General features: G+C 33.2%; 51 protein-coding genes, 1 tRNA gene and 2 riboswitches (2 of these 54 running past the window's edge). Of the genes, 44 read left to right on the top strand and 8 right to left on the bottom strand.

All coding sequences use genetic code 11. From position 1 onward, the window contains the following. The 4 genes from H8707_RS13320 to hydA all read left to right on the top strand — a co-directional run. Positions 1-123: the end of an aspartate/glutamate racemase family protein gene (locus H8707_RS13320; protein WP_262430635.1), read on the top strand. 615 nt of this gene lie to the left of the window's left edge; 123 of the gene's 738 nt are visible here — the last part of the coding sequence; its start codon lies off the left edge, out of view; the stop codon is at positions 121-123. A gap of 130 nt (positions 124-253) precedes the next feature. Beyond that, positions 254-1,273: a sugar ABC transporter substrate-binding protein gene (locus H8707_RS13315; RefSeq protein ID WP_262430634.1), complete on the top strand. Its 1,020-nt coding sequence runs from the start codon at positions 254-256 to the stop codon at positions 1,271-1,273. Positions 1,274-1,354: 81 nt separating this feature from the next. Next, positions 1,355-2,326: an ABC transporter permease gene (locus H8707_RS13310; protein ID WP_262430633.1), complete on the top strand. Its 972-nt coding sequence runs from the start codon at positions 1,355-1,357 to the stop codon at positions 2,324-2,326. A gap of 68 nt (positions 2,327-2,394) precedes the next feature. Continuing rightward, entirely contained in the window at positions 2,395-3,801 is a 1,407-nt protein-coding gene (gene hydA / locus H8707_RS13305; protein ID WP_262430632.1) for a dihydropyrimidinase, read from the top strand. 202 nt (positions 3,802-4,003) lie between these two features. On the opposite strand, the gene H8707_RS13300 is transcribed toward hydA, so the two are convergent. Further along, a tRNA-Pro gene (locus tag H8707_RS13300) sits at positions 4,004-4,077 on the bottom strand. Positions 4,078-4,249: 172 nt separating this feature from the next. On the opposite strand from H8707_RS13300, the gene H8707_RS13295 reads away from it, so the two are divergent. The 4 genes from H8707_RS13295 (at position 4,250) to H8707_RS13280 (ending at position 9,592) form a co-directional block, all read left to right on the top strand. Continuing rightward, positions 4,250-5,008, top strand: coding sequence for an NADPH-dependent oxidoreductase (locus H8707_RS13295; protein ID WP_262430631.1), 759 nt, complete (start codon positions 4,250-4,252; stop codon positions 5,006-5,008). Positions 5,009-5,144: 136 nt separating this feature from the next. Next, a riboswitch (SAM riboswitch) is annotated at positions 5,145-5,247 on the top strand. A 75-nt stretch (positions 5,248-5,322) separates the two neighbouring features. Further along, positions 5,323-6,510, top strand: coding sequence for a methionine adenosyltransferase (gene metK / locus H8707_RS13290; protein ID WP_262430630.1), 1,188 nt, complete (start codon positions 5,323-5,325; stop codon positions 6,508-6,510). 205 nt (positions 6,511-6,715) lie between these two features. Next, entirely contained in the window at positions 6,716-8,935 is a 2,220-nt protein-coding gene (gene recD2, locus H8707_RS13285; RefSeq protein ID WP_262430629.1) for an SF1B family DNA helicase RecD2, read from the top strand. A 15-nt stretch (positions 8,936-8,950) separates the two neighbouring features. Then, positions 8,951-9,592, top strand: a complete 642-nt coding sequence (locus tag H8707_RS13280) for a ComF family protein (protein WP_262430628.1) — start codon at positions 8,951-8,953, stop codon at positions 9,590-9,592. A 5-nt stretch (positions 9,593-9,597) separates the two neighbouring features. Here H8707_RS13280 and H8707_RS13275 read toward each other — a convergent pair whose 3' ends face one another. Then, a complete protein-coding gene (locus H8707_RS13275) occupies positions 9,598-10,503 on the bottom strand; it encodes a YihY/virulence factor BrkB family protein (RefSeq protein WP_262430627.1) in 906 nt (301 codons plus the stop codon). Positions 10,504-10,691: 188 nt separating this feature from the next. On the opposite strand from H8707_RS13275, the gene H8707_RS13270 reads away from it, so the two are divergent. The 10 genes from H8707_RS13270 to H8707_RS13225 all read left to right on the top strand — a co-directional run bounded on the left by H8707_RS13270 (position 10,692) and on the right by H8707_RS13225 (position 20,461). Then, entirely contained in the window at positions 10,692-13,532 is a 2,841-nt protein-coding gene (locus tag H8707_RS13270) for a sigma 54-interacting transcriptional regulator (protein WP_262430626.1), read from the top strand. 180 nt (positions 13,533-13,712) lie between these two features. After that, a complete protein-coding gene (locus H8707_RS13265; protein WP_262430625.1) occupies positions 13,713-14,123 on the top strand; it encodes a PTS sugar transporter subunit IIA in 411 nt (136 codons plus the stop codon). A gap of 12 nt (positions 14,124-14,135) precedes the next feature. Continuing rightward, on the top strand, positions 14,136-14,612 hold the full coding sequence (locus H8707_RS13260; RefSeq protein ID WP_262430624.1) for a PTS sugar transporter subunit IIB: 477 nt from the start codon (positions 14,136-14,138) through the stop codon (positions 14,610-14,612). A gap of 34 nt (positions 14,613-14,646) precedes the next feature. Further along, positions 14,647-15,081: a PTS sugar transporter subunit IIA gene (locus H8707_RS13255; protein ID WP_316699690.1), complete on the top strand. Its 435-nt coding sequence runs from the start codon at positions 14,647-14,649 to the stop codon at positions 15,079-15,081. Positions 15,082-15,108: 27 nt separating this feature from the next. Then, positions 15,109-15,600 carry a PTS system mannose/fructose/N-acetylgalactosamine-transporter subunit IIB gene (locus H8707_RS13250; RefSeq protein WP_262430623.1) on the top strand — a complete coding sequence of 164 codons (492 nt, stop codon included), beginning with the start codon at positions 15,109-15,111 and terminating at the stop codon, positions 15,598-15,600. A 15-nt stretch (positions 15,601-15,615) separates the two neighbouring features. Beyond that, the gene (locus tag H8707_RS13245) at positions 15,616-16,365 is read left to right on the top strand and encodes a PTS mannose/fructose/sorbose/N-acetylgalactosamine transporter subunit IIC (RefSeq protein ID WP_262430622.1); all 750 of its coding nucleotides are present in this window, start codon (positions 15,616-15,618) and stop codon (positions 16,363-16,365) included. Further along, positions 16,362-17,210 (top strand): PTS system mannose/fructose/sorbose family transporter subunit IID, encoded by an 849-nt coding sequence (locus H8707_RS13240; protein ID WP_262430621.1) that lies wholly within the window; start codon positions 16,362-16,364, stop codon positions 17,208-17,210. The genes H8707_RS13245 and H8707_RS13240 overlap by 4 nt, the downstream gene beginning before the upstream one ends. 78 nt (positions 17,211-17,288) lie before the next feature. Continuing rightward, positions 17,289-18,167 carry a class II fructose-bisphosphate aldolase gene (locus H8707_RS13235; RefSeq protein ID WP_262430620.1) on the top strand — a complete coding sequence of 293 codons (879 nt, stop codon included), beginning with the start codon at positions 17,289-17,291 and terminating at the stop codon, positions 18,165-18,167. Between the two features lie 42 nt (positions 18,168-18,209). Further along, positions 18,210-19,373: an iron-containing alcohol dehydrogenase gene (locus tag H8707_RS13230; protein ID WP_262430619.1), complete on the top strand. Its 1,164-nt coding sequence runs from the start codon at positions 18,210-18,212 to the stop codon at positions 19,371-19,373. Between the two features lie 44 nt (positions 19,374-19,417). Then, complete coding sequence (locus tag H8707_RS13225; protein WP_262430618.1) at positions 19,418-20,461, top strand: zinc-dependent alcohol dehydrogenase; 1,044 nt, start codon at positions 19,418-19,420, stop codon at positions 20,459-20,461. Between the two features lie 58 nt (positions 20,462-20,519). Here H8707_RS13225 and H8707_RS13220 read toward each other — a convergent pair whose 3' ends face one another. Further along, positions 20,520-22,511: an alpha/beta hydrolase family protein gene (locus H8707_RS13220; RefSeq protein ID WP_262430617.1), complete on the bottom strand. Its 1,992-nt coding sequence runs from the start codon at positions 22,509-22,511 to the stop codon at positions 20,520-20,522. Between the two features lie 29 nt (positions 22,512-22,540). Continuing rightward, positions 22,541-24,256, bottom strand: a complete 1,716-nt coding sequence (locus H8707_RS13215) for a hypothetical protein (RefSeq protein ID WP_262430616.1) — start codon at positions 24,254-24,256, stop codon at positions 22,541-22,543. Between the two features lie 364 nt (positions 24,257-24,620). On the opposite strand from H8707_RS13215, the gene H8707_RS13210 reads away from it, so the two are divergent. From H8707_RS13210 to H8707_RS13190, 5 genes are all read left to right on the top strand, one after another. Further along, positions 24,621-26,318, top strand: coding sequence for a M3 family oligoendopeptidase (locus H8707_RS13210; protein WP_262430615.1), 1,698 nt, complete (start codon positions 24,621-24,623; stop codon positions 26,316-26,318). A gap of 184 nt (positions 26,319-26,502) precedes the next feature. Further along, entirely contained in the window at positions 26,503-27,360 is an 858-nt protein-coding gene (locus H8707_RS13205) for a MurR/RpiR family transcriptional regulator (RefSeq protein WP_262430614.1), read from the top strand. Continuing rightward, positions 27,353-28,246, top strand: a complete 894-nt coding sequence (murQ, locus tag H8707_RS13200) for an N-acetylmuramic acid 6-phosphate etherase (RefSeq protein WP_262430613.1) — start codon at positions 27,353-27,355, stop codon at positions 28,244-28,246. The genes H8707_RS13205 and murQ overlap by 8 nt, the downstream gene beginning before the upstream one ends. A gap of 45 nt (positions 28,247-28,291) precedes the next feature. Continuing rightward, on the top strand, positions 28,292-29,737 hold the full coding sequence (locus tag H8707_RS13195) for a PTS transporter subunit EIIC (protein ID WP_262430612.1): 1,446 nt from the start codon (positions 28,292-28,294) through the stop codon (positions 29,735-29,737). Then, the gene (locus tag H8707_RS13190; RefSeq protein WP_262430611.1) at positions 29,730-30,782 is read left to right on the top strand and encodes a MupG family TIM beta-alpha barrel fold protein; all 1,053 of its coding nucleotides are present in this window, start codon (positions 29,730-29,732) and stop codon (positions 30,780-30,782) included. Before H8707_RS13195 ends, H8707_RS13190 begins: the two co-directional genes overlap by 8 nt. Here H8707_RS13190 and H8707_RS13185 read toward each other — a convergent pair whose 3' ends face one another. Then, positions 30,783-31,703: an FUSC family protein gene (locus tag H8707_RS13185; RefSeq protein WP_262430610.1), complete on the bottom strand. Its 921-nt coding sequence runs from the start codon at positions 31,701-31,703 to the stop codon at positions 30,783-30,785. A gap of 435 nt (positions 31,704-32,138) precedes the next feature. On the opposite strand from H8707_RS13185, the gene hpf reads away from it, so the two are divergent. The 6 genes from hpf (at position 32,139) to H8707_RS13155 (ending at position 40,728) form a co-directional block, all read left to right on the top strand. Then, a complete protein-coding gene (gene hpf, locus H8707_RS13180) occupies positions 32,139-32,675 on the top strand; it encodes a ribosome hibernation-promoting factor, HPF/YfiA family (RefSeq protein WP_262430609.1) in 537 nt (178 codons plus the stop codon). A gap of 152 nt (positions 32,676-32,827) precedes the next feature. Then, positions 32,828-35,563, top strand: coding sequence for a preprotein translocase subunit SecA (gene secA / locus H8707_RS13175; protein WP_262430608.1), 2,736 nt, complete (start codon positions 32,828-32,830; stop codon positions 35,561-35,563). A 196-nt stretch (positions 35,564-35,759) separates the two neighbouring features. After that, a protein-coding gene (prfB, locus tag H8707_RS13170) for a peptide chain release factor 2 (RefSeq protein ID WP_262430648.1) occupies positions 35,760-36,867 on the top strand; the annotation gives its coding sequence in 2 pieces (ribosomal slippage) (positions 35,760-35,834 and positions 35,836-36,867; 1,107 coding nt in all). 135 nt (positions 36,868-37,002) lie between these two features. Further along, positions 37,003-39,099 (top strand): Tex family protein, encoded by a 2,097-nt coding sequence (locus tag H8707_RS13165; RefSeq protein ID WP_262430607.1) that lies wholly within the window; start codon positions 37,003-37,005, stop codon positions 39,097-39,099. A gap of 16 nt (positions 39,100-39,115) precedes the next feature. Then, positions 39,116-39,850, top strand: a complete 735-nt coding sequence (locus H8707_RS13160) for a sensor histidine kinase (protein ID WP_262430606.1) — start codon at positions 39,116-39,118, stop codon at positions 39,848-39,850. A gap of 67 nt (positions 39,851-39,917) precedes the next feature. Then, a riboswitch (FMN riboswitch) is annotated at positions 39,918-40,035 on the top strand. A gap of 84 nt (positions 40,036-40,119) precedes the next feature. Then, a complete protein-coding gene (locus H8707_RS13155; protein ID WP_262430605.1) occupies positions 40,120-40,728 on the top strand; it encodes an ECF transporter S component in 609 nt (202 codons plus the stop codon). A gap of 45 nt (positions 40,729-40,773) precedes the next feature. Here H8707_RS13155 and H8707_RS13150 read toward each other — a convergent pair whose 3' ends face one another. Continuing rightward, a complete protein-coding gene (locus tag H8707_RS13150; RefSeq protein WP_262430604.1) occupies positions 40,774-41,526 on the bottom strand; it encodes an SDR family NAD(P)-dependent oxidoreductase in 753 nt (250 codons plus the stop codon). Between the two features lie 236 nt (positions 41,527-41,762). Between H8707_RS13150 and H8707_RS13145 the strand changes: the two genes are divergently transcribed. The 6 genes from H8707_RS13145 (at position 41,763) to tsaD (ending at position 45,814) form a co-directional block, all read left to right on the top strand. Further along, positions 41,763-42,365, top strand: coding sequence for a chromate transporter (locus tag H8707_RS13145; RefSeq protein ID WP_262430603.1), 603 nt, complete (start codon positions 41,763-41,765; stop codon positions 42,363-42,365). After that, entirely contained in the window at positions 42,352-42,915 is a 564-nt protein-coding gene (locus H8707_RS13140) for a chromate transporter (RefSeq protein ID WP_262430602.1), read from the top strand. Before H8707_RS13145 ends, H8707_RS13140 begins: the two co-directional genes overlap by 14 nt. 281 nt (positions 42,916-43,196) lie before the next feature. Further along, complete coding sequence (gene tsaE / locus H8707_RS13135; protein ID WP_262430601.1) at positions 43,197-43,652, top strand: tRNA (adenosine(37)-N6)-threonylcarbamoyltransferase complex ATPase subunit type 1 TsaE; 456 nt, start codon at positions 43,197-43,199, stop codon at positions 43,650-43,652. Further along, positions 43,652-44,350: a tRNA (adenosine(37)-N6)-threonylcarbamoyltransferase complex dimerization subunit type 1 TsaB gene (gene tsaB, locus H8707_RS13130; RefSeq protein ID WP_262430600.1), complete on the top strand. Its 699-nt coding sequence runs from the start codon at positions 43,652-43,654 to the stop codon at positions 44,348-44,350. Before tsaE ends, tsaB begins: the two co-directional genes overlap by 1 nt. Before the next feature lie 2 nt (positions 44,351-44,352). After that, positions 44,353-44,796, top strand: a complete 444-nt coding sequence (gene rimI, locus H8707_RS13125; protein ID WP_262430599.1) for a ribosomal protein S18-alanine N-acetyltransferase — start codon at positions 44,353-44,355, stop codon at positions 44,794-44,796. A 13-nt stretch (positions 44,797-44,809) separates the two neighbouring features. Continuing rightward, positions 44,810-45,814, top strand: a complete 1,005-nt coding sequence (tsaD, locus tag H8707_RS13120; RefSeq protein ID WP_262430598.1) for a tRNA (adenosine(37)-N6)-threonylcarbamoyltransferase complex transferase subunit TsaD — start codon at positions 44,810-44,812, stop codon at positions 45,812-45,814. Positions 45,815-45,984: 170 nt separating this feature from the next. Here tsaD and abc-f read toward each other — a convergent pair whose 3' ends face one another. Then, entirely contained in the window at positions 45,985-47,889 is a 1,905-nt protein-coding gene (abc-f, locus tag H8707_RS13115) for a ribosomal protection-like ABC-F family protein (RefSeq protein ID WP_262430597.1), read from the bottom strand. A gap of 143 nt (positions 47,890-48,032) precedes the next feature. After that, a complete protein-coding gene (locus H8707_RS13110) occupies positions 48,033-48,245 on the bottom strand; it encodes a hypothetical protein (RefSeq protein ID WP_262430596.1) in 213 nt (70 codons plus the stop codon). 253 nt (positions 48,246-48,498) lie between these two features. Between H8707_RS13110 and pdxS the strand changes: the two genes are divergently transcribed. From pdxS to H8707_RS13065, 9 genes are all read left to right on the top strand, one after another. Continuing rightward, a complete protein-coding gene (gene pdxS / locus H8707_RS13105) occupies positions 48,499-49,368 on the top strand; it encodes a pyridoxal 5'-phosphate synthase lyase subunit PdxS (RefSeq protein ID WP_394354672.1) in 870 nt (289 codons plus the stop codon). A gap of 197 nt (positions 49,369-49,565) precedes the next feature. Continuing rightward, positions 49,566-50,204, top strand: coding sequence for a redox-sensing transcriptional repressor Rex (locus tag H8707_RS13100; RefSeq protein WP_262430594.1), 639 nt, complete (start codon positions 49,566-49,568; stop codon positions 50,202-50,204). A 172-nt stretch (positions 50,205-50,376) separates the two neighbouring features. Further along, positions 50,377-51,597: a Glu/Leu/Phe/Val family dehydrogenase gene (locus H8707_RS13095; protein WP_316699688.1), complete on the top strand. Its 1,221-nt coding sequence runs from the start codon at positions 50,377-50,379 to the stop codon at positions 51,595-51,597. Between the two features lie 217 nt (positions 51,598-51,814). Next, positions 51,815-53,056 (top strand): efflux RND transporter periplasmic adaptor subunit, encoded by a 1,242-nt coding sequence (locus H8707_RS13090; RefSeq protein ID WP_262430592.1) that lies wholly within the window; start codon positions 51,815-51,817, stop codon positions 53,054-53,056. A 1-nt stretch (position 53,057) separates the two neighbouring features. Further along, entirely contained in the window at positions 53,058-53,771 is a 714-nt protein-coding gene (locus H8707_RS13085) for an ABC transporter ATP-binding protein (RefSeq protein ID WP_262430591.1), read from the top strand. After that, entirely contained in the window at positions 53,768-54,982 is a 1,215-nt protein-coding gene (locus H8707_RS13080) for an ABC transporter permease (protein ID WP_262430590.1), read from the top strand. Before H8707_RS13085 ends, H8707_RS13080 begins: the two co-directional genes overlap by 4 nt. Before the next feature lie 143 nt (positions 54,983-55,125). After that, on the top strand, positions 55,126-56,190 hold the full coding sequence (locus tag H8707_RS13075) for an extracellular solute-binding protein (RefSeq protein WP_262430589.1): 1,065 nt from the start codon (positions 55,126-55,128) through the stop codon (positions 56,188-56,190). Positions 56,191-56,312: 122 nt separating this feature from the next. Next, positions 56,313-57,425 carry an ABC transporter ATP-binding protein gene (locus H8707_RS13070; RefSeq protein WP_262430588.1) on the top strand — a complete coding sequence of 371 codons (1,113 nt, stop codon included), beginning with the start codon at positions 56,313-56,315 and terminating at the stop codon, positions 57,423-57,425. Then, a protein-coding gene (locus H8707_RS13065; RefSeq protein WP_262430587.1) for an ABC transporter permease crosses the window boundary here: on the top strand, positions 57,409-57,671 show its start. It continues 1,402 nt past the right edge of the window; only the first 263 of its 1,665 coding nucleotides appear in the window; its start codon is at positions 57,409-57,411; its stop codon lies beyond the right edge, outside the window. Before H8707_RS13070 ends, H8707_RS13065 begins: the two co-directional genes overlap by 17 nt.

The raw sequence follows: 57,671 nt of genomic DNA, 5'->3' as shown, positions 1-57,671 counted from the left end.
GCCGTAAAATTTGCCGAAGCGCTGGTAAATATGAATTTGAAAACAAGTAAGATAAATACATGGGGGTTCCCTGAGGAAAAAGAATATATTGGTTATGATCTGCCAAGTCCTCAGAACAGGTAAAAATTCAATTAATTTATCGAAAAGGCTTTTTATAATGTATAAAATGACATCTAATTATTTATGCATTTCATGATTGTACCTTATGTTATAAACAAAATATTTATAATAAGAAAAATAAGGAGGAATAAGAATGTCAAGAAAAAGAAGAATTTTGATTATGCTTGTTGTATTGATACTATCCATGGGGGTATTAACAGCATGTCAAAGTGAACCACCGGTAGCCCCTGCCGATAATCCGCAAGAATCAGATGAAGTTATTAGTCCTAAAGCAATAGACGGGGACATAACTGTTGGAGTAAGCATAAATGCCTTAGATGCCATTAACAACAGACAAGTTTTTGAGATGATGCAGAAAAAGGTGGCTGATGCCGGTTATGAATGTATAGCAACTAATGCAAATGGTACAGCAGTACAGCAGTCAACTGATATAGAGAATTTAGTACAACAAGGGTGTAATGTAATAGTTGTATTAAATGGAGATACAGATGGGCTGACAAATGCAGTTAAAGAAGCAGCAGATAAAGGTGTACATGTAATTAGTGTAGAGTCAGGATACATACCGGGGATATCCGCATATTTTGCAAAGAATGATTTTGCTCTAGGAGCAGCAATGTATATGATGTTAGCTGGTGAGATGGGTTATGAAGGAGAAATTATCGCAACCGGTCACAATGATCATCCGGCTATTCGAGCTCGTGTTAATATACAAGAAGCAATGCTTAAAGAATACACAAAAATTAAGCTGGTAAACAGGGTAACTACAGGATATCCCGGAACAACTGAATTAGCTTATAATGGAGTTGAAAGTGCATTGCAGCAAAATCCAGATGTTAAGTCTATTTGGTGTACATTTGACTTAGAGGCAATCGGTGCTGCACAAGCATGTGAAGCTTTAGGAAAGAAAGATATTAAAATTGTTGGTGCTGATGGAGAAATTGATGTTCTTAGAATGATAAAGGATGAAAAGTATATAGTTGCTACATCAGTTGCGGATTTAGAGGCAACTACTGATGATGTAATTGATACAATCGCAGCTTTAGGTCACGGAGAAGATGTGAAAATGTTCCATGAAATGCCGTTTATAATGATTACTAAAGACAATGTTGATGAATGGATTGAGAGGACTGAGAATTATTTAAAAAACAAATAACTTTTATGATTGGAGGGTCTTTGGAACCGGAAGAATTCATGGATGCAGAGGTAATCATGAAATATTCAATAGGAGGCAAACATGGAAAAACAGCAAAAAACTGATAAGAATATGCAGATATCAAAACTAGCAAGTAAATATGGGACGTTAGTTTTTTTAGCAATTTTATTTATAACTTTTTCAATTCTTAGGCCAAAAACATTTCTAAGCATGGGCAATATATTTACTATTTTACGTCAAATAGTAATATTAAGCATTTTAGGAGCAGGATTAACTGTAGTCATGATTACAAATCGTATTGATTTAACTATAGGTTATACGACTAGTTTTCTAGGAGTTGTTGCAGGGGCGTTGATGGTACATTTTGGATTGCCTGTATGGCTTGCAGCTATAATTACAATATTGGTGGGTGCTTTTTTGGGCAGTTTAAGCGGGATTTCAGTTGCAATTTTAGGGATACCGGATTTTATTGCAACCTTGTCTCTTGGATTTCTTATTTCAGGATTTAATCAGTCCTATACAAAGGGACATCCAATTTCAGGATTACCGGAAGGATTTAAGATCTTTGGAGCTAAATTTATTGGACGCATACCTACTTCACTCTTTTTTATGATAGCATTTGTGGCTATAGTATATATACTACTGAATTATACCAGGTTTGGAAGATATATATATGCCATTGGAGGCAACGAAGAGGCAGCAATAATGTCCGGAGTTAATGTAAATAAAAATATAATTAAGGCTTATATAATAAGTGGAATAGGCGCAGGATTGGCATCTTTGATACTTGCTTCAAAACTTGGAACTGCTCATCCTACTGCAGGAGATAGTTATCTTATGGAAGCATTGGCAACAGTTTATGTAGGAGGCACTGTATTTAAAAGCGGTGAACCTAATATAGCAGGAACATTTGTTGGCGCATTAATAATTGGAATTTTATCCAATGGTCTTACTTTGTGCAATGTTCAGTATTATAATCAGGATATTGCAAAAGGGTTAGTTATTTTTCTTGCAGTAACCATTACCTCTATTCAGAAGAAGAGAAATAAGTAGCAAGTTTAATTATCTTTTGATTATATATTTTAATTATATATAAAATAAATTTATAGGAGGGTTAACACATGAAGACTTTAATTAAAAATGGAACTATTTTAAGTTCTGATAGTGAGATTAAAGCTGATATATTAGTTGAAGGAGAAAAAATTGTAGCCATAGGTCAAGACCTCAATGATGACGTTGATAAAATAATTGATGCTACTGGTAAGTATGTATTCCCGGGTGGGATAGATCAACACACACATTTTGAGGCGCTGACTAATACTGGTGATAAAGACACTGCCGGATATGAAACTACAAAAGCATTAATTGTTGGTGGTACAACTACCATTATAGATTACGCACCGCAGGATCCAGGATGCGGATTGATTGAATCAGCAAAATATAGAATTGAAAAGAGAGCTAAGGGCAAAACATGTGTAGATTTTGGATTGCATTCACTAATTACAGAAGTAAATGATAAGATGTTTGATGAAATAAAGGAACTTCCAAAACATGGAATAAACAGCATAAAAGCATTTATGGCGTATATTGGTTCTCCATTACATGTTGATGATGGAACTCTATATAAAGTTTTATCTGAAAGCAAAAAGGTAGGTCTTACAACATTCGTTCATGCTGAAAATGGTGAGATAATAGATATGCTTCAAAAAGATTGTGTAAAAGCAGGGCATACATCTCCTAAATATCATGCCGTTTCAAGACCTCCAATAGTTGAAACTGAAGCTACAAGAAGAGCATTATATTATGCTGAAGAATTAGATGCTCCAATATTTATAGTGCATGTAACTACTAAAGGCGCAACAGATGCTATAGCTGAAGCTAAAGCAAAAAAGGTCCGTGCATATGGAGAAACTTGTACACAATATCTAACAACAACAAAGGATGTTCTATCTGATCCTGATTTCAACGAAGCAGCTAAATATGTATGTTCGCCTGCTTTGAGAGATCAAGATGATGTAGATGCTATGTGGGATGCTCTTAATGATAATACTTTAAGTGCTATTGTTTCAGACCATTGCGGAATTGATTTGCATGAAATGAAACAAGTAGGCAGAAACAATTTTGTAGATATACCAAATGGCGCACCGGGTGCTGCTGATAGAATAAATATGATCTGGACAAACGGAGTCGCTAAAAATCGTATAACAAGACAAAAATTCGTAGAAGTATGTTCTACATTCCCAGCTAAAATCAATGGAATGTATCCTAAGAAGGGCGTAATAGCTGTAGGCTCCGATGCAGATATAGTAGTCTTTGATCCGGAATACAGAGGTGTTGTAAGATTGGAAGACAATCCAAACGGAATAGATTACAATATTTACGAAGGCAGAGAGCAAATTGGTAGACCGGAAGTTGTATTATTAAGAGGAAAAGTAGTTCTTGAAGATGCAAAATTTGTAGGGGAATTGGGACAGGGCAAGTTCATTCCATGTGAACCTTATGCATATTGCTATGAAGGCAGGAAATAGGACTTAGTATAATACCTATTGATATAAATAAATATAACAAAGGGAGTTTTCCCTTTGTTATATTTATTTAGTGGAAGTAATATTTTGTGACATTTCGTGTGACATTTGGCACCAGTACAGTAAATTATGTCCAATATACAATTTCAAAAAAATAAAAAGGCTGATTTTCAACGCTATCAGCCTTTACACTATTCTAAAAAAGTCGGGGTGAGAGGATTTGAACCCCCGGCCCCATGGTCCCAAACCACGTGCGCTACCAAACTGCGCTACACCCCGATATTTAGTTGTAATTTTTAACGACCATTTTAGTATATAATAAATTTAGACAAATTGCAAGCATTTTTTGCTTATTGAAGAAAGTTTTTTACTTAATTGTTATTATAGATACCTCTGATATTTTTCTTTTAAATTTGGGTATAGTCATAAGAAGAATATAAGGAGGGGTAAAATGCCTAATAATATGATAAAAAAACAATTAAACCATCGTACGATAAGAGAGTTCAAAGATATGGAAGTCCCTGATGAAATTTATAATACCTTACTAGAGGTGGCACGAAGAACTGCAACTTCTATAGGTATGCAGCAGTCATCGATTATTAGAGTTACAGATTCTGATTTAAAAGTGAAAATTTCGAAGATATGTAACCAAGAATATGTAGCACGTGCTCCGATTTTATTGATATTTATTGTGGATACTTATAGAAACCATCAGATTGCCTTGGAACAAGGAATTGACTCAAAGAATTCATCAGATATGGATAGATTTTTCCAAGGATTTACGGATGCTGCATTATCTGCACAGAATATAGTAAATGCTGCTGAATCCATGGATTTGGGGGCAGTATATCTTGGAAGTGTATTAAACGACGTATGGAAACTATGCGATTTACTTGAATTACCTCAATACACTTTTCCTGTAATAGGATTGGGGATTGGATATCCAAATCAAGATCCTCAGCTTAAGCCCAGAATGGATGTAAAACTTAGAGCTTTTGAGAATCATTATGAGAAAATGGATAATTATATGGAAAAAATCAATGATTATGATAAACAGATGCAGACATATTATGATTTGAGAGATGATAATAAGGCTATGGATAAGTTTAGTCAACAAGTCGTTGATAGACTTACCAATGTCTCAATTAAAAGACAAGATATTGTAAATGCTATAGTGAGCCAAGGATTTGATTTAAAATTAAAAGAATAATTGCGTAGGCATAGATTTTTCTAAGAAATTTAATTATTTAAAATTAAATGGGAATTGTAATAAATATTGGCTAATTTGTTGACTGATTAGATTGCGTATGTTAAAATAAATTCAATGAATTAAATAAAATCTTGATGCCTTATCAAGAGCGGTGGAGGGAATAGGCCCTATGAAGCCCGGCAACCTGTTAAAAACAAAGGTGCTAAATCCTACAGAATCTTGTTTCTGGGAGATGAGGTGAAATTAACATACGCCTTTTCTTTGAATTGGCTTTTTTTATGCCAAAAAATAATTATATTATGGGGGAAAAGTTAATGAAAAAATGGTTATTTACTTCTGAATCTGTAACAGAAGGGCATCCGGACAAGGTCTGCGATGCGATATCAGATGCAATATTGGATGCTATACTTGAGAAAGATCCAAATGCCAGAGTTGCTTGTGAAACAGCGGTAACCACAGGATTGGTTTTAGTTGCAGGTGAGATTACCACAAATTGCTATGTAGATATACCTAAAATAGTCCGTAAAACAATTGAAGAAATCGGATATGTAAGAGCTAAATACGGTTTTGATGCTGACACTTGTGCAGTACTTACATCTATAAAGGAACAATCACCTGATATTGCTTTAGGTGTTGATAAAGCATTGGAACAAAAAGCATCCGGTGAAGATGAGTTGGATATGATTGGCGCAGGAGATCAAGGAATGATGTTTGGATATGCTTGCAATGAGACTAAGGAATTGATGCCGTTACCAATTTCATTGGCACATAAATTGGCAAGGAGGCTGTCTGAAGTTAGAAAAGATGGTACTCTTGATTATTTAAGACCTGATGGGAAGACTCAAGTTACAATAGAATATCATGATGATAAGCCTGTAAGAATTGAAAATATAGTAGTGTCTACGCAGCATAGCCCAGATGTAAGTTTGGAAACCATAAGAGAGGATATTATAGAGAATGTAATTCTGAAGATAGTGCCAAAGGATATGATAGATGCAGATACTAAGTACTATGTAAATCCTACAGGTAGATTTGTTGTCGGAGGACCAATGGGTGATTCCGGACTTACAGGCAGAAAAATAATTGTCGATACCTATGGTGGCTATGCAAGGCATGGCGGAGGAGCATTTTCAGGCAAAGATCCTACAAAGGTAGACAGATCAGCTTCCTATGCTGCAAGATATGTAGCTAAAAACATTGTCGCAGCAGGACTAGCTGATAGATGTGAAGTGGGATTGGCATATGCAATAGGGGTTGCACGACCATTGAGTATATATGTAGATACCTTTGGAACAGGAATTATATCGGATAATGAAATTAAAGACTTGCTAGATAAGCACTTTGATTTAAGACCGGCTGCGATTATTAGAGATTTAGATTTAAGAAGACCTATTTATAGAAACTTAGCTGCTTATGGTCACTTTGGAAGAGAAGATTTGGATTTAACTTGGGAAAAAACAGATAAAGCTGAAGCGTTAAAAGCGGAAGCAATGAGCAATTGATTAGTTGATAGGTGACAATCGTTAATTATTCTAAAACAATAGTTAAGAATCTAATTTATCGAAATTAAATTATAAGCTAAAAGCAAAGATGTTTATTTATATAAATATTTTTGCTTTTTCTTTTTGCCTATAGTAAAAAGTTTGTAGTTTTCTATGGAAGGAAGATGTTCTATGTTATAATTAAAGATATACTGGAGGTATTGGGATGATAATAGAAGGAATCGTTGAGGAAATTATTTTTAGAAACGAAACCAATGGTTATACAGTTGGAAGATTGAATACATCTGATGGGGAAGTTACCATAGTAGGATATGCCGCCTTTTTAAAAACAGAAGAAATGGTTCAAGTAGACGGGGATTGGATATATCACAATAAATTTGGGGAACAATTTAATTTTACTAATATAAAAACATTGGTACCATCAACTTTAAAGGGAATAGAAAACTATTTATCTGCAGGGTTAATACCAAATATAGGACCTAAAACAGCTAAAAAAATAGTAGAAAAATTCGGATTAGAATCCCTTGATGTTATTCAATATACGCCGGAGAAGCTCAAGGAAATACCCGGTATAGGTGATAAAAAGCTTAGAAAGATTGTTGAAGCATATGACGAGCAAAGGGAATTACGGGACATTATGGTCTATTTGCAGCAATTTGAAATTACAGTTAATTATGGTACCAAGATATATAAAAAATATGGGAAAGATACAATTAAGATTATAAGCGAAAATCCTTATAGATTATCGGAAGATATCTTTGGAATTGGGTTCAAGACAGCGGACAAAATAGCCAATAAGATGGGGATTGAAAATTCGTCTCCATACAGGCTTGAAGCAGGATTAAAATTTGTAATTATGCAGTGTGCGCAAGAAGGCCACTCATATGTTCCAAAGGAAGAGTTTTTCAATAAATCTAAGCATCTCTTAGGAATTGATGAGGCATATTTAGAGGAAGCATTAAGGAATCTAGCTTTAAAGAATACAATCTATATAATAAATGATGAAGAGGAAATAAAAGTATACTATGCTCCTTTCCATATAGCAGAAAACAATGTAGCAAAGAAAATCGTTGAACTTTCAAGAGTGGATTTTGATGAATTGGAAGTTGATATTGACAAGGCAATACATAGAATAGAAGAAAAGGATGAAATAATATTTGGACAAAAACAAAAGTTAGCTATTCAGGAGTCAATAGAAAATGGCATGATGATCATTACAGGCGGTCCGGGTACCGGAAAAACTACTATCATAAACGCCATAATAGATATTTGTGAAAACTTGGGAATGAAAGTATTGTTGACCGCACCGACCGGAAGAGCTGCCAAAAGGATGAGTGAAACTACAGGAAGAGAATCCAAGACAATTCATAGATTGTTAGAGTATTCATTTATGGAATCCGAGGAAATGGCGTTTAATAAAAATGAAGAGAGCCCACTTGAGGCTGATGTAATTATTGTTGACGAGGCATCCATGATTGACATACTATTGATGAATAGCATGTTAAAGGCTGTAAATCCGGGAACAAGACTTATTTTAGTAGGCGATGTTGATCAGCTGCCTTCTGTAGGTGCAGGTAACGTTTTAAAAGATATAATCAATTCAGGGATAATTAAGGTTGTTATGCTTGATGAGATTTTCAGGCAGGCAGAAGAAAGTATGATTATTGTCAATGCCCATAGAATCAATAAAGGGGATAAGCCTTTGCTGAATGGAAAGGACAAGGACTTTTATTTTATATCTTTAAAGTCACCTCAAGAAATAGTAAGTACAATTATTGATTTGATTAAAGAAAGACTTCCGAATTTTTATGGGGTTGATCCGATCAAGGATATACAAGTTCTTTCTCCAATGAAAAAAGGAGAAGTAGGCATTTTTTCGCTTAATAGGTGTATACAAGATGCTCTGAATCCGAAGGCAGAAGGAATAGAAGAAAAAAAGATTGGTGATGAAATTTTCAGAGTTAAAGACAAGGTTATGCAAATCAAGAATAACTATAGTTTGGAATGGAAAATCATCTGTGACGGTGATGCTATTGAAACCGGAGAGGGAGTATTTAATGGGGATTTTGGATATATAACGGATATTGATAATGAAGAAGGTACAGTCAAGGTGCTGTTCGATGATAATAAATGTGCAGAGTATGATTCTAAGCAAATAGACGAATTAAAACTTGCATATGCTACCACAGTTCATAAGGCACAGGGAAGTGAATTTCCTGTGGTTGTTATGCCTATCTATTCAGGACCGCCTATGCTTTTAACAAGAAATCTGCTTTATACAGCCGTTACAAGGGCAAAGCAATTGGTTGTTTTAGTTGGGGAAGTAAGGTACATGGATATGATGATAAAAAATAATATTATTACAAGACGATATTCTTCACTGGATAAGAAGATAAGGAATTTTTTAAATGTATTTTATAGCTAATGAGAGGGGTCAAAGATGAGCTTAATATTCCCTAATGAAAATTTATGTTATATTTGTAAAGAAAAATCCAATTATATTAATGACTTCTTGTGCAGTGAGTGTGAATCAAGAATTGAATATGTGCATAAAGAAGTGGATATAGATTCTCTGTTTATAGACAGGTGTATCTATTCTGCTTTTTATAATAGGTTTATGAAAGAGTTGGTACATAGGTTTAAATTCAATAATAAGAGCTATTTATATAAACCATTAGCTGAAATTATGATTAAAACTATTGAATTTAAAGAGCTTATAAAGGATATAGATATTATATTATATGTTCCGATTCATAGAAGAAAAGAAGCTATAAGAGGTTACAATCAAAGTCAATTGTTAGCTATTTATATTTCGAAAAAGCTTAATTTACCCTTATCGAATAATAATTTAACTAAATATAAATGGACAAAGGAACAAAATCAATTGAAAAGACGGGAAAGGCAAATGAATTTAAGGGATTCATTTAAAGTAAGAAATCAAGAGGAGTTAATCAACAAAAACATACTTTTAATAGACGATATTTTAACCACCGGTGCTACTTTTGATGAGTGTGGTAGGGTACTTAAAGATAGCGGAGCAAAAGGGATAGTTGGACTTGCCCTTACATCCGGAAAAATATAATATTTTTAGTCTATATACTTACTTACTGCGCTTTTTAAGGGATTTATTTTATAATTATTTAGTTTAAAATATTCCAGCGTTGCATTTATCTCTCCTCCGATGACTATAATTATACTGCTTATATAAAGCCATATGAGCAATATAATGACTCCTCCTATACTTCCATAGGTTACGGTATAATTCCCAAAGTTATTTACATAATATGAAAAAATCACCGAGGTTAAAAACCAACCCAGTGTAGCGAATACTCCTCCCGGCAATGTAGTTATAAATTTTATTTGCTTTCTAGCTTTAACACATGGGCTGTATTTATATAGTAGTGCAAATATGAATATCATAAAAGCTAAAGAGATTATTATTCTGCTATTATCCCAAACTTTTAAAAACAAATCTGTTTGACCTATTGTTGCAAATATTTTTTTCCCAATCAATTCGCCTATAACCAATGTAAAAAAGACCAATACAATCATAAATAACAATCCAATAGTAAATAAAATAGATAAAAGTTTTATTTTAAAATAAGATCTTGTTTCTTCATAGTCATAGGCATTATTTATTGCCTTAATCACAGGTTTCACTCCCGAAGAAGCTGCCCATATACCTGCTATCGCGGAAACTGACAATAAACTTTGACTACTGCCTGCCACTATATCATTTACAAAATCATTGATAATAATTTGTACATCCAAAGGAAGATAATAAATTGCATTTGTTAGCACATCCTGTCTTACTAGGGGAGTGTAGCTTATGATATTTAAAAGCAATATCAAAAATGGAAACATTGAAAGCACCAAAAAAAATGTAAGCTGAGCACCTACTGCAAAAACTCCATCTTCTTCCATTCGATATATCAATTGATCTAAAAATATAAACGGCTTATGTTTCATAAGATTATTTAGAAAAGCTTTCAACTCCATTCCCTCCATCATCTATAATATACCCAAATTATTCGGAATAAAAAATGAGTAAAATTTTGTAAGATTATAACGAATTAGGTGTATAATAGACTAATAGCATAATATTGGAACATTGAATTTTTTTTTACTGTATTGTATATTTAAATTAATGAAATTCCAAGTAATCGGAAAGGAGGAAGATTGTGACAAGAAAGGACATAATATTTAATGCATTAAAAACGCTGTCGGAAGATGTTACTATAGAAGATTTAAGAGAAGAATTAAAAATTGGATTTGATGCAGAAACTATCTCTAATTTTACAAACATTGGAAGGAGCAATGCCAGTAGAGAACTCAATCAATTGGTAAGAGAGCGAAGAGTGCTAAAAATAGAAGGAAGACCTGTTAGATTTATTGAAAAAGAAAAAGTAGATAAACTATTATCCATTGATTATGAAGGAGATTGTACATTTGGCAGCTTTGAAGATTTTGTAGCAATATTTACTCCGCAATCTCCTGATTCAATGAGTAATGATCAAGATCCATTTGAGAAAATCATAGGATACAAAGGAAGTTTAGAATTAGTAATAAAACAAGCTAAAGCAGCAATGCTATATCCGCCTAAGGGGCTGCACACTCTTATTACCGGAGCAACCGGTGTAGGTAAGACGACTTTTGCCGATATTATGCATAAATACGCTGGACATGTGGGAACTATTGATAAAGAAGGTAAGTTTGTAATCTTTAATTGTTCAGAGTATGCTGAAAATCCTCAATTAATTTTGTCGCAACTATTTGGGCATAAAAAAGGTTCCTTTACTGGTGCAGAAGAGGATAAGGCAGGTCTTATTGAAAAGGCTGATGGAGGGATATTATTATTAGATGAAATACATAGATTGCCTCCTGAAGGGCAGGAGATGCTGTTCCTATTAATGGATAAAAACATATTCAGAAGACTTGGAGAAACTGATGGCTATAGAAAGGCTAATGTTCTAATAATTGGGGCAACTACCGAGGACATAAATTCCATATTATTAGGTACATTTTTAAGGAGAATACCTATGGTAATAAATCTCTCATCACTGGATAAAAGACCATTGTCTGAGAGATTGGAATTTATAGAAACGTTTTTCTTAGAGGAAGTAAATAATGTAAATGTTCCCATTAAGGTATACAGAGATGTCTTAAGAGCATTTTTATTATATGATTGTAAAGGCAATATAGGTCAACTTAAAGGAGATATTCAGCTATTATGTGCAAGAGGGTTTCTTGATTATAAAACATATAATAAAAGGGAAATCGAAATTGATACCCCATTTTTACCGGAACATATTTATAATGGACTATTAAGCTATAATAAGAAAAGAGAAGAACTCTTGAATTTGTTGGGACATGAAAAGGATTATTATATCTTTAGACAATCAAATAAAGCAAAACTTATAACTATAGACGACTACAATCTATCTGATAATTTATATGATGAAATTACCGAAAAATATAATCATTATAATGAAAGAGGATTTTCTGAAGTTAAAATTAACGAAATAATAAGTAGAGATATTGAAGGTTATTTAAAAAAACTCTTAAAAAGATGTAATACAAAAAAAGACGTTCCCGACAAAGAAGAGTTATTTAAGATTGTGAGCCCGAGAGTCTATAATGCAGTTGAGGTCGCTTTGATTGTTGCTGAACAAAAATTGGGAAGAAAATTTAAGTATAGAACTGTAGTGGGCTTAGCCATGCATATATCTGCATTGATGGAAAGGATAGTAGATGGTAAAACCATTTATAATGAAGAGATAAATAAAATTGCAATCAATAATCCAAATGAATTCGGAGCAGCAAAGGTCATTAGGGAAATATTGCAACAAGAATTAGAAATTGAAATACCGAAAGAAGAAGTAGGATTTTTAACTATGTTCCTGAGTACAGTTGATTTGGAGGAAGAATTTAAGAAAATAGGGGTAATAGTTTTAGCACATGGGGAGTCGACTGCTTCCAGTGTCGGTAAAGTTGTAAACAGCCTACTTGGTACTGATCATTGTAATGCTATAGACATGCCTTTGGATGTCAAGGTAGAAGATATATTGGAAATAACCATAAAAAAAGTAAAGGAAATAGATGAAGGTAAAGGGGTATTTTTATTGGTTGATATGGGTTCTCTTACCGCATTTCCTGAGATAATATACAAAAAAACTGGGATAATAACCAGTTCAGTTGAAACAATCTCTACACCTGTAGTCATTGAAGCTGTAAGGAAAAGTCTTTTGCCTGAAATGACATTATCATCACTTACAGATGAAATAAAGTCTGTGAATCCATACATTGGTAGAATGGTGAGTGGAGATTTAAAGAATAAAGTTGATATTCTCGATCCAAAGATTGTATTGACCACATGCGTGACTGGACAGGGAGCAGCAATAAAGATTGCACATTTGTTAGAAAACGCTTTATCATTTATTCAGGAGTATAATATAAAAATTAAACCTGTGGATATAATAAATAAATTCAATATCAATTCAGTTTTAAGTGCTGAAGAGATAAAGAATGTAGTAGCAGTAGTTGGAACTATAGACCTATGCATCCCTGATGTTATCTTTATTCCTATTGATGAATTGATAATAGGTGATGGGATAAAAGTATTAGAAAAAGCTATTATTGGAATTGAGAGTTCTTCTATAGTAAAAGAAAGAGCTTCTGATGAGAATATGTTTGTTAATGTGTTGGAGAAAATGCTTACATTTCTTAACCCTACAAAGGCATATAATTTAATAAATAAATCATTTGTAACATTAATAAATCTATTAGGAATAAAAGATACAAAACAATTAAAAGTAAGGTATATCTTCCACTGCTGTTGTATGGTGGAAAGGCTTCTTCAAAATGATATTTTGCCATATCAAAATATAGAAAATCATATTCAAAACAAATTAGATATGTATAAAAAGGTAAAACTCTCGCTTGTCAATGTAGAGGAGGTTTTTGGGATAGTCATACCTGACACAGAAGTAGGATATATTATAGACTTATTTGACACACTATAGGTGCATCAAAAATATCTGAATTTATTTAAAAAAATTGTTATCAATATATCGATAGAAAGTAGCATATCGCTTCTTTCTATTTTTTTATTTTATTTGGCACAGTTTTTTGGCATGAGAGTTGCATAATTAGTGTATAGGAAATCAAAATTTACATTATAAATAGATTGGAGGACATAAATATTGATAGGTATCTTAGTAGTGACTCATGGAAATTTTGGAACAGAACTTTTAAAAAGTGCGGAACTTATCATAGGTAAACAGGAGAATGTTAAGACACTCGGACTTAATCATGGAGACAATGTAGAAGAATTATGTGATAGAGTATGCGAGTCTATTAAAGAGTTGGACAGTGGTGATGGAGTATTGGTATTTACAGATTTATTTGGTGGAAGTCCGTCAAATGTTGTAGCGAGGAATATGGAACATTTAAACTTTTATAGTCTTACAGGAGTGAATTTGCCTATGCTTATTGAAGCTTTAGATTCAAGAGACAATATCGAATTAGAGGAATTAGTTGATACAGTTTGTACATCAGGTATTGAAGGAATAAAGAATATCAGGAGTGAATTATTTGCAAATAGTAATGCTTAGGAGGTATTACCAGTGCTAAATATAAGCATGGTTAGAGTGGATGAAAGGTTGATTCATGGTCAAATAATCATAAAATGGATCGAGGCAACAAAGGCTGACAGAATAATTGTAATAGATAATGATGCTGCTTTTGATCCAGTATTAGGGAAAATCTTGCGCATGTCTACACCCAATGGTATAAAGCTAGAAATATATAATCTAGAAGATGGAATTAAGGTATTACTTACTCAAGAAAATGATGATGTAATAATACTAGCAAAACATCTCTGGATTGTAAAAAAAATATATGAAGGAGGGGTGAGTATAAAGGAAGTTAATGTAGGTAGGATACCTTCCGATGAGGGCAGAAAAAAGATTTGTTCTAATGTTTTCTTATCTGATGAAGATATGGATATTATTAAGTATTTTAATAAAGAAGGAGTTAATGTATTTGTACAAATTGTACCGGATAGTATTCCAATTGATTTGTATGGATTAATTAGTTTGTAAGAAATACTGGGGTTCAAAAAAGATGATGATTTAAATAATTAAGAAGGGTTGTGATCCTATTAGAGATAAAGAACAGATACCATATATTATTCTGTTAACTCATGGGAAATGGGGAGAAGAATTAATAAAAGGAACTGAAATGATAATAGGTCCTATAAAGAATATATTTTCATTTTCTTTATTTCCTGATCAGCCTACCAATAGTTTTGTACTGGAAGTTGAAGAGGTACTAAAAGACCTACCGAAGGGAACTATTATTATTACAGATTTGTTTGGGGGTACACCATCAAATTTAGCTTTAAGTTTGAAATATAAATATAATTGCCATGTTATATCAGGATTGGATATATCTATGTTGATAGCAGCAAATGAACTTAGGCTGAAATTTAGGGGAAAAGAATTAATAGATAAAATTATAAAAAAATCATTGGATAACTGCAGAGATATAGGTCAATTGCTGGACAAATAACAAATAAAATAAACGGGGTGATACATAATGGCTTCAATTAAATTAATTAGAGTTGATAGCAGGCTAATACATGGTCAGGTTATAACAAAGTGGTTAAAAATATCCGGTGCTAATAGAATTATAATTATTGATGATAACCTAGCGCAAGATTCTTTTATGGCTGATATATATATGATGGCAGCACCAAGAGGAACGTCGGTTGAAATATTAGATACACAAAAGGCTGTAGATGAATGGAAGAAGGATGAACTTGGAAAAGGAAATATATTGATTCTATTTAAAGATGTTGCAAATTGCTATAAGGCTTTTAAAAACGGTTTTCCTATAAAGGAATTACAAATAGGTGGTTTAGCTAGCGGACCTGGCAGAGTTACAGTATTTAGAGCAGTTTCCTTTGATAAACAAGATGTAGAGCAACTAACAGAAATGGGAAATGAAGGTACTAAAATAATACTTCATATAATTCCAGAGGAACCAAAGATGGAATTTGCAAAAGCAGTTCAAAAATTTAAAGGTTAATAAGGAGGGATATATATGTCATTTGGTATAGCGTTATTTACAGGGTTGTGGTATTGGTTAGGACAAAGTAAGATAGGATATACATTTCATGCTGTTATTTGTCAGCCAATAGTGATGGCTTTTCCAATTGGATTAATAATGGGTGATGTACCTACTGCTATGAAAATTGGTGCTAGTATAGAAATGATATATTTGGGAATGGTAGCAGCTGGAGCCAACATTCCAGCGGATGAGTGTTTGGCAGGCGTAATAGCTATACCTATTGCGTTAAAAGCTGGAATGGATCCAGAAACTGCGGTGGTTTTGGCGGTTCCCTTTGGCATATTAGGGGTTTTTGTTGATCAGCTTAGAAGGACTATCAATGCTGTCTTTGCTCATAAGGCAGATGAATATGCTTTAGAGGGAGATGTAAAGGGAATAGAAAGATGTGCTATTTTATATCCTATGTTACTAGGATTCTTGTTAAGGTTTCCACCAGTATTTTTAGCTAATTTATATGGACCAGAATTAGTTCAATCAATTATGGCAGCTATCCCTGAATGGATACTGCATGGACTAAGTGTTGCAGGAGGACTTCTACCTGCACTAGGTTTCGCAATTACTATATTTGTAATAGGAAAGAAAAACTTAATGCCATTTTTTATAATAGGATTTTTCCTAGTTCAATATTTCGAAATAAACATTATGGCTGCTGCAATATTTGGTACTTGTATTGCATTACTCATAGTTCTAATGAGAAATGAAGAAAGGGGAGAGAATATATGACAGATACTTTAAATAATGTAGATAATTCAGGGAAAAATAAATCGTTACTTTCAAAAAAGGATATCAATAAATCCTACTTACGTTGGTATTTAGCCTGCGAAGTATCAAGCTCATTTGAACGAATGCAATCTTTGGCATTCTGTTATAGTATGATTCCAATTCTTAAGAAATTATATAAAAAGAAAGAAGAATTGAGTAAAGCTTTGTCTCGACATCTTAATTTTTTTAATACTCAGGGCACTTGGGGTACTATTGTTCATGGTATCACTATAGCTATGGAGGAACAAAAAGCTAAGGGTGAGGATATTCCAGACACAGCTATTACGGGGATTAAGACCGGTTTAATGGGTCCTTTTGCTGGAATTGGTGACACGCTTGACTGGGGTACTTTAAAACCTATAGTTTTTGCTCTTGCAGTTTCATTTGGGATGACAGGTAGTGTAGCTGGGGCATTTATACCATTTGTATTTATGGTAATAACTATGGCGGTAGGGTATTGGCTATGGAATCTAGGATATTCTTTAGGAAGAGATTCTGTTAAATCTATTTTAGAAGCCGGTTGGATTCAAGAATTGATAACAGGGGCAAGTATATTAGGACTATTTATGATGGGGGCTTTGTCAGCTAATTTTGTTAAGCTTGACATTCCAGTAGTATTAAATATGGCAGAAGGCAATGAATTAGTAATTCAAGAAATTTTAGATAGTATTGCGCCTGGAATATTACCTTTAGTTGTAGTCTTTGCAATACATTGGTATTTAAAAAATAAAGGACAGAATTTTGGAAAGATAGTGCTGTTCCTACTTGCTATAAGTTTACTAGGATCATTTGTCGGATTGTTCTAAAAATGAATAGTAGCAATAATATTATTGCTACTATTCAGGTATTTAATATAACAAAACAATCATGAAAAGAGGGTTACTATGTTAATATCTATGGCAGAAATTTTGAAAGATGCAAGAAAAGGAAAATATGGAGTAGCGGCACCAAATGTATTAAATTTAGAAACAGTTCAAGCAGTTTTTGAGGCTGCAAGAGAACTTAAGGCACCAGTAATTATTGATCATGCAGGTATGGAAAACATTGAAATTATAAGTAAGATTACAAAATTCTATGAAAAAAAATATCCTGAGGTAGTTGTGACCTTAAATCTAGATCATGGTGGAGAGTATGAAGAAATAATACAAGCTATAAGATCAGGCTTTACATCCGTTATGATAGATAGATCCACTTTACCTTATGATGAAAATGTAGCTGAAGTGAAAGAAATAGTAAAAATTGCCCATGCTGTGGGGGTATCTGTTGAAGCTGAATTAGGACATGTTGGAGTAGGATATGAATACGAAGAAACAAGGGATGCTGGCCTTACAAAACCTGATGAAGCAGTAAGATATGTAAAAGAAACGGGAATAGATTGCCTTGCTGTAGCAATAGGAACATCTCATGGTACTTACAAAGGTACTCCACATCTAGACTTTGAACTTCTTAAGGAGCTTAGTGAAATAATAGATATTCCACTTGTATTACATGGAGGTTCAGGAACTGGGGATGAAAATTTAAAAAAGGCTGTAGAGTTAGGAATTCAAAAGATAAACCTATTTACAGACTTAAGCAATGCTGGCGTAATAGACTTAGTAGAGTATGTTACTAAGGATATTTCTAAAGAAAAACATATAAAAGAATTAGGCGAATTTGGAATTAAATCCATAAGTCTTCCTGAAGCTTTTAAAGAAGGAGTCAAAGGCTATAAAAGGGCACTTATGCATTATATGCAATTATTTAACTCGGCAGGAAAAGCTTAAGATTATTACTGTTATAGAATTGTGATTTGAGAGGTGAAACAAGTGCAAAATTTCAGATTTGAGAATGAAACTAAAATAATATTTGGTAAAGATACAGAATTAGAAGTAGCAACAGAAGTTTCTAAATATGGCCAAAAAATATTACTACATTATGGTGGTGGAAGCATAAAAAAAACTGGGCTTTATGATAAGGTGATAAAATCTTTAAATGATAATGATATATCATATGTTGAGTTATCAGGTGTAAAACCAAATCCACGACTTAGTCTAGTTAAGGAAGGCATAGATATATGCAGAAAAGAAGATATAGATTTCATATTGGCTGTAGGTGGAGGAAGTGTTATAGATTCCGCTAAAGCAATAGCTGCAGGAGTAAAGTATTTGGGAGATGTATGGGATTTCTTTGATGGAAAAGCTGAAGTAGGTGAAGCTATTCCAATAGGTACTATATTGACAATTCCAGCTACAGGTAGTGAAACTGGAGATACTACAATTTTGACCAATGAAGAAGGTTGGTATAAAAGGTCAATGAGCCATAAGAATATAAGACCTAAATTTGCAATTCTTAACCCTGAGCTTACCTATTCTCTGCCTAATTATCAAACAGCAGCAGGTGGGGTGGATATAATGTCCCATGTATTTGAAAGATATTTTACAAATACTTTAGATGTGGATATAACTGATAGACTATGTGAAGGAACATTAAAATGTATGATAAAGAATTTGCCTATAGCTTTAGAAGAAACGAATAATTATGCAGCACGTTCAGAAATAATGTGGGCTGGAACTATTGCGCATAATGGATTATTAGGGACAGGGAGAGTTGAAGACTGGGGTTCTCATATGATAGCTCATGAAATAAGTGCTATGTATGATATAACCCATGGCGCAACTTTATCAATTATATTTCCTGCTTGGATGAATTATGTGTACCAAGATAATATTGATAGGTTTGTCCAATATGCAATAAGAGTTTGGGGAGTGGAGATGAATTTCCAAGATCCTGAAAAAACAGTGCTTGAAGGTATTGAAAGAACAAAAGAATTTTTCAAGAAGGCTGGTATGCCTACTAGTTTATCGGAAGTTGATATATCTAGAGATAGTATTGAAGAGATGGCTGAAAAATGTGTACTATCAGGACCAGTAGGTAATTTTAGAAAGTTGTTTAAGGATGATGTTGTTAAAATTCTAGAAATGGCATTTTAGATTTAATAAGTAAGTAGGGAAAGATTATACAAGGAGTGATTAAAGTGACAGTTGATAAAATGAGATTTGCAGTTTTAACTAAAGCTAAGGTTGCGGAAGTACATGAAAGACCGCTGCCTGAAATGGATGAAAATCAAATTTTAATAAAACAAGAAGCATGTAATATATGTACAACCGATTATGGACAGTGGCTAGGACTGAGGGAACATCAACCTTATCCTATGGCAGGTGGACATGAAGGAGCGGGGGTTATTGTAAAAAAAGGATCAAAAGTACGTGATGATTTGAATATTGGAGATAGAGTTGCGGTAACTTATGGCTATTGTGGAGAATGTGGCCCTTGTAAATCTGGTGCTACAAGTGAATGCACACAATATGAAAGTGGACCTACTGAAGATGGATATTATGGAAATTTTGGATTTGCTGATTATTGTGTAAGAGATTCCAGAGTACTGATAAAAATGGATAAAGGTTTATCCGCCAGTGAAGCAAGTTTCCTAGAACCTTTAGCAACTGTAGCAAAAGGACTTAGAAAATTAAGAATAAAACCACTAGAAACAGTAGTAGTAATAGGGGCAGGAACTATGGGGGTTGTAAATGCACAAGCAGCTCGAGCTTATGGATGCCGTGTTATAATAACTGAAGTAATGGAAGAAAAAATAAAGGCTGCTAAATCAATGGGGTTTGAAGTAATAAATGCTAATGAATGTGATCCTGTTGAAAAAGTAAAGGCACTTACAAATGGAGAAGGTGCAGATGCAGTGGTTGTAGCTGTTGGAATAACAAGGGCAAATGAACAGGCATTGGACATGGTAAAAAGAGTAGAAGGGCGTATATTGCTATTTGCCGCAGGATATCCAGCACCAAAACTGGAAATTGATTCCAACTATATACACTATAAAAAGTTAGAGTTAATTGGAACTTATGGCGCAGATATGCAGGATTTTGTTATCTCTGCGAAGCTGCTTAATGAAAGAAGGGTGGATGTATCTAAATTGATTCAAGCTACCTATCCACTTGATAAGATTCAGGAAGCATATGGAGAAGCAAGCAAACCTGGAAGTTATAGGGTTAGTGTGCTTTTATAATATGATAATCAAATATGAAATCTATATCTGGAATAAAAAAATGGGCATTAGCCCATTTTTATTTCAAGTATTTATCAAACCAATTAGTTATCTCTTCTAATCTTTTTACTCTATGTTTAGGCTTTCCTGATCTGGAAAGTTCATGGTTTTCACCTCTAAACATGCAAAGTCTTGAATCCACCCCATGATATTTTAAAGATGTAAACATCTGTAAACCTTCCGGTAGCCAACAACGATAATCTTCTTCTGAATGGATAAATAATGTTGGTGTAGTTACCCTATCTGCATATTTTAAGGGAGAGTGGAACCAAAGTTTATCTATATCATTCCAAGGAGTGGCACCATTTTGATCATCTGCAAAGAAATACCCTATATCTGTAGTTCCAAAGAAAGAAACCCAATTGGAAATACTCCTTTGAGATGCGGCAGCCTTAAATCTCTCAGTATGACCTATTATCCAATTGGTCATAAATCCTCCATACGATCCGCCTGTTACTCCTATATTGTCCTTGTCTATTTCAGGATAATTGATAAGTACCATATCGACGAAATTCATTATATCGTCATAATCAATAGTGCCATATTTTCCTCTTATATCGGCAAATTCATTTCCTCTACCATCGCTGCCTCTAGGGTTTAGGAAGAATACAAAATAGCCTTCATTTGCCCAGTATTGCATTTCATGGAAAAACACCTCTCCATATACGGTCTTTGGACCACCATGGATATCAAGAATACCGGGATACAATTTGCCTTCTTTAAAATCTACCGGCTTTAAAACCCAGCCATCTATTTCTATATTATTATCATTTACAAATGTCAATTTTTCAGGAACGGATAACTTTTTCTCTTCATTTACCCAAGCATTAAAATAGGTGAGTTGTGTTTCATCATCTTGTAGAGCGTAGATTTCCTGTAGATTCAATCCTCTTAATCCAATGAAATATATTTTTCCGTCCTTAATATCAAATCCGTTTATAGAACCATTAGGGGATGTCAATTTTTCTATATTTCCTTTTATGTCTAATCTGTTAATAAATGAGGAATATCCTTCTGTAGTAATGAAATATAAATAATCTCCATAAACTCGCATACCCTTTGATCCACCATACTTACAGTCGGAGCCGACTGAATCCCCCAGACTATAATCAAAATCATTTGCTATCATATATGATTTTTCAGTTTTTAAATCCATTACATAGAATTTTGAATTTTCATTTAATCCAAAATTCTTATTATTAGTTCCGGTAAAGAGAATCTTGTCCCCTACATAGTGAGCTGAACTATAAGAAAAGTCATCATAAGGAGATATTTTTTCAAATACATTTTCTTTAATTTTATAGATATTTAATTCATTTTTTGTACTCTGTTTATCAATAAAAGAATTAGTGATAATTAATGCCAAAGATTTGTCGCTATTAAGTGAAATAAATTCCACATCTGTAAAGTCATCAGTTATAGGGAGGATGGTTTTTTCTTTAACTCTATAAATAAATAATTTATTTCTTTTTTTATTGGTAAAACCTACTCCATTAGACCAAAATGGTATTTCATCCAATATTTCATAATCCTTAGATTCCTTTATTTCTTCTAGTTTTTTTTCTTTTCCGGCATCAGATAGATTATCAAAGTCCGATAATTTTGGGTCATAAACAGCTGTTAAAAGATAGGTATTATCGTCTAAAATTTCAATCCCCGTTACATTTAAGGGGATTTCCATTAAAAGGTTTGCTTCTCCGCCATTTAAATTAATTTCATAAAAATTTGTAAAGGGTTCTCCCTTTTCCTCTCTTGTTTCATCTTTTTTGTTCCTATTTGATGGAAAGATTATGGTGCTATCATCTTTCCATATGAAGGATTTTTCCTTATCCATGCTGGTTAATTTAAAATACTTGCCATTTTCATCTAAAATATAAATATTTGAAAGATATTTATTATCCTCTAAATCCATATGATGCAATACAAAACCACATTTTTTGCCATTTGGAGAAAATTGAATACCTGATAAAAATTTATATTTTGTGAAATCGTCTAATTGTAACTTTTCCATAATAATAGCCCCCTAGTTTTAATAATATATTAAAAGTTTCTTTTGTTCCTATAACTTTCTAAAGATACTATGCTATTTTCTTTTCTATCTTCATTATCTTTCAGGATTCTAAATACATTTTTACCTAAAGAAGTAACTTCAAAATTATATTGAGGGTATAAGTTTAGCCTAATTAATCCCAAATATTTTAGATATTTGCCGTAATGAATAAAAAAATTAGGATATTCATCAAAGCTGCTTATTATAGTTGAAAGGCTACAATAACTGTTTGGAGATATTGAATTTATCATGTCAACAAATATCTTTTTAATTATTTCGATAGACTTTATATTTATATTTGTCACTTGATTTATAAATTCTTTGCTCCAAATAAAGTCAAATAATATGGTAAACTTTTCTTCATCTTTCAAGCGAACAAAATTTGTGCCCTTTTTCGTCAATACTAAATATTCTCCGTCTATCTTCATAAGTCCAAGCTTTATAGATAGCTGATAGAATAAATGTATTATAGGGAAATCTACCTGATTTAGATTTCTTCTATTTATGGTCATATTTTCTTCAAATATGCTGTTTAACTCCAATAGATATTTTCTTTTAATATATTTATTTTTTTCTGTTAATTCTAATTTTTTATCTATTGCATATAGAATAAACCTATCAAAATCAATAATCAAAGAAACTGCTCTTTCGTTTAAATCAAGTGCTATATTATTTACAAAATTTCTATCCAAGTTATAAGGCGAGCTGTTTGATTTCAATTTATTCATATAATAGAATCTATTATTGCTGATTTCTAACAATTCCATATAGGTGTCCTTATACTCGGTGGATTTATTTTTCAAAAAAGATAAATACTTGATGAAAGTACTTAAATAGGAGTTAAATTCTTCTTGTGAGATAATAAACTCATCCTTCACTGCTTCTTTAAAGAAATATTTAAAATCCATTTTATCAACATCGTAAAGGGTATAGTCGTCTTCAGCTAAATAATATTCAAAGAACTCAATAAGGTTCGTAATATGTTTTTTGATGGTTAGACTATGTGCTTTATTTTGTAAATATCCCTCAAATTCATAGATTTCATTGTATAAATATGAGGTGATGTCTTCCTCATATTCTAATATATTGAGAATACAATCATTATAAATACTAAATAGTTTCATAGAATGTTTTTTTAAATATTCTTTAATCGTTAATGATATATTTGATTTTCTGTGTCTGTTATAATCTATTAAGAATTCTTCAATAAAAATGGATTTAACCGAAAAAGGCAGATAATTTAATTCACCAATATAGGAGTAACGACCTAATATTTTTCCAATTCTGGCGAATATAAATTCTCCTTCATCTAAAACATTTGCTAGATTTGGTTCCCATAGTTGATATTCTTTATCCTGAAGAGAATCCCTCACAAACATATACTCCCCTCTATATCCCAATATTTCAAAAAGGGATACAAAGGATTCATTCTTGGAAATCAACATATTCCTTTCAATTGGCTTAAGGGAATCCTTATATCTATCTAAAAATTTATCGATGAAGGATTTACCTGTATTATCTATATAATCTATGCTTAACCAAGTATTAAATAGGGCTTTATTGTTTTCTTCTTGGAAAAAGTGCAGATCAATATTTAAATTTTCATTCAATAAATCTATATCAACTTCCTTTTTTATAAAAGAAAAAAGTTTTTTTGTTATATTAAAATCAATTTTTTTCAATTCTTCAAAATCATATTTTTCCATAATTTCCTCCAATCAGTAATCTCAAGAATATTATATACTAACTTATTACAATTCACAATTCACAAATCACAATTCACAGTTCACAATTCACAATTGAAACAAAAGTGAAGAACTAAGAACTAAGAGTGAAGAGCTCATCAATGAACAACTAATAGTGAATAGTGAACAACAATGGTTCCTTTATTGATCCCAAATTACTACTTACGTCATCCTGAGGTGGTCAGTATAATCAATGCTTGTGAAGGATCTCTGGTTGTAGAAAGATAGTGAAGAATTAAGGCTAAAGGGGTAGTTCACTTGCCTTATATTGCACATTGTTTAAATATTTGGTAATATTGAATTAATAAAGATGGAGGTGTTTACAGTGATAAGATTTAGTGATTATAAATATGAAAGACCGGATATTGAAAAAATCTCAAAAGAATTTGACAATCTGTTAGAAAAATTTGAAAATGCTAAGGATGTTGAGACACAAAATGAAGTGATCAGACAAATAAATAAATTGCGAAACACCATAGACACCATGGGAACTCTAGTCAATATCAGACATTCGATTAATACTGAAGATGAGTTTTACAAGAAGGAGCAAGATTTTATAGATGAAAATGAACCTAATTTTCAAAATTTAGTTTTTAAATATTACAAGGTATTGGTTAATTCCAGATTCAGAAAAGAACTTGAGGGGAAATGGGGTAGTCAGGTATTCAATTTAGCAGAACTGCAATTAAAGTCATTTTCGGAGGAAATCATAGATGATCTGGTAAATGAAAATAGATTAACGACTGAATATGATAATCTGATCGCTTCCGCAAAAATAGAATTTGAAGGAGAAACTAGGAATTTAAGTCAAATGTTTCCTTTCATAGAATCAAAAGACAGAGATGTGAGAAAAAAAGCATATGAAGCTTATACAAATTTTTTTGAAGAAAATGAAAGTGAATTTGACAGGATATATGATGAACTTGTTAAAGTAAGGGATAAAATGGCCAAAAAATTAGGCTATAAGAATTATGTCCAATTTGGCTATGATAGATTGGGAAGGACTGATTATGATTCCAAAATGGTAGCCAATTATCGAAAACAAGTATATGAATCATTGGTACCTGTAGTAGTAGAACTAATGGATAGACAAAGGAAAAGGCTGGGGCTTGATGAACTAAGATATTATGATGAACCATTATGGTATTTGACAGGAAATGCTACACCTAAGGGATCCCCTGAATGGATATTAGATAATGGTAAAAAAATGTACAAAGAATTATCCAAAGAAACAGATCAATTCTTCAAATTTATGGTAGAAAGAGAACTTTTAGATTTAGTAAGTAAAAGGGGAAAAATGAGCGGAGGGTATTGTACTATTATACCGGACTATAATTCTCCGTTTATATTTTCAAATTTTAATGGGACCAGTGGAGACGTAGGTGTATTGACCCATGAAGCTGGGCATGCATTCCAATCCTTTATGAGTATGGATTATGAGCTTCCTGAATATAAATTTCCTACTTATGAAGCATGTGAAATCCATTCAATGAGTATGGAGTTTATCACTTGGCCGTGGATGGAGTTGTTCTTTGAAGATGATGTAGAGAAATATAAATTTAGCCATTTATCAGATGCTATAAACTTTATACCATATGGAACAACGGTCGACGAGTTTCAACACTTTATATATGAAAATCCGGAGGCAACTCCAGAAATGAGAAAATCTAAATGGAGAGAAATTGAAAAGAAGTATCTGCCATTTAGAGATTATGAAGACAATGATTTTCTAAATAGAGGAGGATATTGGTTTAAACAAGGGCATATATTCCAAACACCTTTTTATTATATAGATTATACTCTGGCTCAAGTATGTGCTTTTCAATTCTGGATAAAGGATAGAGAAAACCATGAAAAGGCTTGGGAAGACTATATGAGATTGTGCAAAGCCGGGGGAAGTTTACCATTCCTAGAATTAGTGAAATTGGGCAATTTGGAGAATCCGTTTGTTGATGGAACAATTAGTAAAGTGGTTAAACCATTAAAAGAATATTTAGATAGTGTAGACGACAGTAAACTCTAGATCGTATCCGTAATCGATGATAAACATCGATTACGGATATTTTTTACGGATAATAGTACAAAGTTTCATTAATCTTTGATAAAATAATTAATTAAATCCAATACATAAAACATAGTTTCATAATCATGCAGAATTATTGACACTATGGTTCATAAAGATAAAATATAGTTAGGAGTTGGGAAAATTGAAAAGCGTTTTAGTAATGCTAAGGGAATACTACAACCAAGCTACTGCTACCGAAAAGGAAATTGTAAAATATATTCTTGATAACCCCAAGGATATACCTGAAATGACTATTTATGAACTTGCTGGGAAAACATTTTCATCACCAGCATCTATTATTAGAATGTGTAAGAAAAATGGCTTCAAGGGGTTTAAAGATTTAACTAAAGCACTAATTTATGAGTTAGCTATGAGAGAACACAATAAGGAGCAAGAAACAAAGGAAGTTTTAAAGTCATCCGATAGTTTAAAGAACATAATCGATAATGTAACGTATAAAAATATAATTTCTCTTGAAGATACAAAAAACATAATAGATATAGACATAATTAAAAAATGTGTAGAGCTGTTGAACAAATGTCAAAATATCTGCATATTTGGTATAGGCTCATCTTTGATTGTTGCAAAGGATGCTCAGCAAAAATTTATGCGCCTTAATCGATATTGTACAGTAATTGATGATTGGCATTTACAATTATTGACTGCAAGGAATATGTCACCCAAAGATTTAGGAATCATAATTTCCTACTCCGGACAAACGCTGGAGATGATAGAATGTGCAAAAGCTATGAAAGAAAATGGTGTAAAAATAATATCCATAACCAGATATGGAGTATCACCTGTAGTTGATTTGTGTGATTATAATATTTTTGTGGCAGCTAATGAATCAACCTTTCGAAGTGGTGCAATGTCCTCAAGAATATCTCAACTAAATATTATAGATATCTTATTTACAGCATATGCTAGTAATAAATACGAAAACTCTTTGGAATTAATAGCAAAAACCCATATTAGAAAGGAAAGAAGAGAAAATGATTAATTTAGAAGATATGTCAACAGAGCAGATTAATGGTAAAACTAATGATTTGGATATTTTGCCCATATATGATGCATTACAAATCATGAATGAAGAAGATGCAAAAGTCCCGCAAGCTATAAAAGAGGAAATCCCACAAATTGAAAAAGCCGTTGGAATTGTAATAGAAGCTTTTAGAAAAGGTGGACGCCTAATTTATATGGGTGCTGGAACCAGTGGAAGATTGGGAGTATTAGATGCAGTCGAGTGCCCTCCTACATTTGGAACGCCACCGGAAATGGTAGTAGGCTTAATCGCAGGTGGTGAAGGGGCATTCATAAAAGCTGTGGAAGGTGCTGAAGATAGCCTCGCCAAGGGAGTGGATGATTTAAAAGATATAAATTTAAATTCAAATGATGTAGTTGTAGGAATTGCAGCAAGTGGAAGAACGCCATATGTGATTGCGGGACTAAATTATGCAAAAAAAATTGGCTGCAAAACAGTAAGCATAGCTTGCAATAAGGGTTCAGAGGTTGGAGAAGTTGCTGATATAGCAATTGAGGTAGTAGTAGGTCCGGAAGTATTGACGGGTTCAACTAGGTTAAAAGCCGGCACAGCACAGAAAATGGTTTTAAATATGATATCTACTATTTCAATGGTTGGCATAGGCAAAGCCTACAAAAATCTTATGGTAGATGTTCAAAGAACAAATAAAAAACTGGAAACAAGAGCAGAGAATATAATCATAGCGGCTACTGAAGTAGACAGAGAGTTAGCAAGAAGAATGTTAGAAGAAGCTGGTGGCAGTGTTAAACTGGCAATAACTATGATATTTCTAAACTGCAATGCAGATGAAGCTAAAGAAAGATTAAAATTGGCAGATGGACACATTAGAAAAACATTAATATAGTTGTTAAATTTATAAAAAATTTATAAAAAGAAAGAGGTGTAAAGAATGGCAACTAACAAAGAGTTGGCAAAAAGTATTATTGAATTAATTGGCGGTAAACAAAATGTAATAGCCGCTACCAACTGTATGACAAGACTTCGCATTAGGCTTAAAGACGTCTCAAAGGTTAAAATGGAAGAACTAAAGGACATCGAAGGAGTGTTGGGAGTAACAGGTTCTGATACATTGCAGGTAGTAGTAGGTCCCGGGAAAGCAAAGAAAATAGCCGATATCTTCGTTGAAGATTATGGTATTGCCCAGGATTCTGCTATGGAAGAAGATTGGCAGGAAAACAAAAAAAGCATGAAAGCGCAACAAAAGAAGGGACCCATAAAGACTGGTTTGGAAACAATAGCAGGAATATTTATACCTTTAATCCCGGCAATTATAGCAGCAGGTATTTTTAATGGTTTTGCATCACTAATCAGCACATTACAAGGCAATGGGAATTTACCTGCCTCAAATGTATGGAATTTTATTCAATTGATGTTCGCGCTAATAGGAGCCAGTTTCCTAGGTTATTTTGCAATATTTACTGGAGTTAACGCAGCAAAGAGATTTGGTGCTACTGAGGCGCTGGGTGGAATGATTGGTGCCATGACCATAGGCGCACAAATCAATGGAATATCAACTATATTTGGATTATTTAATGAAGCTGTTCCATTAGATTCAATTCTTACAACAGGAAAAGGCGGTATAATTGGCGTTATCTTTGGCGTATGGCTTCTATCCAAAATAGAGAAGAGGGTAAGAAAGATAGTGCCGGATGTATTGGATTTGATACTGACACCGCTTATAAGCCTGTTAGTTACAGGATTGGCTTTGGTTCTGATTATAATGCCGGTTTCAGGACTTGTATCCGACTTGTTAATAAAGGTTTTAAGTGTAATCATCAACTCGGACAATACGATAGTAAGTATAATTTCTGGATATGTGCTTTCAGCACTTTTCCTACCAATGGTATTGTTGGGATTACATCATGGACTTATACCAATATATGCAATACAACTTGAATCCATGGGAGGAGTAACATTATTTCCGGTACTTGCAATGGCAGGTGCAGGTCAAGTTGGTGCTGCAATAGCTATTTACTTCAAAGCAAAAAAAGTAGATAATAAAAGAATGCAGTCAGTAATTACAGGTGCATTGCCGGCAGGAATTTTGGGCATAGGAGAACCATTGATATATGGAGTTACTTTGCCTTTAGGTAAGCCTTTCATTACTGCTGGATTGGGAGCAGGATTCGGCGGCGCATATGTAATGGCAACCAAGGTTATGGCGACAGCATGGGGCCCATCAGGGTTAGTAGCTATACCGCTTATGCAGCCAAGTTCCATGTTAAATTATTTTATTGGGATTTTAATATCTTACATTGGCGGGTTTATTATGACTAATTTATTTATTAAGACATCGGATGTAGATACAAGGGGTGTAAGCGTTACTAATGCTTAACAAATTTGGATTATCCATATATATTTCTACATTTGATGAACAAAAAGAAATGCTGGATAGATTTACTGGAAGTGGATACTATGTATTCACTTCCTTCCATATGCAAGAAGAGTATAATAGTATAGATGATTACTGCATAAGGGCAAAAGAGCTTTGTTATTGGCTTAAAGAAAGAAATTTTAAGATTATTGGGGATGTATCAACAAAGACTTTAGATTTTTTTGAGTATAAATCTATCATCGAATTTGCCAAGGATTTCAGTTTGGATATACTGCGTTTGGATTACGGATTTAGCGATGATGAGATATTATCTATATCTAAAGAATTCCCAATTTCCTTTAATCCCTCGACTGAGGACGATATTTTAGCAAAAAAGATATTAGATAGCGGTATGGAGGTATTTGCTCTTCACAATTTTTACCCTCGACCTGAGACAGGATTGGATCCGGAGGGGTTTAAAAATATCAACCAAAAATTGAAGGATATAGGGATCAAGACTTTAGGATTTATTGCAGGAGATGAAATGAAGAGGGGACCTATATTTGAAGGATTGCCTACCTTAGAGAAACATAGAAATATTCCACCGTATGTAGCCTTTTTAGACTTACTAAAAAACTATAATGTTGATGAGGTATTTGTAGGGGATGTTAAGATATCTCAAGTTCAAAGTAGCTTAATAATAGATTATCTTGATGATAATATTATAAATGTTCCCGTAAAATTCCATCCAAATTATCAATATCTATATAATCAAGTATTTACAATTAGAGCTGATTCCCCAAATTCTTTGATGCGTCTTCAAGAATCAAGAGAGTATTCTTGTGATGGGGAAAAGATATTGCCTTTCAATACAATTATTAGAGAAAAAGGCTCCATAACAATTGACAATATAGGCTATGCCAGATATTCCGGTGAGATACAAATCCTAAGGAAACCTTTACCTAAAGATGATAGAGTAAATGTAATGGGGAGAGTTCTTGATGATTATATAGATATTATGGATTGTACTAAAAATAAAGAAAAAATAAGATTTATAACTCTATAATTATGATCGATTTTGAGGACTTACATCAAGGTCGATCATTATTTTTTCTAATAGATCTTCACTTTTTATTAAATTATTTAATATATTATTTAAATGAAAATTATATACTATATCCAAATCCTTTATTTCATCTGAATCATCCTGTTTAATTTGCATGGAAAGCTTACGTAGCAATGCCAAATTTTCTTTACTGATAGTACTTTCTTTTTGAAGTTTGGCAATATATTTAATCTCCAGGTAAATGTCGTCCATTATGGATAAGATTATGTTTATTAATTCTGTATTTGCAGTTTTATGGGAAGTTAAATCCATGTCTTCTTTTAATTTTAAATTGGAATCACGTATTAAGTCCATCTGAGATTTTAGATCTATCAGGCTAACATCTCGGCCTCGAATAAAATCATAGACCATCAATTTGGTATTATTGTATACCTGTTTTAAGGATAATAATAGATTTGTTTTGTTGTTCGGAGTAAATACAAAGTAATTAATTAAAACTGCCACTGCAACTCCAATGAATGTATCTATAATTCTATTTATTGCATAGGTTATTCTGGCAGTTTCACTATTTAGAAATATTGCCAGAAATACTATTGCTGACAAAGTGAGAGATTTTTTCCAATCAAAAATATAATGTATGTGGATAACTATGATAATACCTATTCCGAGAAATATGAAGTTCTGTGGAAAGATGAAAGAAAAAATAAGACCAACACATGCGCCAACGATTGTTCCAAGCATTCTGTTTACACCGGCATTAAATGATTCTGATACTGAGGATTGCATAGCCATTATAGCACCTATACCAACAAAAATTGGACTTTTAAGATTCAAGAGTGTGGCAATAAACATACTTATGGAAACAGCTAATCCTGTTTTAATAGTTCTCATGCCAATTTTAAATTTTCTAAAATCAATCATAAAGCTTCCTCTCTTTATTAAAATTTTCTCTTATAATTAGTATAAATATGATTAAGGCGTCAAAAACAATAATGTACATTGGAAATTTAACACTATTATATCATTTAAGCATTAAATATGGTATTCTATAAATTAGATAAAGTTAACTTTGAGATGAATTACCATGCCTTTTGTATAAAGTTATTGAAACCTTTATACCTTATTTTAAAGATATTACACAATTTAATCCACAAATAAATGCAGAAAATTCAAGTTTTCCACAGAGTTATCCACATTATCCACAAAGAGCGAACTATATTATCCACACAAAACTAACAGGTAATAATTGGATTATAACAATAAAAATAATTTTTTATGTTTATAACTGCCAATAAAATGGGTAATATAATAGCAAAAGTATAAGTCTATATTGCTTATACGAAAGGAGTGGGGTTTATGATAATGAATTATACTGGCAAAAATATGGAGGTAACGGAGGCATTAAAGGGTGTAACAGAAAAGAAGCTGGGTAAATTAGATAAATATTTTCAAAAGGACATTCAGGGCAATGTTACGTTCAGTACAGAAAAGAATAGGAAAATCATTGAGGTAACCATAAACCTACCTGGAACCATACTTAGAGCTGAAGAGTCAAGTGACGATATGTATGCTTCAATTGACAGGGCAGTAGACATCTTGGAGAGACAAATCCGCAAAAATAAGACAAAGCTGCAAAAAAGGTATAAAAATAGTGAAACCATTAGATTTGAAAATGTTGCACCATTAGCAAACGAAGATGAAGAGATAAAGCCGAGCTTGGTAAGGAAAAAGAAATTTGTACTTAAACCGATGTCTACAGAAGAAGCTATACTGCAAATGGAGCTATTAAGACACAATTTTTTCATATTTATGGATGCTGAATCAGATGATATTTCAGTAGTATATAAAAGGAAGGATGGAAATTACGGATTAATAGAACCGGAAATATATTAAGTTGATTTTAAAAAGGGCAGGTAAAAAAATACCTGCCCTTTTCATTGTGTGCTATACCAACACCTGGATACACAAATATCGGAAATATGATTTCACAAAGATTGAAATAAATGTTATAATTGAGATTAGGTAAAATTGAAAGGATGATTACTATGGGCTTTATTGACAAGATCTTTGGTTCATATAGTGATAGAGAATTAAAGAAGAATGCTCAAACAGTAGACAAAATATTGGCTTTAGATAATGAAATGCAAAATTTATCTGATGATGAGTTAAAGGGAAAGACATTAGAATTTAAAAATAGATTAAATAATGGAGAAACATTAGATGATATATTGCCCGAAGCATTTGCAGTAGTGAGGGAAGCTTCCTTTAGAGTTTTAGGGATGAAACACTTTAAAGTTCAATTAGAGGGTGGGATAATTCTCCATCATGGCAGAATATCAGAAATGAAAACTGGTGAAGGAAAGACCTTGGTGGCGACGCTATCCGCTTATTTAAATGCTTTAACCGGAAGAGGTGTCCATATAGTTACTGTCAATGACTATTTGGCAAAAAGAGATAAGGAATGGATGGGTAAAATATATGAATACCTGGGGCTTACAGTAGGCTGCATAATCCACGGTATATCAAATAAAGAGAGAAAAGAAGCATACCTTTGCGATATCACTTATGGCACTAACAATGAATTTGGATTTGATTATCTTAGAGACAATATGGTCATATATAAAGAAGAAATGGTACAGAGACCTTTGTATTATGCCATAGTTGACGAGGTGGATAGTATTTTAATAGACGAAGCAAGAACTCCGCTTATAATCTCCGGACAGGGAGATAAGTCCACAAAATTGTATGAAATGGCAGACAATTTTGCAAGAACATTAACCGCAAGGGTAGTTGACCCAAATGAAGAAAAACTTGATCCATTTGATAGAGAAATCAAAGAGGAAACAGTTGACTATCTCATAGATGAAAAAGCAAAGACAGTATCCATTACTGAAAAGGGGACAGCTAAGGCCGAAAGTTTTTTTGGGATAGAGAACTTAGCGGATATTTCCAATATGGAAATCGCACATCATATTAATATTGCCTTAAAGGCAAGAAGTATAATGAAAAGGGATATTGATTATGTAGTAAAAGACGGAGAAGTAATAATTGTAGATGAGTTTACCGGAAGGCTTATGTATGGAAGGCGATACAGTGACGGATTGCATCAAGCAATTGAAGCAAAGGAAAATTTAAATGTAAGATCTGAGTCAAAGACTTTAGCTACTATTACATTCCAGAATTATTTTAGAATGTATGAAAAACTTGCCGGTATGACCGGTACAGCAAAGACAGAGGAATCAGAATTTAGAGAAATCTATAATATGGATGTAGTTGAAATTCCAACCAATAAGCCGGTTATAAGACAGGACTTACCTGATAGCGTATATAAAAATGAAGCAGCTAAATTTAGGGCAGTAATCAATGATATTAAGGAAAGGCATGCAAAGGGGCAGCCTGTTTTAGTGGGTACTGTTACTATTGAGAAATCTGAATTTTTGTCAAAACTTCTTAAAAAGGAAGGAATATCTCATGAAGTATTGAATGCAAAATATCACGAAAAGGAAGCAGAAATAGTAGCACAAGCCGGTAGATTTGGTTCTGTCACTATAGCTACCAATATGGCTGGTAGAGGTACAGATATAGTATTGGGAGGGAATCCCGAATTTATGGCAAAACAGGAAATGAAGAAACAAAATTTTTCTGATGAGGTATTGGCTTTAGTTGATAGCTTCTTTGAAGTAGATGATCCCGAGGTTTTTGAAGCAAAAAAGATATATAATGATTTAATTGATAAATTTAAGAAGGAAACTGATGAAAATAATAAGAAGGTTATAGAAGCAGGCGGAGTTCATATCATAGGAACTGAAAGGCATGAGTCCCGTCGTATAGATAATCAATTGCGCGGGCGTTCAGGCAGACAGGGAGACCCTGGCAGTTCAAGGTTTTATATCTCTCTTGAAGATGATTTGATGAGATTGTTTGGAGGAGAGAAGTTTCAAAATTTAATAGATAATATGAATTTCCCGGAGGATGAACCGTTAGAACATTCTCTCTTAACTAAGACCATAGAAAATGCTCAGAAGAAAGTTGAGGGGAATAACTTTGCAATAAGAAAGCATGTATTAAAATATGATGATGTAATGAACAAACAAAGAGAAGTAATATATGGTGAAAGAAGGAAAGTATTAGAAGGGGAGAATTTACGAGATCATATAGGCGGCATGGTAAAGGCTCTGGTAGAACAAAATGTTGAAATCTATACCAGACAATCCAAACTTATTGAAGATTGGGATTTAGAAGAGCTAGAAGCTTATATAGTTAAGCAATTCGGTTTAAGTAAGGGCGTATTAAAATTTGATGATAGGGAATCCTTAACAAAGGAAAGCCTCATTGATATAATTTTAAAAGCATGTGAGGAACGATATAAACGAAAAGAAGCTGAATTTGGTGAAGATAAATTTAGAGAAATTGAAAGGGTAGTACTATTACAGGTTGTAGACAGCAAATGGATGGATCACATAGATGCAATGGACCAATTGAGGCAAGGAATCGGGCTGCGCGCATATGGGCAGGAAGATCCGGTGCGTGCATATCAGATTGAAGGATTTGATATGTTTGAAGAGATGACACAAAACATCTGGGAAGAAACTGTCGGATTTTTATATCATGTTGAAACTCCGGACAAAATCAAGAGAAAAAGAGTAGCACAGCCTATAGAAAATAACAAGGAAGAAACAAACAAAACTACAGTCAGAAAAGGTAAAAAAATAGGAAGAAACGATCCGTGTCCCTGTGGAAGCGGAAAGAAGTATAAAAAATGCTGCGGAGCGAATAAGTAGGTAAGAAGTAAGAGGTAAGAGGTAAGAAGTAAGAGGTAATAGGTAAGAGGTAAGAGGTAAGAGAGAAGAACATTGTGAATTGTGCATTGTGCATTGTGAACTGTGAATTGTGAACTGTGCATTGTGATTGTGAATTGTGAATTGTGAACTGTGAACTGTGATTGTGAATTGTGAATTGAAAAGAAAGGGTGATATATTGGAAGATATTTATGCAGATAGAGAAAATTTATCCAACGTAAAAACGATGGTAGAAGAAATAGGTGTTTCCCTTTGACTTGGATAGTCTAAGGGAAAAGGCAAAGGGCCTAGAAAAATTGTCTTATGATGAAGGGTTCTGGAATGATATCGAAAAAGCTCAAAAGACAATGCAAGAAATCAAAGGGATAAATACGCAGATAAAAGAGTATGAAGATTTAATAGCAGAAATAGACGATTTGGAAACTTTAATTGAATTAGTTATAGAGGAAGAGAGCTATGAGGATTACAAGGAGATTAAGAAAAGTTTAGATGATCTTTATAAAAAGGCTGAGGGTTTCAAATTATCGACACTTTTCAGTGGTGAATATGATAAAAACAATGCAATACTTTCTATTCATTCAGGAGCAGGAGGACTTGAGGCTCAGGATTGGGCTGAGATGCTTTTGAGAATGTATCGAAGGTGGGCAGAGTCCAAAGGCTTTGGCATTGAAACTTTAAATCTTTTGGCAGATACTGAAGGAGGAGTAAAATCTGTTACACTTCTTATCAAAGGGTTTAATGCTTACGGATTTTTAAAGTCTGAGAAAGGAGTACACAGATTAGTTCGCATTTCTCCTTTTGATGCATCAGGCAAAAGGCATACTTCATTTGCAAGTATAGATGTCTTTCCTGAATTAAATGAGGATGTAAATGTTGAAATCAACGAAAAGGATTTAAAAATTGACACATATAGGTCTACAGGAGCCGGAGGGCAACATGTAAATACTACGGATTCAGCCATAAGGATTACCCATATTCCAACGGGAATTGTGGTCCAGTGTCAGTCAGAAAGATCTCAGCATATGAATAAAGAAACAGCATTAAAAATGCTGAAAGCAAAACTTATACAAGTTAAAGAAGAAGAAAATAAGGAGAAGATTGAGGACATACAAGGCAGTTATTCCCAGATTGGCTGGGGATCCCAAATCAGATCTTATGTATTCCACCCATATAGCATGGTAAAGGATCATCGGACTAATGTAGAAGTTGGAGATGTATATAGAGTAATGGATGGAGACATTGATATTTTTATTAATGAATATTTAAAGATGAAAGCCCAGCAATAATGGGCTTTTTGTATGTAAATATACAATTAATATGTAAGTATTTATAATATCTTGGAAAATTATTACATGTAAGAAGGAATTTGGGAATTTATGTAGAATATGATAATAATAGTATTTTTTGAAAGGTAGGAGTAAATGAAAATTTTAGAAACCTTGGTAAAAGAATTTAATTTGAAGCTTAAAAACGTACAAAATGCAGTCGAATTATTAGATGAAGGAAATACAATTCCATTTATTGCAAGATATAGAAAAGAACAAACAGGGGAAATGAAGGATACGGTTATAAGAGAATTATCCAATAGACTAAATTATCTTCGAAATTTGGAATCAAGAAAAGAAGAGGTTATTAGATTAATAGATGAACAGGGAAAATTAACCGAAGGATTGAAAGAGGAAATCTTAAAATCCGAATCCTTACAAAGGATTGATGATTTATATAGACCATACAGACCAAAGCGTAGGACAAGAGCCACTATAGCTAAGGAAAAAGGATTGGAGGGATTGGCAGATATAATTTTGAATCAGGAAATTGATGAAAAAGAGTTTAAAGAGGTTCTTATTACATATATAGATGAAGAAAAAGAAGTATATGATGAGGATGATGCTTTAGCCGGGGCAATGGATATTATAGCGGAAATTATATCCGATGATGCAGCTTATAGGACTCTAATCAAAAATATAGCTAAGAGCAAGGGATTTATAGAAGCAGAGGGGGTAGATAGGAACGAACGATCCGTTTACGAGATGTATTATGACTACAAGGAGCCCATCAAATCAATAGTTAATCATAGAATATTAGCAATAAACAGAGGAGAAAAAGAAAAGAAACTTAAAATTAGTTTAAATATATTTGATGAAGATATTATCAATTTATTAAAAACTAAAATCATAAAAAGCTCAGAAAATATCACAACGCCATATTTAGAATTGGCTGTTGAAGATGGATATAAGAGATTGTTATATCCTTCAATAGAAAGGGAAATCAGAAACAATCTAACAGAAAAAGCTGAAGAAGAAGCAATAAAAGTATTTTCTTTAAACCTCAAACCATTGCTTATGCAGCCTCCAATCAAGGGAAAGAATGTATTGGCTATTGATCCCGGATTTAGAACGGGATGCAAAGTCGCAGTTATAGATGATACAGGCAGGTTGTTGGATTATACAACTGTATATCCAACAGAACCACAAAAGCAGATTGATAAAACAAAATCTATATTAAAAGATTTGATAAAGAAATACAATGTAAATCTAATTTCTATTGGTAATGGAACAGCATCTAGAGAAACTGAACTAGTAGTAGCAGAAATGCTTAGGGGGCTTGAGGAAAATGTATCTTATATGATTGTAAGCGAAGCGGGAGCGTCAATTTATTCGGCCTCCGAACTGGGTATAAAGGAATTTCCAAACCTAGATGTTTCCATTAGGGGAGCTGTGTCCATTGGCAGGCGATTACAAGATCCCTTATCAGAGCTGGTAAAGATCGAGCCGCGACATATAGGCGTAGGTCAGTATCAGCATGATTTAAACCAAGCGAAACTAGATGAAGCCCTAACCGGTGTTGTTGAGGATTGTGTCAATACTGTTGGAGTAGATTTGAATACCGCCAGTCCGTCTTTGCTTAAATATGTAGCGGGGATTACTACTAGGGTTGCAAATAACATTGTAAGCTATAGGGAGGAAAATGGCAAATTTAGGCTAAGAGAGGAGCTGCTTAATGTTAAAAACCTTGGAGAAAAAACATATAAGCAATGTGCTGGGTTTTTAAGAATTCCTGAAGGAGATGAACCTTTGGATAACACTTCAGTACATCCGGAGTCTTATAATATTGCTCGAGAATTATTGAATGTTGATTATCAAAACGCTGATGTATTAAAGATTTCCAAAGAGCTAAAAGTAGGAGTTCCTACTTTAAGAGATATAATTAGGGAGATAGAAAAACCAGGTAGGGATCCAAGGGATGAGATGCCAAAGCCCATATTAAGGCAAGATGTAATGAAGATAGAAGATTTAAAAAAAGATATGATATTAAATGGAACCATAAGAAATGTAGTAGATTTTGGAGCCTTTGTAGATATTGGTGTAAAGGAGGACGGTTTAGTTCATATATCGGAATTAAGTGACAGATTTATAAAACATCCAAAGGAAATTGTTAAAATAGGGGATATTGTTAAAGTAAAGATAATAGATATAGATATTAATAGGGGAAGAATATCATTGAGCATGAAGGGGTAAGAATAGGGGGGATACAATGCTAAAATCTACCGAATTAGAAGATAAAGAATTGTTTGGAATGGAAAGTTTCAAAATAATGGTAGATTTATCAGAAGGAGTTTTTCATGACTTGAAGAATATATTAGCTACTATATCCGGATTGGCACAGTTGTCTTTAATAAAAGATGTAGATGATGATGTTAAGACAAACCTTATAAATATCGTTAAAGCCACGTTGAGCTTTAAAGATGCATTGGATAGATATTATAATTTTACACAAGGTTATAATGAAGAGGAAAAAAAGCCTTATGACATACAGTCAATAATTTTAAAAACTGTAGATATGGTACGTTTTAAACTGGATATATTGAATTCTCTTGGGAATGAGATTCAACTTAATTTTCTTCTTAACTCATATTCAAGAATATTGTGCAATGAATATGAGTTAAGGCAGAGCCTTTTAAATATTATTATGAATGCAATAGAATCCATGGAGGATAAGTCGGGAACTTTATCTCTTAAGTTATACGATTTGGGAAACAAGGTATATATAGAAATTAAGGATACAGGGGTAGGTATTTCTCCTGAAAATATGGAAAGATTGTTTAAAGTGGAATTTACTACAAAAGCAAAGGGAACGGGATTGGGTTTAAAAATTGCTAAAAGGAGTATTGAAAAAAACGGAGGGGATATAGAAGTATGCAGTAAATTAGGGGAGGGTACAAGATTCTTGATATCTTTTCCTATTTACCATGAGAACTTAATGGATTAGATTATGATTTTTGCTTGACAATTAATCTTCATAGTAATAATATTAAACTATAAAGAAATATTAAAAATTATATCTTCAGGGCGAGGTGTGATTCCTCACCGGCGGTATAGCCCGCGAGCCTATTATTAGGTTGACTTGGTTAGATTCCAAGGCCGACAGTATAGTCTGGATGAGAGAAGATGTAAATAGATGGTTTGTCTATTTGCCCCGAAGAAAAACTTCGGGGTTTTTTTAAATCCCTGAAGGAATAAAAAAAGGGAGGAATTTTTGTGTATTCATTAAAAAAAGAGTCATGGAACACCAAGATTATGGTCAAAGTCTCGGTATTAGCAGTGGTTTCATTTATTCTTATGTTCTTTGAATTTCCATTGGTATTTTTAGCACCGCCTTTTATTAAGATGGACTTCAGCGATTTACCTGCTCTTATTGGTTCCTTTGCTTTAGGACCTATGGCGGGAGTTATTATTCAACTTTTAAAGAATATATTGAATGTAATAATTGAAGGGACTACAACAGGAGGAATAGGTGAATTAGCCAACTTTGTAGTTGGAGCAGTATTTGCTTATACTGCAGGAGCATTTTATTATAAAAATAAAACTTTTAAAAATGCGGTAATTGGATTAATAGCAGGGACTATAGTGATGACTATTGCAATTACACTTGCAAACTACTATATTATGTTTCCATTTTATGCGAAGCTAATGGGGCAATCTACGCAAGCATTTGTAGATATGGGAGCTAAATTAAGCAATAAAATTGTAGACTTAAAAACTTTGATGCTGTTTTCAATAGTTCCATTTAATCTTTTAAAAGGAACATTACTAACTATAGTTACCATATTGATCTACAAAAGAGTATCGCCTATATTGCACAGATAAAACTAAAAATAAGTCTTGGAACAATTAAATTCCAAGACTTACTTTTTAGTAAGCAGTCCAGCCTGAATCGGCAACAATACTAGCACCGTTGATTAAGCTTGATTCGTCAGATGCTAAGAATAAAAGTATATTTGCAATTTCTTCGGATGTCCCTTCTCTTGGTGAAGTGTTTACACCGGACATCAACTTACTTAGACCGAGTTCATTTGGTTCTTTTGCACTTATTTCAGTGGCTACACCTCCGGGACATACAGCATTGCAGCGAATACCTTTATCAGCATAAACATAAGCAGTATTTTTAGTAAGACCTAATAGGCCATGTTTAGACGTTACATATGCTGCTCCGCCTCTTACTCCATGCAAACCTCCAACTGATGCTACATTAATTATATTTCCTTTGTTTTGCTTTATCATGATTGGAAGAACTCCTCTTATCAGTTTCATAGGAGCTGTAAGATTGACATTTAGTACGCTATCCCACATATCGTCGGTCATGTCTCCGGCAGGCATGTAGTCATCCAAGATTCCTGCATTGTTAATCAATATGTCAACTTTTCCAAATTCATTCATTGTGAATTTAACGATATTTCTTAGATTGTCTTCGTTTGATATATCAGATTGAAGTGGAATTATTTTACCTTCAAAAGTTTCAGCTTGTTTTGCTAATTTCTCCAGCCTATCTTTCCTTCTTGCAACAGCTATGACCTTTGCTCCTTCTTTAGCAAACAAAAGAGAAGCCGCGTTTCCCATTCCTGAACTGGCACCGGTAATTATAACTACCTTGTCTTTTAATCTCATGAATTAGACCTCCTTTTAATTTGTTATTTTTGTTTTGATTGTTTATAATTTACATATAACAAATATACCCCTTAACCTATTAAATATACCGAGAAAGTTGAATAATTAATCAAAATATTTATCACTTTGGCATAAAATGCTATAATATATTTAATTTTCAAGTATGAAGAGTGCATTGGGTTCAGCTGCTATGGTTGTTGAAGAATTGGTCAAATAATTAATAATGAGGTGAGTTTATGAATGAAAAAAGTAAGGGACAAAGATTCCTTCAATTATTTATTTGTTTTTTTAAAGTAGGAGCTTTTACCTTTGGCGGAGGTTTTGCTATGATTCCTTTAATTGAAAGAGAAATAGTTGATAATAAAAAATGGATTAGTGAAAAAGAGATTATTGATGTTTTTGCAGTTGCCCAATCGCTTCCCGGTGCCATAGCTATAAATACATCAACTTTTATAGGGTATAAAGTATTGGGTAGATTAGGAGCAGTTGTAGCTACAGCCGGAGTTGTTTTGCCATCTCTAATTACTATAACCTTGATTGCAATGTTTTTTTCTATTGTTAGGGGGAATCCAATATTTGATGCAATATTCGATGGAATAAGTCCTGCAATTGTAGCTTTAATATTGGTAGCCGGAGTAAAAATTGCAAAGGAATCAGTAAAAGATAAACTTGGAGCTATCATATTATTATTCACTGTAATCGCAATTACTTTTTTTAAAGTGCAGGCTATATTTGTAATAATTGCCGGTGCTTTGATTGGAATAATAATTTATTTCTTCTTTCCAAAATTAAGCAAAAAAATAATTAATAGGGAGGAAGATGACATTGGAATATCTTAGATTATTTTTATCTTTTTTTAAAATAGGTCTTTTTAGCTTTGGAGGTGGATATGCCATGATACCTCTTATTCAATCAGAAAATGCAATGTATAATTGGATTTCTTCATCTGATCTTATAGATATAATTGCTATATCGGAAATGACTCCAGGGCCTGTAGCGGTTAATTCTGCAACCTTTATCGGATATAATGCAGGAGGAATCCTAGGAGGAATAATTGCAACAATAGGTGTTACTCTTCCTTCCCTATTGCTTGTTTTAATTGTTGCGAATGTGTTTTTTAAGTTTAGTAAACATCCACTAAAAACCATGGCTTTTTATGGAATAAGACCGGTAATTGCGGGACTTATTATTTCTGCTGCCTTAGTAGTTGCAGAAACAGCATTCTTTAAAAGCGGTATCAGTTTAAATGAAACAGCGGAAAATATTTTTCAATTAATAAGTTTACAAAATGTTTTTATATTTGTGTTAAGCCTTTTACTTCTTTTAAAAACTAAAATAAATCCTGTAATAATAATTTTAATTTCAGGGATTTTGGGAGTTCTGATATAATATGTTTTAGTTGTATTGGATTTTACGACCATAATTCTTGGTAGTGCTCTTAAAGATTTAGTCGTTTTTTAATGAAGAAATTATTTTAACTTATCAAGTATATGCAGTTAAATCGCTGCAAGTGAGTATGGTAAGGATAAAATCATAAGGTGATAGTATAAGGTTATCATCAATCCTGTGATTTTTTATGATAAAGAGATACTTTAAAACTGTGAATTGTACATTGTGAATTGATTTGATATAATTAAATATTAGCAATAGATGAAAGAGGTTGAAAGGCTGTGGAAATAAAACTATCAAATTTAGAAGAAACGGAGGAGTTTGGGATCAAACTTGGTTCTCTATTAAAAGGCGGAGATATCATCTGCCTAAATGGTGACCTGGGGGCGGGCAAAACTACTCTAACTAAATCTATTGGACGTGGGTTGGGGGTAGATGAATACATTACAAGTCCAACTTTTGCCCTTATTAACGAATACAAAGGGAAATTTCCTGTATATCATTTTGATGTATATAGATTGGAAAATGCTCACGAGCTTTATGACTTAGGCTTTGATGAGTATTTTTATGGAAAAGGTGTATGTATCATAGAGTGGGCGGATAAAATAGAGAAGATGATACCTGATATAAGGATAGTTATAGATATTGAAAAGGGAAATGACGATAATGAGAGAATTTTACATATCAGCGGAAATGGCGGGAGCTATGATGAATTGATTAAGGAGTTGAATCGCTAATGAAAGTATTGGGTCTGGACACATCTACACTTATGACAACTTGTGGGGTAATAGATGAAAATATGCTGTTAGGGGAATACTCATTAAATGAGGATATGAGCCATTCAGAAAGATTGGTGCCAATGGTCAAAGAGATTTTGGATAATTTGCAGCTGAAGATTGAAGATATAGATATTTTTGGGGTCTCAACAGGTCCCGGTTCCTTCACAGGACTGAGAATTGGACTTGCAACTATAAAAGCATTTGCCCATATCAATGATAAGCCTGTAGTAGGAGTCTCAACATTGGAAGCACTTGCTTTTAATTTACCCTTCAATGATATAGTAGTCCCGATGATAGATGCAAGGAGAAACAGGGTATATACGGGTATATATAAATGGGAAAGGGAAAACCTAATTACTATAATGGAACCTGCAGCAATGGAAATTGATGTTCTGTTAGATAGACTTTATAAAGATTATGAAAATATTGTTGTCAATGGTAACGGCAGCATATTGTTCAAAGATAAAATAAAAAGTGTATTAAATGATAAAGTGAGATTTTCGAATGTAGGACAAAATATGCCTTTAGCATCGAGTGTTTGTGAATTGGCTTTGATTAAATATAAAAATGGGATTACAGACAATTATTTTACATTGGTACCGGAATACTTGAGAGAATCTCAAGCTCAAAGGGAATTAAATGAAAGAGAGCAATAGATATGGAAATTATTATCCGTAAAATGGAAATAGATGATTTAGATAGTATTATGGAAATCGAAAAACAATCTTTTACAACACCTTGGTCTAGGAACGCATTTGAAATGGAAATAAGGGACAATCTGTTGGCTCATTATATAGTAGCAGCAATAGATGATAAAATTGTAGGCTATGGAGGGATTTGGTTTATATTGGATGAAGGTCATATTACCAATATAGCTGTGAATAGGGATTATAGGGGAATAGGTGTAGGCAATAAGTTGATTTGCGGTTTAATCGATTTGTGCAGTGAGAATGATATAAACAATATGACTTTGGAAGTTCGCAAATCAAATATAGTCGCACAAAATTTATATAAAAAATATGGATTTATTGATTTCGGAGTTAGACCGAGGTATTATTCGGATAATAATGAAGATGCAATAATTATGTGGAGAACAAATTGATAGGAGGAGTAAAATGTTAACATTAGCTATAGAAACTTCCTGTGATGAAACCTCTTCGGCAGTTATAAAAGACGGCAGAGAGGTTTTATCCAATATTATATCCTCCCAAATTGAGATTCATAGGAAATTTGGAGGAGTTGTACCGGAAATTGCTTCAAGAAAACATATAGAATGTATAAATCAGATTATACAGGAATCTTTGGATGAAGCTAAGATAGGCTTTAAAGATATAGATTTAATTAGCGTAACAAGGGGACCGGGATTAGTAGGTGCTTTACTGGTGGGGCTATCTACTGCTAAGGCATTGGCTTATGGACTTAATATTCCAATAATTGGAGTAAATCATATAGAGGGACATGTCTGTGCAAATTATATAGATCATAAGGATCTAAAACCGCCTTTTACTTGTCTGATCGTATCCGGAGGGCATAGTTATTTAGTACAAGTTAATTCCTATGTAGATTATGAACTTGTAGGCAGAACTAGAGACGATGCAGCAGGAGAAGCATTTGATAAAGTAGCAAGAGCTTTGGGACTTCCATATCCCGGAGGTCCTTTTATTGACAAATTAGCAAAACAGGGGAATAAGGATTCAATAGAGTTTCCTAGGGTATTTTTAGATGATAAAACTTATGATTTTAGCTTTAGTGGATTGAAAACAGCAGTACTTAATTATTTAAATCAGGAAAAGCAAAAGGGGAATGAAATAATCGTAGAAGATGTTGCTGCAAGTTTTCAACAAGCAGTATTGGATGTTCTTGTGGGAAAGTCATTTAGACTTGCGAAATCAAGAAAATCTGACAAGATAGTAATTGCCGGTGGTGTGGCTGCAAATGAGGGGCTTAGAAATATGATGGAGAAAAAAGGGAAGATGGAAGGTATAAAAATATATTATCCTTCAAAAATACTTTGTACCGACAATGCTGCCATGATTGGAGCAGCAGGATACTTCCAGTATATAAATGGAAATGAATCAGATTTAGGTGTGAGCGTTAATCCAAATTTAGACATAAACTGATAGGTATTAACAAAATTTTACCCATTTTATCCACATAATATAAATGGTTTACCATAATATGCTGTGGATAATGTGGGCAAAACCAAGGAAAATTAGCTGATATAGCATATAAGCTGGGGATAACCCTGTGGATAATGTGCATAACTTGTTGATTTAGTGTGGATTAGATTTTAAGTTAGCTTCATCCAATCTTCATAAAGTCGATTTAGATTGTTTTCAATATCTTCCCTTATCCTACTTAGTTCGACAATTTTCTCATGATCCTCATAGATTTCCGGCTTACATAATTCATTGTCTATATTTTTTAATTCTTTTTCAGATTCGGCGATTTTTCCTTCTAATTCTGATATTTTTTTCTTTCTATTTCTTTCTTCTGCTATAATTTCCTTTTCCTTTTTTCTTTCAAGTTTTATTTGAGTTTTGGTCTTGTTGTTTTCTTCATCTTCTTCATAAAAAGTTTCATTTTTCTTTTCCAAATAGTAATCATAATTTCCTAAAAATTCGTTGATGCCTTCTTCAGTCAATTCCAAGATTTTATTAGTGACTCTATTTAGAAAATATCTATCATGGGATATGACAAACAAAGTGCCTTCATAATCCAATAGTGCATCCTCCAAGACTTCTTTGGAATCTATATCAAGATGATTTGTAGGTTCATCCATCAGCAGGAAATTGGCTTGAGACAGTATTAGCTTTATTAGGGCAACTCTTGCCTTTTCGCCGCCGCTTAAATCATTAATTTCTTTAAAAATATCATCACCGATAAACAAAAATTGGCTCAATATGGTTCTAATATCAAAATAATCTAAACTAGGATTCTCATCCCATATTTCATCGATAATCGTTTTATCAAAATTAAGTTTTGTCATTTCTTGGTCAAAATAACCGGGGACTACATGATGACCTATTACTATATTTCCATTATCCCTTGAAAGAGTTCCGAGTATTATTTTGAAAAGCGTTGTTTTGCCAATGCCATTTGGACCTATAAGTCCTACCCTCTCACCTCTATATATGTTAAAGTTTATATCATTTAATAATTCAAAATTTCCAAATGATTTTTTTATTTCTTCTACGCGTAGGACATCTCTGCCGGATTTTATTTTTGGCTCAAATCTTATCCTAGTCTTTTTTGAAGTAATTTGTTTGTTAATTACTTTCATTTTATCAAGGAGTTTTTGTCGGCTTTGTGCTTGTTTTATATAACGAGAGCCTCCGTAATTCATAAATCTAGTTATGATTTCCTCTTGTCGTTTAATCTCCTTTTGCTGATCTTCATATTTTTTCTTTAAAAGATCCAAATCCCTTTTTCTTTGAGTCATGAATTTTGTATAATTTGTATTGTATATAGTTAAATTTTTATTTTCTAAATGAAAGATTCTATTAACTATATTATCTAGGAAATATCTATCATGGGATATAATAAGGGTTGCTCCTCTATATTCCTTTAAAAATCTTTCTAACCAAGATATAGCATCTATATCTAAATGATTGGTAGGCTCGTCCAATAACAAAAGGTTCGGCTTTGTAAGTAAAAGTTTAGCCAAGGATAGCCTTGATTTTTGTCCACCGCTCAGTATATTAACATCCTTATCCATGTCATCGTCGCTAAATCCTACTCCTTTTAATATTCCTTTAATCTCTGATTTATACCCATAGCCATTCAAATTTGAGAATTCTTCTGAAAGGGAACCATATTCATCCATGAGAGAATTGAGGATATTGGAGTCCCCTTTATTTCCCTCTATGGATATTTTTTGTTCCAAAACTCTTAAATTTTCCTCCATATCTATAAGGTATTGAAATACTTCTAAACACTCTTGAAACACCGTATTATCACTTGTTATATTTACGTGTTGTTTTAGATATCCTATTTTTAAATCCCTTTGAACATATATTTCTCCTGAATCCTTATTCAATTCACCGGACAATATATTAAAAAGAGTTGTTTTACCTGCTCCATTAAGACCAATAACACCTATTTTGTCTCCTTCTTCTACATTAAAACTTATATTTTCAAATATTGTATCAACAACATATGATTTCATTAAATTGCTGCATGAAAGAATTGGCATTGTTTCATCTCCTAATTACTGAAAATCCTACATACACTGTCATTTCTACTGAGAACTAATAAATGGTGGACTTGTTACAGTGTATAGAATTTTATATAATATGTTTATTGTATCAAAAATAACACTCCATTTAAAGTGGAGTGTTATGATTTGAAATCCAATTCCATTGACATTGATGATAAAACTTTGTCAATTAATCCTAGGTTACACAATCCTTTTTCATTGTAATGAGCACATTTTATGCAGCTATCATGTTTGTCGCTTACACTGTTTGTTAGATTGTGTTCATCAATGGACTCTACCAAATATTTGTCACAATAAAGCGGAATTTTTCTAAGTTGTTCTGCACTTGCCATTAAAAGACCTCCTAAAGTTATTTTATAATGAATAGGAAAGCTCTACTTTAATCAAAATAATAAAAGAACTTTCTGTTAATGAGTTTCTTATAATAATATAATTCCCGACTATAAATTATTTATTATAATTTTTTTAAAGTGTAGATTCCTTTGTGAATTACAATACTGTATCGATATTATTAAAAAAGTGTATTGACACTGCTAAAAGTATCATGATACAATATATATAATAATAAAATGTATATATAGGAGGATGAATGTGAATAATAAAGTGTCTGAGTTGAACAGCAAAATTAAAGGCGGAGTTATAATGGACGTAATCAATGCAGAGCAAGCTAAAATTGCAGAGAATGCAGGTGCAGCAGCGGTTATGGCATTGGAAAGAGTTCCTGCCGATATACGGAAATATGGCGGAGTAGCTAGGATGTCCGACCCAAAATTAATCGAAGAAATACTGAAGGAAGTGTCTATTCCCGTAATGGCAAAAGTAAGAATTGGCCATTTTGTCGAAGCACAAATCATTGAAGAACTAGGGGTACACTATATTGATGAAAGTGAAGTGCTTACACAGGCTGATGATAGTTTTCATATTGATAAAAAGGATTTCAGCGTTCCCTTTGTATGCGGTGCAAGGAATTTAGGTGAAGCTCTTAGAAGAATTGGTGAAGGAGCATCCATGATCAGAACGAAAGGTGAGGCAGGAACTGGGAATGTAATAGAGGCTGTAAGGCATATGAGAGTTATCATGTCTGAAATCAGAAGATTACAAAATATGCCTAAGGAAGAATTGATGACAGCCGCAAAAGAAATGGGAGCGCCTTATGATTTAGTGGTTGATGTTGCAAAAAAAGGCAATTTGCCTGTTTTGAATTTTGCTGCAGGTGGAATAGCAACTCCTGCTGATGCAGCTCTTATGATGCAATTAGGATGTGACGGAGTATTTGTGGGCTCAGGAATCTTTAAATCGGGAAATCCCGAAAAAAGAGCCAGAGCAATTGTGGAAGCAGTAAAAAATTATGATAATCCTAAAGTCCTATTAGAGGTTTCACGTGATTTAGGTGAAGCCATGGTAGGTATTGAAATAAGCAAAATACCTGATGAAGAACTTTTTGCAAATAGATAAACAAAATATACTTATTGCCACCTCCATGTATAAATTGACAGGAAAATAACTAAATGTTATAATAAATGCAACTAACTTAAACAAACTAGGCGGTTTTATATTATGTATTTATTAAACCGTGAAGCAATCTTGGGTTAATGATTGCGATTGTGTTTTAATATTTAGAAAATAGAAAGTTTTGAGGTGGTGATAAGCAGATGGAAAAGGATTTACAAGTATCAATAACCGTTATAAGAAGATTGCCTAAATATCATAGGTATTTAACTGAGTTATTAGAAAAGGGAATCAGAAAGATTTCATCCCAAGAGTTGAGCAATTTAACGGGATTTACAGCTTCTCAAATTAGGCAGGACTTAAATAACTTTGGGGGATTTGGGCAACAAGGCTATGGATATAATGTAGAGGATTTGCATAGGGAATTAGGTAAAATCCTAGGACTGGATAAAAAATATAATGCAATAATAGTTGGTGCCGGTAATTTAGGGCAGGCTATTGCAAATTATAAAGGTTTTGAGGATGCGGGATTTAAAATATTGAGCTTATTTGACAGGAATCCGAGAATGATAGGATTAAAAATTAGGGATATTGAAGTTCTGGACGTTGAAACTATAAAAGATTATATTGCAAATCACAAGGTAGAAATAGGGATAATCACTACTCCAAAGGAATCAGCTCAAATAATAGCACAGATATATATAGAATCCGGAATTAAAGGTATATGGAACTTCGCTCCAGTAGACTTGGTACACCCGGACAATATAGTAGTAGAAAATGTTAGGCTAAATGATAGCTTGTTTATACTCTCTTATTTCTTAAATCAATTTGATAATAAATAGTATAAGATTATAGCATACCTATGGGCAGTATTGACTGGCAATAATAGGTATGCTATAATTTTTAATAATGAAAGGATTTGTGAAAGGATCCTTTTTTAATGAACAATAGGAGGTAATTGTTTTGGCAAAAGAGATTCTTAACCCATTGGAAAGTGCACAAAAGCAAATTAAAATGGCTTGTGATTCTTTAGGATTGGACAAGGCTGTATATGAATTGCTTAAAGAACCGCAAAGAGTAATCGAGCTATCAATCCCGGTCAAAATGGATGATGGAACAGTAAAAGTTTTTAAAGGTTACAGATCTGTCCACAATGACGCAATAGGACCAGGGAAGGGAGGCGTAAGATTTCATCCTGCTGTAAATTTAGATGAGGTAAAAGCATTATCCGTTTGGATGACTTTTAAATGCTGTGTTACCGGGATTCCTTATGGCGGAGCAAAAGGTGGCATTACAGTTGATCCGCAAACGTTATCAAAGGCAGAATTGGAAAGATTGTCCAGAGGTTATATAGATGGATTACATAAGTATTTAGGTGAAAAAATTGATGTACCGGCACCTGATGTAAATACAAATGGACAAATAATGGCATGGATGGTTGATGAGTATATCAAATTAACCGGAAAAAATGAAATTGGAGTTATAACAGGTAAACCTGTTGAATGGGGCGGCTCTAAGGGAAGGAATGAAGCTACAGGATTTGGAGTTGCTGTTATTGCAAGAGAATTTGCCAAAAAGCATGGAATAGACCTAAAAGGTGCAAAAGTTGCAATACAGGGTTTTGGAAATGTTGGAAGTTTTACAGTCAAGAATGTTCAAGAGCATGGAGCAAAAATAGTAGCAGTTGCAGAATGGACACCGAATTATGGTACTTATGCAATCTATAATAAAGACGGATTAGATTTTGCAGATTTATATGATTATTTCTATAAGAAAGGAAACAGAAACTTCTTAGAGTATCCTAAAGGAGAGCTAATAAGCTTAGATGATTTCTGGAAGTTGGATGTAGATATACTTATACCTGCAGCCATGGAGAATGCAATTACAGAAGAAGTTGCGGAGAAAATAAATGCAAAAATGATATGTGAAGCGGCAAATGGTCCTATAACTCCTGATGCAGATGAAGCACTGGAAAGAAGAGGAATACCGGTATCGCCTGACATATTAACAAACTCGGGAGGAGTTACAGTCTCATATTTTGAATGGGTGCAAAATTTGTACGGCTACTATTGGACAGAAAGTGACGTAGTAGAAAAACAAGAAATTGCAATGATAGATGCATTTAAAGATATATGGAAGATAAAAGAAGAACACGATGTTACCATGAGAAAAGCAGCCTACATGCATTCGGTAAAAAAGGTTGCAGAGGTAATGAAATTAAGAGGATGGTACTAATTAGGAGCTGGTCGAAAGACCAGCTTTTTTCTTTTAATTTATTCTTTTAATAAAAAATTTCCAATAAATTGCAGTAATATATATATTGTATACGTTAATATAAATGAAGCAGTATGTTCAATTTACCAGTTACTATTTATATGAACAAACATATAAAATGGAGAAGGGTATACCACCATTTGGTAAAGATTTAAATAATTGGGAGGAAGTTTAATATATGAATAGAAAGAAAAAAGTATTAATTATTCTAGTGGTTTTAATTGCTGTATTAGGGATTTCGGGTGTAAATATGGCAATTAAAAATAAAAAACCTAATGGGGTTGTGGTGCAAACTACACCTATAGTAAGAGAGGACATAGAATCTCACATCCTTACTACAGGAACAATATTTTCAATGGATAAGAGGGATATCATATCGGATGTGGAAGAAAAAATTGAAAAAATATATGTTCAAGAAGGGGATAAAGTTGAAAAAGATCAAATATTAATGAAATTGGAAGACTCGGATATTCTTTATAGAATAAAGGATTCGAAGTTAAGGCTTGAAATAGAAAAAGAAGGTTTAAAAAAATTAGAAAATGAAGGGACAAAAGAGTTTGAAATTCAATTGTCCAATGCAAAGATTAGATATGAAGATGCCAAAAATACATATGAGAGAAATATTAAGTTGTATGATGAAGGTATAATCAACAAGGTAGAATTTGACAAATCAAAGGATGATGTAGATCAGCTTTACAATGATTTTTTATTAGCTGAAGAAAAATTAAAAAATTCTAACCCTGAAAATGAAATAATTATTCAAAAGCAAAAAATAGAGTTAGCAAAGATAGAAACAGAGAAATTGGAAAAGGAATTAGAAAAATATACTATAAAAAGCCCTATATCAGGGACTATTGTAGATACCAATATTTCTGAAAGCGGAATAGTACAATCTCATGTAGCATTGATGTCGATCCAAGATTTAGAACACTTAGAAATCATAGTGGATATTAACGAATATGATGCAAGCAAAATTAAAGAAGGAGATTCCGTGAAGATTACAGGAGATTCGTTTGAAGATAGAGTATATGAAGGGAAAGTAAAATATGTAGGCTCCATCGCAAAGACATTGGAGCAAATACAAAGTAAAGAAAATGTAGTGGAAATAAAAATAGCCATTAAAGACAATGATGAATTTTTAAAACCTGGTTTTTCAGCAAAGATAGATATTTTAACACAGAAGAAAGCAGATGCCTTATCTCTTCCTTATGAGGCTATATTTACTAAAAAAGACGGAGAGAAGGTCATATTTACTGTAAGCGATGACGGTATTGTAAAGGAGAATACAATAAAAACCGGTATAGGAAGTGATTTTTCCATAGAAGTAATAGGAGATATAAAAGAAGGAAATTCTGTAATTATGAATCCCACAGAAGGAATAAAAGACGGAAGTCAGGTTATAGTGGACAAGGTGATGTAATATGATAAAAATAGAAAATTTAAGCAAGATATATAATACTGGAATTGTAAGTGTGGAGGCCTTAAAAAATATTAATTTATCAATAGAAGAAAGAGAATTTGTATCCATCATGGGTCCTTCCGGATCGGGGAAATCCACTTTGATGAATATACTTGGGTGCTTAGATAAACCTACAGAAGGAATTTATGAATTAGATGGCGAGAGTGTTCAAGATATGAGCGACGATGAGCTTGCCGAGATTCGAAACAAGAAGATAGGTTTTATATTTCAATCATTCAATTTGATTCCACGTGTTAACGCCTTGAAGAACGTGGAACTTCCTATGATTTATGCAGGTGTTTCTGCCAACCAGAGAAAGGAAAGAGCTATAAATGCTTTGCAGAAAGTAGGGTTAGAGGAAAGAATGCATCATAATCCCAATGAACTCTCAGGCGGACAAAAACAGAGAGTTGCTATTGCCAGATCTTTAGTCAATAATCCAAGTTTAATCTTTGCTGATGAGCCTACCGGCAACTTGGACACAAAATCCGGTAATGAGGTCATGAGCATATTTCAGCAGCTTAATGCGGAAGGTGTAACGATTATAATGGTTACTCATGAGTTTGACATAGCAATGCATACAAAAAGAATGATTGTATGCAGGGATGGTAAGATTATAGAGGATAAGCCTGTTGAAAATCAGATTATCATCAAAAAACAGGAGGTAAGTCTATGAATTTACTTGAGAGTATAAAGGTATCATTGAGTGCAATATTTTCAAATAAAATGCGTTCACTCCTTACCATGTTAGGCATTATCATAGGAATATCCTCGGTTATTACCATAGTCGCGTTAGGGGAAAGCAGCCAAAAGGTGATCGACGAACAATTTGAAGCATTTGGCGCGGGATTTGCTTATTTTTCAATTAACTGGAGAGAAAATTATACAATCAGAGACTTACTTACTTCCGACGATATTGATGTGCTAAAAAGTACTTTCTCGGATGAAATAGAAGCTATTGTGCCCTCTATATATGAAAGAGGAACAGTAAAATCCAAAAGTCAAAAGATAGATGCAGGAATTTATGGCGGGGATGAAAATTATATCAAAATTGAAAAGGTGGATATGATTGAAGGCAGATATCTATCAGACGAAGATGTAAAAGGGAAAAGACAAGTTTGTATTATAGACAAGGAAATGGCATTAGAGATATTTGGTAGAAGCAATGTATTAGGAGAGAGTTTGGATATAGAGATTGGTGGAAGTCCAATATCTTTAGTTATTATTGGAACATATGAAAAACCAAAAACTACACTTCAAGCTATGGGAGGAGAAACCATTGGAAATGTTTTTGTTCCCTATACTACCTTAGAAAGAATAACAGGTAATGGAGGTTTTTATTCTGAGTTTGAGATGAGTATGGGAAAGGAAACGGATATAGATAGTCTCACTCAAAAGATAATTCGTTTAATTGAGAAAAGGCATGGAAACGAGGGAGAGAATAAATATATGGTTCAAACGGCTGAAGCAGAATTAGAATCGATAAACAAAGTTACCGGGGTTGTAACTTTGGTAATTGGAGCTATAGCAGCTATTTCCCTTTTGGTAGGAGGAATAGGAGTTATGAATATAATGTTCGTTTCTGTTACAGAACGTACTAGGGAGATTGGAATAAGAAAAGCTATAGGAGCTAAACGGAAGGACATATTACTGCAATTTTTGGTAGAATCTGTGATTATATCCGGAATAGGCGGCATAATTGGGACTATAGTTGGACTCAGCTTATCCTTTGTCGTTTCTAGTATCATAAGAATACCACCAAGTTTTTCTATTGAAACTGTTATAATAGCATGGCTTTTTTCAGCAGGAGTTGGTGTTTTCTTTGGTATTTATCCTGCAAATAAAGCTTCAAAATTGAATCCTATTGATGCCTTAAGATATGAATAATAAGTGAAAAGTCAGTCGAGAGATTGGCTTTTTGTTTGTTATTTTGGATAAACGTTTTCTTTTATCGGATATACTAATATTTTTTTACATATTATAATTTACTTATAAAGAGTTATATAATTTATAATAATGGAGGTCAGAAAATGTTCAATAAGAAAACGGTTTCTAAAGCGTTGATAATTATGCTGCTATTAAGTACTGTATTGACTGGCTGTTCAAGCAATGAAGGAAAAGAACCGGATAATAGTAAAGTATCAGCCGACGATAATAATATTTTAGTGGTATATACTGCTCGCAGTGAAAGCTTAAACAACGCTGTAATACCTAATTTTGAGAAGGATACAGGTATAAAAGTGGAAATGATTGTAGCCGGTACAGGAGAGCTGTTGAAGAGGGTAGAATCAGAAAAGAACAACCCTATGGGAGATATCTTATGGGCCGCTGATGAGACGATGCTTGCCTCAAAGAAGGATTTATTTATGGAGTATGTTTCTCCGGAAGATGAAAACATGATAGAGCAATTTAGGAATAAATCAGGGTTTTTCTCACCTGCATTTGCCGACCCTACAGTATTTATAGTAAATAAAAATTTGATCGGCGACATAAAAATGGAAGGATTTGAAGATTTGTTAAATCCTGAATTAAAGGGAAAGATTGCATTCGGAGATCCTGCAAATTCAAGTTCTGCATTTCAATCCCTTGCTGCAATGCTGTATGCAATGGGAGACGGAGATCCAATGTCGGATAAAGCATGGGATTTTGTTGATAAATTCATAGCTAATTTGGATGGTAAAATGTCTACAAGTTCAGGACAACTTCATAAAAGTGTAGCTGATGGTGAATATCCTGTAGGCTTAACATGGGAAGACCCGGTTGTAAATTACATTAAAAACGGAGCACCTGTAGAAGTTGTATTTCCAAAAGAGGGAGCCATATTCCCTGGAGAATCCGTTCAGATTATAAAAGGGGCAAAGAATGAAGAAAATGCTAAAAAATTCGTCGACTATATGTTATCGGAAAAGATACAAAACTTGGTAGGCGGAGAATTGACAGTAAGACCATTGAGAAAAGATGCCAAACTTGCTTCATATATGGTTCCTACCGATGATATAGTTTTGGTTAAACTATATGATGAAGGATGGGTTTCGGCAAATAAAGATGCAATCACTACTAAGTTTAATGAGCATTTAGAGAAATCACTAAATTAATTAGGACATAAGTCGATACTGAATTATATAATGGTAGCTTATATTTAATCAATTTTATCTATAGCTACCATATATTTTTTTAAGTTCTGTATAAGGAATTTTAACAGATAGGAGGATTAAGTGTGAGTGTATCAATAGACATAGAAAATGTTGTAAAACGATATGGGGATAAGACAATTATTGACGGCTTGTCTTTAATGGTTAGTCCCGGTGAGTTTTTCACTCTATTGGGGCCATCGGGATGTGGAAAAACAACTTTATTAAGAATGATTATAGGTTTTAATACAATTGAGGGCGGAGAAATAAAAATTAATGGCAATGTTATAAATAACATTCCGGTTAATAAAAGAAATATGGGTATGGTATTTCAAAATTATGCAATTTTTCCCCATATGTCTGTAAAAGAAAATGTAGCTTTTGGATTAAAAAATAGGGGATTAAGTAAACAAGAAATTGAGGACAAGATTAAGGAAATATTGGATATTGTAAAAATCGATGAGTATAAAGACAGAATGCCTGATAAATTATCAGGGGGTCAGCAGCAGAGGGTTGCTTTAGCAAGGGCTATTGTGATACACCCTCAAGTTTTATTGATGGATGAGCCACTGTCAAATCTTGATGCTAAATTAAGAGTTGAGATGAGAAATGCAATTAAAAATATTCAGCAACAAGTTGGAATAACTACAGTATATGTAACCCATGATCAAGAAGAAGCTTTAGCGGTTTCAGATAGAATTGCTGTTATGCATGAAGGCAAGATTCAACAAATTGGGACTCCGAGGCAAGTATTTGAAAGGCCCTTGAACGTATTCGTTTCAAATTTTATAGGGGTTTCAAATATACTTGAGGCTAACATTGAGACAAATGGAGGGGAAAGGAATATAAACTTTGACAATAATTATATTGTAAAAATGGATAATTTAAGGGATGATATCAAAGATGATTTAAAAGTATTGGTATCAGTGCGACCTCATGAATTTATCATTAGTAAAAATGAAGAAGGCATCAAAGGAATAATTAAAGGGAGTATGTTTTTAGGCTTAAATACTCATTACTTTGTGGCATTGGAAGATGGTAAAGAGATAGAAGTAATTCAAAATTCAGATCTAAGCGATATTATACCAAATGGTACTAGAATAAATTTAGAAGTAAAACCCAATAAAATAAATGTCTTTGATTGTAATAGTCAAAAAACTTTGATTCAAGTAGGTGAAAAGCATGAATATGCCAGCTAAAAATAAATTTAATATATGGAATATTTTGGCACTAATCATACTATCATTTTTTCTACTTTTCACAGTATACCCATTGTTTTTAGTACTTAAAAAAAGCATAGTAGATCCAAATACAGGGGCATTTACACTTAGCTATTTAACCAAATTTTTTACCAATAAATTTTACTGGGTTACTTTGATAAACAGTTTTAAGGTCACAATAGTTGTTACCCTATTGTCTGTAGCATTGGGCCTTCCGATTGCATA

The sequence above is a fragment of the Paratissierella segnis genome (genome assembly GCF_014385195.1).
Taxonomy (GTDB): domain Bacteria; phylum Bacillota; class Clostridia; order Tissierellales; family Tissierellaceae; genus Paratissierella; species Paratissierella segnis.
The sequence above is the reverse complement of the archived record's forward strand: the minus strand, read 5'-3'. Positions and strand labels throughout refer to the sequence as shown.

Bases quoted from the DNA above. Each gene is read 5' to 3' on its own strand.
- H8707_RS13315 (WP_262430634.1), top strand. From the start codon at position 254: ATGTCAAGAAAAAGAAGAATTTTGATTATGCTTGTTGTATTGATACTA.
- H8707_RS13310 (WP_262430633.1), top strand. From the start codon at position 1,355: ATGGAAAAACAGCAAAAAACTGATAAGAATATGCAGATATCAAAACTA.
- hydA (WP_262430632.1), top strand. From the start codon at position 2,395: ATGAAGACTTTAATTAAAAATGGAACTATTTTAAGTTCTGATAGTGAG.
- H8707_RS13295 (WP_262430631.1), top strand. From the start codon at position 4,250: ATGCCTAATAATATGATAAAAAAACAATTAAACCATCGTACGATAAGA.
- metK (WP_262430630.1), top strand. From the start codon at position 5,323: ATGAAAAAATGGTTATTTACTTCTGAATCTGTAACAGAAGGGCATCCG.
- recD2 (WP_262430629.1), top strand. From the start codon at position 6,716: ATGATAATAGAAGGAATCGTTGAGGAAATTATTTTTAGAAACGAAACC.
- H8707_RS13280 (WP_262430628.1), top strand. From the start codon at position 8,951: ATGAGCTTAATATTCCCTAATGAAAATTTATGTTATATTTGTAAAGAA.
- H8707_RS13250 (WP_262430623.1), top strand. From the start codon at position 15,109: ATGGCTTCAATTAAATTAATTAGAGTTGATAGCAGGCTAATACATGGT.
- H8707_RS13245 (WP_262430622.1), top strand. From the start codon at position 15,616: ATGTCATTTGGTATAGCGTTATTTACAGGGTTGTGGTATTGGTTAGGA.
- H8707_RS13240 (WP_262430621.1), top strand. From the start codon at position 16,362: ATGACAGATACTTTAAATAATGTAGATAATTCAGGGAAAAATAAATCG.
- H8707_RS13235 (WP_262430620.1), top strand. From the start codon at position 17,289: ATGTTAATATCTATGGCAGAAATTTTGAAAGATGCAAGAAAAGGAAAA.
- H8707_RS13220 (WP_262430617.1), bottom strand. From the start codon at position 22,511: ATGGAAAAGTTACAATTAGACGATTTCACAAAATATAAATTTTTATCA.
- H8707_RS13215 (WP_262430616.1), bottom strand. From the start codon at position 24,256: ATGGAAAAATATGATTTTGAAGAATTGAAAAAAATTGATTTTAATATA.
- murQ (WP_262430613.1), top strand. From the start codon at position 27,353: ATGATTAATTTAGAAGATATGTCAACAGAGCAGATTAATGGTAAAACT.
- H8707_RS13195 (WP_262430612.1), top strand. From the start codon at position 28,292: ATGGCAACTAACAAAGAGTTGGCAAAAAGTATTATTGAATTAATTGGC.
- H8707_RS13190 (WP_262430611.1), top strand. From the start codon at position 29,730: ATGCTTAACAAATTTGGATTATCCATATATATTTCTACATTTGATGAA.
- H8707_RS13185 (WP_262430610.1), bottom strand. From the start codon at position 31,703: ATGATTGATTTTAGAAAATTTAAAATTGGCATGAGAACTATTAAAACA.
- hpf (WP_262430609.1), top strand. From the start codon at position 32,139: ATGATAATGAATTATACTGGCAAAAATATGGAGGTAACGGAGGCATTA.
- secA (WP_262430608.1), top strand. From the start codon at position 32,828: ATGGGCTTTATTGACAAGATCTTTGGTTCATATAGTGATAGAGAATTA.
- H8707_RS13165 (WP_262430607.1), top strand. From the start codon at position 37,003: ATGAAAATTTTAGAAACCTTGGTAAAAGAATTTAATTTGAAGCTTAAA.
- H8707_RS13160 (WP_262430606.1), top strand. From the start codon at position 39,116: ATGCTAAAATCTACCGAATTAGAAGATAAAGAATTGTTTGGAATGGAA.
- H8707_RS13150 (WP_262430604.1), bottom strand. From the start codon at position 41,526: ATGAGATTAAAAGACAAGGTAGTTATAATTACCGGTGCCAGTTCAGGA.
- H8707_RS13145 (WP_262430603.1), top strand. From the start codon at position 41,763: ATGAATGAAAAAAGTAAGGGACAAAGATTCCTTCAATTATTTATTTGT.
- tsaB (WP_262430600.1), top strand. From the start codon at position 43,652: ATGAAAGTATTGGGTCTGGACACATCTACACTTATGACAACTTGTGGG.
- rimI (WP_262430599.1), top strand. From the start codon at position 44,353: ATGGAAATTATTATCCGTAAAATGGAAATAGATGATTTAGATAGTATT.
- tsaD (WP_262430598.1), top strand. From the start codon at position 44,810: ATGTTAACATTAGCTATAGAAACTTCCTGTGATGAAACCTCTTCGGCA.
- abc-f (WP_262430597.1), bottom strand. From the start codon at position 47,889: ATGCCAATTCTTTCATGCAGCAATTTAATGAAATCATATGTTGTTGAT.
- H8707_RS13110 (WP_262430596.1), bottom strand. From the start codon at position 48,245: ATGGCAAGTGCAGAACAACTTAGAAAAATTCCGCTTTATTGTGACAAA.
- pdxS (WP_394354672.1), top strand. From the start codon at position 48,499: ATGAATGTGAATAATAAAGTGTCTGAGTTGAACAGCAAAATTAAAGGC.
- H8707_RS13100 (WP_262430594.1), top strand. From the start codon at position 49,566: ATGGAAAAGGATTTACAAGTATCAATAACCGTTATAAGAAGATTGCCT.
- H8707_RS13095 (WP_316699688.1), top strand. From the start codon at position 50,377: ATGGCTTGTGATTCTTTAGGATTGGACAAGGCTGTATATGAATTGCTT.
- H8707_RS13090 (WP_262430592.1), top strand. From the start codon at position 51,815: ATGAATAGAAAGAAAAAAGTATTAATTATTCTAGTGGTTTTAATTGCT.
- H8707_RS13085 (WP_262430591.1), top strand. From the start codon at position 53,058: ATGATAAAAATAGAAAATTTAAGCAAGATATATAATACTGGAATTGTA.
- H8707_RS13080 (WP_262430590.1), top strand. From the start codon at position 53,768: ATGAATTTACTTGAGAGTATAAAGGTATCATTGAGTGCAATATTTTCA.
- H8707_RS13075 (WP_262430589.1), top strand. From the start codon at position 55,126: ATGTTCAATAAGAAAACGGTTTCTAAAGCGTTGATAATTATGCTGCTA.